The sequence below is a fragment of the Gordonia namibiensis NBRC 108229 genome, from assembly GCF_000298235.1.
In the GTDB taxonomy this organism is placed as follows: Bacteria; Actinomycetota; Actinomycetes; order Mycobacteriales; family Mycobacteriaceae; genus Gordonia; species Gordonia namibiensis.
In genome coordinates, this window is the sequence record NZ_BAHE01000014.1 from 115,344 (window position 1) to 155,831 (window position 40,488).

The 40,488-nt window shown below is 67.9% G+C and carries 41 protein-coding genes (1 of these 41 cut by a window edge); 9 read left to right on the forward strand and 32 right to left on the reverse strand.

Features of this window, described 5'->3' with window-relative positions; all coding sequences use genetic code 11:
- The 3 genes from pspA to pgsA form a co-directional block, all read right to left on the reverse strand.
- Positions 1-22 carry the 5' portion of a phage shock protein PspA gene (gene pspA, locus GONAM_RS09120; RefSeq protein ID WP_006866464.1) on the reverse strand. Its footprint begins 800 nt before the window's first position, so the window shows 22 of its 822 coding nt (coding positions 1-22); its start codon is at positions 20-22; the stop codon falls past the left edge of the window.
- 110 nt (positions 23-132) lie between these two features.
- A complete protein-coding gene (locus GONAM_RS09125; RefSeq protein WP_006866465.1) occupies positions 133-471 on the reverse strand; it encodes a helix-turn-helix domain-containing protein in 339 nt (112 codons plus the stop codon).
- 88 nt (positions 472-559) lie between these two features.
- On the reverse strand, positions 560-1,270 hold the full coding sequence (gene pgsA, locus GONAM_RS09130; RefSeq protein ID WP_040535902.1) for a CDP-diacylglycerol--glycerol-3-phosphate 3-phosphatidyltransferase: 711 nt from the start codon (positions 1,268-1,270) through the stop codon (positions 560-562).
- 170 nt (positions 1,271-1,440) lie between these two features.
- On the opposite strand from pgsA, the gene GONAM_RS09135 reads away from it, so the two are divergent.
- Together GONAM_RS09135 and GONAM_RS09140 are read left to right on the forward strand one after the other, a co-directional pair.
- Positions 1,441-2,016: an amino-acid N-acetyltransferase gene (locus GONAM_RS09135; RefSeq protein WP_006866468.1), complete on the forward strand. Its 576-nt coding sequence runs from the start codon at positions 1,441-1,443 to the stop codon at positions 2,014-2,016.
- Between the two features lie 4 nt (positions 2,017-2,020).
- A complete protein-coding gene (locus tag GONAM_RS09140; RefSeq protein ID WP_006866469.1) occupies positions 2,021-2,299 on the forward strand; it encodes a YciI family protein in 279 nt (92 codons plus the stop codon).
- A 9-nt stretch (positions 2,300-2,308) separates the two neighbouring features.
- Here GONAM_RS09140 and GONAM_RS09145 read toward each other — a convergent pair whose 3' ends face one another.
- The 6 genes from GONAM_RS09145 to thyX form a co-directional block, all read right to left on the reverse strand.
- Positions 2,309-3,304, reverse strand: a complete 996-nt coding sequence (locus GONAM_RS09145; protein WP_006866470.1) for a TerC family protein — start codon at positions 3,302-3,304, stop codon at positions 2,309-2,311.
- A 238-nt stretch (positions 3,305-3,542) separates the two neighbouring features.
- Positions 3,543-6,569, reverse strand: coding sequence for a DNA translocase FtsK (locus GONAM_RS09150; RefSeq protein ID WP_245548594.1), 3,027 nt, complete (start codon positions 6,567-6,569; stop codon positions 3,543-3,545).
- A gap of 97 nt (positions 6,570-6,666) precedes the next feature.
- On the reverse strand, positions 6,667-7,299 hold the full coding sequence (locus GONAM_RS09160) for a TIGR03085 family metal-binding protein (RefSeq protein WP_040535886.1): 633 nt from the start codon (positions 7,297-7,299) through the stop codon (positions 6,667-6,669).
- A gap of 21 nt (positions 7,300-7,320) precedes the next feature.
- A complete protein-coding gene (locus tag GONAM_RS09165; RefSeq protein WP_006866474.1) occupies positions 7,321-9,348 on the reverse strand; it encodes a ribonuclease J in 2,028 nt (675 codons plus the stop codon).
- Positions 9,348-10,253 carry a 4-hydroxy-tetrahydrodipicolinate synthase gene (gene dapA / locus GONAM_RS09170; RefSeq protein ID WP_005197420.1) on the reverse strand — a complete coding sequence of 302 codons (906 nt, stop codon included), beginning with the start codon at positions 10,251-10,253 and terminating at the stop codon, positions 9,348-9,350. The genes GONAM_RS09165 and dapA overlap by 1 nt, the downstream gene beginning before the upstream one ends.
- A gap of 38 nt (positions 10,254-10,291) precedes the next feature.
- On the reverse strand, positions 10,292-11,044 hold the full coding sequence (gene thyX / locus GONAM_RS09175) for an FAD-dependent thymidylate synthase (protein ID WP_006359542.1): 753 nt from the start codon (positions 11,042-11,044) through the stop codon (positions 10,292-10,294).
- Positions 11,045-11,148: 104 nt separating this feature from the next.
- On the opposite strand from thyX, the gene GONAM_RS09180 reads away from it, so the two are divergent.
- Entirely contained in the window at positions 11,149-12,813 is a 1,665-nt protein-coding gene (locus GONAM_RS09180) for an alkaline phosphatase D family protein (protein ID WP_006866475.1), read from the forward strand.
- On the opposite strand, the gene GONAM_RS09185 is transcribed toward GONAM_RS09180, so the two are convergent.
- The 4 genes from GONAM_RS09185 to GONAM_RS09200 all read right to left on the reverse strand — a co-directional run bounded on the left by GONAM_RS09185 (position 12,810) and on the right by GONAM_RS09200 (position 16,204).
- The gene (locus GONAM_RS09185; RefSeq protein ID WP_006866476.1) at positions 12,810-13,577 is read right to left on the reverse strand and encodes an HAD-IIB family hydrolase; all 768 of its coding nucleotides are present in this window, start codon (positions 13,575-13,577) and stop codon (positions 12,810-12,812) included. The two genes, GONAM_RS09180 and GONAM_RS09185, sit on opposite strands and share 4 nt — an antisense overlap.
- A gap of 64 nt (positions 13,578-13,641) precedes the next feature.
- Complete coding sequence (locus GONAM_RS09190) at positions 13,642-14,868, reverse strand: winged helix-turn-helix domain-containing protein (protein WP_006866477.1); 1,227 nt, start codon at positions 14,866-14,868, stop codon at positions 13,642-13,644.
- Complete coding sequence (locus tag GONAM_RS09195) at positions 14,868-15,374, reverse strand: dihydrofolate reductase (RefSeq protein ID WP_006866478.1); 507 nt, start codon at positions 15,372-15,374, stop codon at positions 14,868-14,870. Before GONAM_RS09195 ends, GONAM_RS09190 begins: the two co-directional genes overlap by 1 nt.
- A complete protein-coding gene (locus GONAM_RS09200) occupies positions 15,371-16,204 on the reverse strand; it encodes a thymidylate synthase (protein ID WP_006866479.1) in 834 nt (277 codons plus the stop codon). The genes GONAM_RS09195 and GONAM_RS09200 overlap by 4 nt, the downstream gene beginning before the upstream one ends.
- Before the next feature lie 170 nt (positions 16,205-16,374).
- Between GONAM_RS09200 and GONAM_RS09205 the strand changes: the two genes are divergently transcribed.
- Complete coding sequence (locus GONAM_RS09205; protein WP_006359548.1) at positions 16,375-16,725, forward strand: HNH endonuclease; 351 nt, start codon at positions 16,375-16,377, stop codon at positions 16,723-16,725.
- Between the two features lie 93 nt (positions 16,726-16,818).
- Positions 16,819-17,268 (forward strand): nitroreductase family deazaflavin-dependent oxidoreductase, encoded by a 450-nt coding sequence (locus GONAM_RS09210; RefSeq protein ID WP_006866480.1) that lies wholly within the window; start codon positions 16,819-16,821, stop codon positions 17,266-17,268.
- 125 nt (positions 17,269-17,393) lie between these two features.
- Here the strand turns inward: GONAM_RS09210 and GONAM_RS09215 are convergent, their stop codons facing one another.
- Positions 17,394-18,818, reverse strand: a complete 1,425-nt coding sequence (locus GONAM_RS09215) for an HNH endonuclease (RefSeq protein ID WP_006866481.1) — start codon at positions 18,816-18,818, stop codon at positions 17,394-17,396.
- A 348-nt stretch (positions 18,819-19,166) separates the two neighbouring features.
- On the opposite strand from GONAM_RS09215, the gene GONAM_RS22635 reads away from it, so the two are divergent.
- Positions 19,167-20,027 (forward strand): hypothetical protein, encoded by an 861-nt coding sequence (locus tag GONAM_RS22635; RefSeq protein WP_006866482.1) that lies wholly within the window; start codon positions 19,167-19,169, stop codon positions 20,025-20,027.
- 79 nt (positions 20,028-20,106) lie between these two features.
- Here the strand turns inward: GONAM_RS22635 and GONAM_RS09220 are convergent, their stop codons facing one another.
- The 5 genes from GONAM_RS09220 to GONAM_RS09240 are packed head-to-tail and all read right to left on the reverse strand — an operon-like array spanning position 20,107 to position 22,988.
- Complete coding sequence (locus tag GONAM_RS09220; RefSeq protein ID WP_006866483.1) at positions 20,107-20,565, reverse strand: flavodoxin family protein; 459 nt, start codon at positions 20,563-20,565, stop codon at positions 20,107-20,109.
- Positions 20,565-21,125, reverse strand: a complete 561-nt coding sequence (locus tag GONAM_RS09225; protein ID WP_006866484.1) for a TIGR03086 family metal-binding protein — start codon at positions 21,123-21,125, stop codon at positions 20,565-20,567. Before GONAM_RS09225 ends, GONAM_RS09220 begins: the two co-directional genes overlap by 1 nt.
- Before the next feature lie 13 nt (positions 21,126-21,138).
- The gene (locus GONAM_RS09230; RefSeq protein WP_006866485.1) at positions 21,139-21,693 is read right to left on the reverse strand and encodes a hypothetical protein; all 555 of its coding nucleotides are present in this window, start codon (positions 21,691-21,693) and stop codon (positions 21,139-21,141) included.
- Between the two features lie 4 nt (positions 21,694-21,697).
- The gene (gene dapB, locus GONAM_RS09235) at positions 21,698-22,447 is read right to left on the reverse strand and encodes a 4-hydroxy-tetrahydrodipicolinate reductase (RefSeq protein WP_006866486.1); all 750 of its coding nucleotides are present in this window, start codon (positions 22,445-22,447) and stop codon (positions 21,698-21,700) included.
- Between the two features lie 58 nt (positions 22,448-22,505).
- Positions 22,506-22,988: an Lrp/AsnC family transcriptional regulator gene (locus tag GONAM_RS09240; RefSeq protein WP_006866487.1), complete on the reverse strand. Its 483-nt coding sequence runs from the start codon at positions 22,986-22,988 to the stop codon at positions 22,506-22,508.
- A 137-nt stretch (positions 22,989-23,125) separates the two neighbouring features.
- Between GONAM_RS09240 and ald the strand changes: the two genes are divergently transcribed.
- On the forward strand, positions 23,126-24,241 hold the full coding sequence (gene ald / locus GONAM_RS09245) for an alanine dehydrogenase (RefSeq protein ID WP_006866488.1): 1,116 nt from the start codon (positions 23,126-23,128) through the stop codon (positions 24,239-24,241).
- A gap of 19 nt (positions 24,242-24,260) precedes the next feature.
- On the opposite strand, the gene GONAM_RS09250 is transcribed toward ald, so the two are convergent.
- From GONAM_RS09250 to GONAM_RS09275, 6 genes are all read right to left on the reverse strand, one after another.
- Positions 24,261-25,019 (reverse strand): NRDE family protein, encoded by a 759-nt coding sequence (locus tag GONAM_RS09250; RefSeq protein WP_006866489.1) that lies wholly within the window; start codon positions 25,017-25,019, stop codon positions 24,261-24,263.
- Positions 25,020-25,025: 6 nt separating this feature from the next.
- Entirely contained in the window at positions 25,026-26,498 is a 1,473-nt protein-coding gene (locus tag GONAM_RS09255) for a putative nucleotidyltransferase substrate binding domain-containing protein (protein ID WP_006866490.1), read from the reverse strand.
- A gap of 90 nt (positions 26,499-26,588) precedes the next feature.
- Positions 26,589-28,877 carry a polyribonucleotide nucleotidyltransferase gene (locus GONAM_RS09260; RefSeq protein WP_006866491.1) on the reverse strand — a complete coding sequence of 763 codons (2,289 nt, stop codon included), beginning with the start codon at positions 28,875-28,877 and terminating at the stop codon, positions 26,589-26,591.
- Between the two features lie 445 nt (positions 28,878-29,322).
- On the reverse strand, positions 29,323-29,592 hold the full coding sequence (gene rpsO / locus GONAM_RS09265; RefSeq protein WP_005199046.1) for a 30S ribosomal protein S15: 270 nt from the start codon (positions 29,590-29,592) through the stop codon (positions 29,323-29,325).
- A 77-nt stretch (positions 29,593-29,669) separates the two neighbouring features.
- On the reverse strand, positions 29,670-30,365 hold the full coding sequence (locus GONAM_RS09270) for a hypothetical protein (RefSeq protein WP_006866492.1): 696 nt from the start codon (positions 30,363-30,365) through the stop codon (positions 29,670-29,672).
- Entirely contained in the window at positions 30,362-31,333 is a 972-nt protein-coding gene (locus tag GONAM_RS09275) for a bifunctional riboflavin kinase/FAD synthetase (RefSeq protein ID WP_083876398.1), read from the reverse strand. The genes GONAM_RS09270 and GONAM_RS09275 overlap by 4 nt, the downstream gene beginning before the upstream one ends.
- Before the next feature lie 116 nt (positions 31,334-31,449).
- Here GONAM_RS09275 and GONAM_RS09280 point away from each other — a divergent pair, with 116 nt between their 5' ends.
- The gene (locus GONAM_RS09280) at positions 31,450-32,139 is read left to right on the forward strand and encodes a metal-dependent transcriptional regulator (RefSeq protein WP_162904481.1); all 690 of its coding nucleotides are present in this window, start codon (positions 31,450-31,452) and stop codon (positions 32,137-32,139) included.
- On the opposite strand, the gene truB is transcribed toward GONAM_RS09280, so the two are convergent.
- The 3 genes from truB to GONAM_RS09295 are packed head-to-tail and all read right to left on the reverse strand — an operon-like array spanning position 32,136 to position 34,700.
- Positions 32,136-33,056: a tRNA pseudouridine(55) synthase TruB gene (gene truB, locus GONAM_RS09285; RefSeq protein WP_006866494.1), complete on the reverse strand. Its 921-nt coding sequence runs from the start codon at positions 33,054-33,056 to the stop codon at positions 32,136-32,138. The genes GONAM_RS09280 and truB overlap by 4 nt on opposite strands.
- A gap of 1 nt (position 33,057) precedes the next feature.
- Entirely contained in the window at positions 33,058-33,714 is a 657-nt protein-coding gene (locus GONAM_RS09290) for a 4'-phosphopantetheinyl transferase family protein (RefSeq protein WP_006866495.1), read from the reverse strand.
- Positions 33,711-34,700 carry a metallophosphoesterase family protein gene (locus tag GONAM_RS09295; protein ID WP_006866496.1) on the reverse strand — a complete coding sequence of 330 codons (990 nt, stop codon included), beginning with the start codon at positions 34,698-34,700 and terminating at the stop codon, positions 33,711-33,713. The genes GONAM_RS09290 and GONAM_RS09295 overlap by 4 nt, the downstream gene beginning before the upstream one ends.
- 69 nt (positions 34,701-34,769) lie before the next feature.
- On the opposite strand from GONAM_RS09295, the gene GONAM_RS09300 reads away from it, so the two are divergent.
- A complete protein-coding gene (locus GONAM_RS09300) occupies positions 34,770-35,630 on the forward strand; it encodes a hypothetical protein (RefSeq protein ID WP_006866497.1) in 861 nt (286 codons plus the stop codon).
- 6 nt (positions 35,631-35,636) lie between these two features.
- Here the strand turns inward: GONAM_RS09300 and GONAM_RS09305 are convergent, their stop codons facing one another.
- From GONAM_RS09305 to infB, 4 genes are all read right to left on the reverse strand, one after another.
- Entirely contained in the window at positions 35,637-37,013 is a 1,377-nt protein-coding gene (locus GONAM_RS09305; protein ID WP_245548596.1) for an MATE family efflux transporter, read from the reverse strand.
- The gene (locus GONAM_RS09310) at positions 37,010-37,966 is read right to left on the reverse strand and encodes a DHH family phosphoesterase (RefSeq protein ID WP_006866499.1); all 957 of its coding nucleotides are present in this window, start codon (positions 37,964-37,966) and stop codon (positions 37,010-37,012) included. The genes GONAM_RS09305 and GONAM_RS09310 overlap by 4 nt, the downstream gene beginning before the upstream one ends.
- Positions 37,963-38,412: a 30S ribosome-binding factor RbfA gene (rbfA, locus tag GONAM_RS09315; RefSeq protein ID WP_006866500.1), complete on the reverse strand. Its 450-nt coding sequence runs from the start codon at positions 38,410-38,412 to the stop codon at positions 37,963-37,965. The genes GONAM_RS09310 and rbfA overlap by 4 nt, the downstream gene beginning before the upstream one ends.
- Before the next feature lie 95 nt (positions 38,413-38,507).
- Positions 38,508-40,488, reverse strand: a 1,981-nt coding sequence (gene infB / locus GONAM_RS09320; RefSeq protein ID WP_006866501.1) for a translation initiation factor IF-2, incomplete at its 5' end; no start/stop codon positions are given.

Genomic DNA, 40,488 nt, shown 5'->3' on the forward strand with positions numbered 1-40,488 from the left:
ACTTCACGAACGGGTTCGCCATGCTCTACGTCACTCCATTCAAGGGTTTGAGAACTGTGCAGACCAATCTAGTGGCTGCGCGTTCCCATTTGGGCCACAGCACGCCGAATGGTCATTCGGACGATCTGGGGATCAGGCAGCGGCCAGTGCGGTCGCGTCGTGGCGTCCGGCAGGTGCGGGGATGACCACCTTGGTCGTGGTGATGCCGGCCTCGGCGACCTCGGGGGCCACGGTCTCGGCGGGACGCATCGCGTGTCCGACGTCGAGGAGGAGGTCGGCGATCTCGACGTCGAGCGCGTCACAGATCGCTGCGAGCAGCTCGCTCGAGGCCTCCTTTTGACCGCGCTCCACCTCGGAGAGGTAACCGAGACTCACGCGTGCACCGGTGGACACCTCACGCAGGGTCCGACCTTGCTGCGTGCGGACCCGACGAAGGCTGTCGCCGAGCGCCTCACGTAAGAGCATCGCCATCGAGTCTCCTCTCCCTGTTCACTCCTCAGCCAACGCCTCACGCGGCCGGAACGTTCCCTGGCCGCGGTTCCCCCGACAGTAGTCGAACTCAGCGGCCCGCGCCGGTTCCTCCGACGGCCCGTCGCGTCTGCGGCGCCGGGGCCGGATCGGGGGCGTCGGTGGCGGACCCGCCGGAGCGCACCTTGACCGCCTGCCAGGTGTAGTCGAGTCCCGTGTAGATGGTCACGATCACCGCGAGACCCATCAGGATGCCGGCGGCGATCTGCCATCCCCCGCCGAGGGGCGCCAGGTACAGACCGATGGCGACCGCCTGCAGAAGAGTCTTCAGTTTCCCGCCGCGACTGGCGGGGATCACCTTGTGTCGCAGCACCCAGAAGCGCAGCGCCGTGACCCACAGTTCGCGGGCGATGATCACCGCGGTGACCCACCAGGGCAGGATGCCGAGGATCGAGAGTCCGACCAGCGCACCACCGATGAGGGCCTTGTCGGCGATCGGATCGGCCATCTTGCCGAAATCGGTGATCAGACCGCGCCGTCGGGCGATGCGCCCGTCGTACCGATCGGTCAGGGCGGCGACCGCGAAGACGACCGTGGCGACCGTGCGCCACACCGTGGACTCACCGGACTCCATGAACAGGGCCGCCAGGAACACCGGGACCAAGACGATCCGGAAGACGGTGAGTGCGTTGGCGATGTTGACCACCGGGACCGGGTCGACGGGATCGGTGATGTGGTCCGGCCCGCGGCCCACATTCGCGATACCTTTTTCGTCGACGGCCCGCCGAATGCGATCGGTCATGAGCACACCCCCGGGCGCGGACGTGTTCCGCGATACACGGGAATTCTCATACGCACGCTCAACAGGGTATCGGCCCGCGCCGTGCTAAAGGTAAACCGGGCCGTTGCGCGCGGCACGCGTGCCATGTCGGCGGGGACGCGCGCGCGGACGGAGGACTAAGGTGATTTCCCATGTCCCCCGTCTCCCCGGAGCCCGCCGACCCCGAATCAACGGCGGATCCCGTTGCGCCCGAACCGACTACTGGCGATGTCGTGGTGCGGCGCGCGCGCACCTCGGACGTGCCGCGCATCAAGGAACTGATCGACAAGTACGCGGGCAAGATCCTCCTGGAGAAGAACCTCGTCACCCTGTATGAGTCGGTGCAGGAATTCTGGGTCGGCGAACTCGACGGGGAGGTCGTGGGCTGCGGAGCGCTCCACGTGCTGTGGGCCGATCTCGGCGAGGTCCGCACGGTCGCGGTCGACCCCACGTTCTCCGGGCGCGGTATCGGTCACAAGATCGTCGGCCGGCTGATGGAGATCGCCCGCGAACTCGAGCTGTCCCGCGTCTTCGTGCTGACCTTCGAGACGAGCTTCTTCGCCAAGCACGGTTTCAGCGAGATCCAGGGCACCCCGGTCACGCGGGAGGTGTTCGAGGAGATGTGCCGTTCCTACGACACCGGTGTCGCCGAGTTCTTGGACCTGAGTTACGTCAAACCCAACACCCTGGGTAACACCAGGATGCTGGCCACCATCTCCCAGGAGTGAGCAGATGCCCTATTTCGCCGTCCAGTACACCTACCGTCCGGCCAAGGCCGCACTCCGCGACCAGCACCGGCCGCTGCACCGGGAATGGCTCGGCGAGGAGAACAAGGCGGGCAATGTGCTCGTCGCCGGTCCGTACCCGGACGGGTCGGGCGCGCTGATCATCATCAGCGCGGCCGACCTCGAGGCCGCCGAGGCGTTTCTCGCCAACGACCCGTTCCAGGCGCACCAGGCCGTCGACGCCGTACGGATCGACGAGTGGAATCAGGTCTTCGGACCCTTCTGACGGCTCGCGTCAGGTCTGCGATTGATCCTTGTCGATCGGTGACCTGCTCTTCACCAGGCTCGCGACGGTGGTGACCGCGAGGACACCGATGATCACCGACAGCGACACCGGCGTCGAGATCTCCGGGACGCTCACGTGTTCGCCGCCGTTGACGAACGGCAGCGTGTTCTCGTGCAGGGCGTGCAGCACCAGCTTGGTGCCGATGAACGCGAGGATGATCGACAGGCCGACCGAGAGGTAGACGAGCCGGTCGAGCAGGCCCCCGAGCAGGAAGTAGAGCTGACGCAGGCCCATCAGGGCGAATGCGTTGGCGGTGAACACCAGGTAGGGCTCCGAGGTCAGGCCGTAGATCGCGGGGATGGAGTCGAGGGCGAACAGCACGTCGGTGAAGCCGATGACGATGAGGACCATCAGCATCGGGGTCGCGAGCCGCTTGCCGTTGACGCGGGTGAACAGCTTGTCGCCGTCGTAGGTGTCATGAGTGCGCAGGAAGCGCTTCACGAAGCGTTCGAGCCTGCTCTCACGCTCCTCCTCGTGTTCGACGGGATCGTCGCTCTCGCGGATCAGCTTGACCGCGGTGAAGATCAGGAACGCGCCGAACACGTAGAACACCCAGCTGTAGGTGTTGATCGCGGCCGCGCCGACGGCGATGAAGACACCGCGCATGCCCAAGGCCATCACGATGCCGAGCAGCAACACCTTCTGCTGGTACTCCGGCGGGACGGCGAAGCGCGCCATGATGATGACGAACACGAACAGGTTGTCCACCGAGAGCGCCTTCTCGGTGACGTAGCCGGCGAAATACTCCCCGCCGAAGGTGCCGCCCCACTTCCACCACACGAACACACCGAAGACGACGGCGATGGAGATGTAGACCGTCGACCAGACGGCCGATTCCCGCAGTGACGGCGCATGGGGCACGCGTACGTGGGAGAAGAAGTCGAACACGAACAATCCGAGGATCACCGCAACGGTGATCAGCCACACGGATACAGAGACATCCACAGTTTTCCTCCAGCAGGCAGCTTCAGCTGACGAGCCAGAGGTCTCTCCCACCGGAACATCGGGGGCCGACGCTCCGGGTCACCGAGGCGGCGATGATCGGCATCACCGCGGATCGGCACCGTATTGACGGAGACGCCGCGTCGGGGATACTCCCCTCATGGATCTGGCGGCCAGCCTACCGGATACCGGCAGGCGGCCGCCGTGATCCCTGCTCAGACGGTTTTCAGCCCGCCTGTTTTCACGCCTCGGCCGACTCGTCGTCCCCGCCGCCGGTGATGGAGGCGATGACGCCGGCGAGGTCCTCGGGCTTGACGAGCACCTCGCGCGCCTTGGAACCCTCGCTCGGTCCGACGACGCCGCGGGTCTCCATGAGGTCCATCAGGCGTCCGGCCTTGGCGAACCCGACGCGCAGTTTGCGCTGCAGCATCGACGTCGAGCCGAACTGGCTGGAGACGACGAGTTCGATCGCCTGCAGCAGGTCGTCGAGGTCGTTGCCGATGTCGCTGTCGATGTCCTTCTTCTCGCCGGCCTTTGCCGCGGTGACACCCTCGGTGTACTCGGGTTCGGCCTGTTCCTTGGTGAAGTCGACGACGGCCGCGATCTCCTCGTCGGAGATGTAGGCCCCCTGCATGCGGATGGGCTTGTTGGCGCCCATCGGCAGGAACAGTCCGTCACCCATGCCGATGAGTTTCTCGGCACCGGGCTGGTCGAGGATGACTCGCGAGTCGGTCAGCGACGACGTGGCGAATGCCAGGCGCGACGGCACGTTGGTCTTGATCAGACCGGTGACGACGTCGACCGACGGACGCTGCGTCGCGAGCACCAGGTGGATGCCGGCGGCGCGGGCCTTCTGGGTGATGCGCACGATCGCCTCTTCGACGTCGCGCGGTGCGGTCATCATCAGGTCGGCGAGCTCGTCGACGATGGCGAGGATGTACGGGTACGGCTTGTACACCCGCTCGCTGCCCAGCGGGGTGGTGATCTCGCCGGACCGCACCTTCGCGTTGAAGTCGTCGATGTGACGAACCCGCGAGGCCTTCATGTCCTGGTAGCGCTGCTCCATCTCCTCCACCAGCCACGCGAGGGCGGCGGCAGCCTTCTTCGGCTGCGTGATGATGGGGGTGATCAGGTGCGGGATGCCCTCGTACGGGGTGAGTTCCACCATCTTCGGGTCGATGAGGATCATCCGGACCTGCTCGGGGGTGGCGCGGCTGAGCAGCGACACCAGCATCGAGTTGACGAAGCTCGACTTGCCCGAACCGGTCGAACCGGCGACGAGCAGGTGCGGCATCTTCGCCAGGTTCGCGCTGACGAAATCGCCTTCGATGTCCTTGCCGAGACCGATGACGAGTGGATGCTTGTCCTTCCGGGTCGACGGCGCGCTGAGGACGTCGGCCAGGCGGACCATCTCCCGGTCGGCGTTGGGCACCTCGATACCGACCGCGGACTTGCCCGGGATCGGCGCGAGCAGGCGGACGTTGTCGGTCGCCGCGGCGTAGGCGATGTTGCGCTGCAACGCGGTGATCTTCTCGACCTTCACCCCCGGTCCGAGTTCGACCTCGTAGCGGGTGACCGTCGGTCCGCGGGTGTAGCCGGTGACCGCCGCGTCGATCTTGAACTGTTCGAGGACGCCGGTCATCCGGTCGATCATCTCGTCGTTGGCGCTGGTGCCCGCCTTCGGCGGATCGCCCTCGAGCAGCAGATGCGGGGGCGGCAGGATGTAGTCGCCCTCGGCGGCCGGCTCCGACGGCGCGAACGCCTCGTCGTCGAGGTCGGGCTCCGGTTCGGGTTCGGGTGCCGGCTTGGGAGCCGGGCGGGCGGCCGGCGCCGTACGACGCGCAGCTGCCGGGCGGGCCGGTGGTTCGATGACCTCGGTCATCTGCTCGTCGGCGGCGTTGTCCCCGAACGGTTCGGTGTGGGCGTCGGCGAAGTTCTCGGTGACCGCTTCCTCGATCGGCTCCTCGGCGACCTTGGCCGGCTTGCGTCGCGATCGGCTCACCGGCCGCGACGGGGTCTCGTCCGGCGGGTAGTTGTCGTACGGGTTCGACGAGTACGAGCGACGGGTCGCGCGTGAACCGAAGGCGTCGGCATCGTCGTCGGCGTCGCCCGCCGCGGGATCGCCGAAGTCGGGATCCTCGTAGTTCTCGGCGTCCTCATCCCAGTCGAGGTCGCTCTCCCACGGCGCATCGTCGGCGCCGGGCACACCCAGTCCGAGGTATCCGGCGGCGGCGTCGACGACCTCACGCACCGTACGTCCGCTGAGGATCAGGACACCGAAAGCCATGCACAGCAACAGGATCGGTACCGACACCCAGGCGGTGACGCCCGTGGTGAGCGGCGTGCCGATGGCGAAACCGACGAAACCCGCCGCCGACGAACGGCCCGGCAGATCCAATGGTGAACCGGCGACGAGGTGCATGATGCCCAGCAACGGCAGCACGACCAGGGCACCACCGCCGAGGTAGCGACCACGACGTTCGGGTGCCGGGGGGCGTCGCATCAGCATGATCGCGACCACGACCAGCGCCACCGGCACGATGACCGCCGCGGAGCCGACGATCGCGCGGATCAGCGCCTCGATGAAGGCGCCGACGGGTCCGGCGGCACCGAACCAGACACTGGCCGCGAACAGCAGACCCAGCGCGAGCAGGCCGAGTGCCACGCCGTCCCGGCGATGACTGTGCCCCTGACCGCGCGAAGCCTGTCCACGCGGACCGGGCGCACCATCGGCGTCCACGTCGTCGTCGTAGTCGTCGTCCGCGTCGATGGCGTCCAGGTCGAAATCATCGTCGTCGAACGAACGCGACTCGGTGCGGGGTCCACGGCCGACGCCGGAACCCACGCGGGCCGCGCTGCCGACACCGCGGGCGAACAGCGACCAGCCCGCGCCGATCCCCTTCCCCACCGCGGAAGCACCGGCAGCGGCCACCGAACGCCGGTGGAGATCGACCGACTCGGCCGACGCGGAGGTGTTCCGGCGACGCGGCGTCGCGGTGGCGGACTGCCGGGTGCGGGATCCGGTGCCCGTGGAACGGTTCGACGCGCGGGACGACCCGGACTTGCCCGCACCGGAGCGTGCGGAACCGGTACGGGTCGACGACTTGCTCGCCCCGCCCCTGCTCGCGGTGCTCTTGCCGGACCGGCTCGCGCCCGAGCGTGCAGCCGACCCGGTCGACCGTCCGGTGCTCTTGCCACCCGACCGTGTGCCGGATGTCCTCGCCCCAGACGCGGACGTGCGCGTACCCGTGCTTGCCTTCGAAGCCATACCGACAGACTAGTCGGCAGTGTTCACTTCAGTCACACGGGCAACACTGATAACGGCGACGTGTCGAAGTTGTTACCCGTCCGCATCGCCGACACACCTACAGGCCGTGAGAACTGTCACGAACCGCGGCGATCGCATCGGGATCGCCGTCGAAGGTGACCGCCACGGGGCGGCGTCCGAACGCGAACAGGACGAGTTCGCCGATCGATCCCGTCACGACGACGTCCTTCCCGGAGCCGACGCTGACGAGGTCCTCACCGGCGGTCGTGCGCAGGGTGACGCGCGCGGGAATCTTCTTCAGCGTCATCCTCGCCATCGACGTGACCGGAGTGCGCAGCTCGGCCTCGAGTTCGGGCGACAGCATCCGCGGCGTCCAGCGCCCCTCCGGGTCCGCTCCCCCGCGCAGCACGTCCTCGTGGTGGACGAACATCTCGGCGAGGTTGGCGAACCGGTCGACGAGTTTGAACGGCGAGTAGACCGGCGGTCCGGACGCGAGGTCGTCGAGCAGCTCGTCGAAGTCCCGCCGGGCGGCCTTGGTCCGCACCTTCTCGGTGTACCCGGCGAAGGCCGGGATCAGGATGCCCGGCCCGGTGTCGGGGCGTCGTTCGCGGACGACGAGATGAGCCAACAGATCGCGGGTGGTCCAGCCCTCGCAGAGGGTGGGCGCGTCCGGGCCCACCTTCTTCATGGTCTCGACGAGAGCCGCTCGTTCCTCCTGTGCACCGGTCACCCAGCCCACAGTAGCGAGAAACTAGTCGGCGCCGACCGCGAGCACCGTCGGCACGATCATCGGGCGACGGCGGTAGGTGTCGGAGACCCAGCGGCCCACCGCGCGCCGGATTCCCTGTGCGATTCGGTGCGCATCGCTGACGCCCTCGGCGGCCAGCGAGTCGAGGACCTGGTCGACGAGGTCGGCGGCCGACTTGAGCGCATCCGGGTCGTCGGAGAAGCCACGGCCGGAGACCTCCGGCGAGCTGACCGCGCGACCCGTCGTCGCGTCGATGGCGACGGTGATCGCGATGAACCCGCCCTCGCCGAGCACGAGACGCTCGGACAGGGTCGACTCACCCACGTCGCCGACGGACAGTCCGTCGACGTAGACGTGTCCGACCGGGACGCGTCCGACGATCTCGGCGCGACCGTCGACGAGGTCGACCACGACGCCGTCCTCGGCGAGCACAACGCGGTCCTCGGGCACACCGGTCGCGACCGCCAGCGCCGCATTCGCGCGTAGATGGCGCCATTCGCCGTGCACCGGCATCGCATTCGACGGCCGCACCGCGTTGTACAGGTAGAGCAGCTCGCCGGCCGAGGCGTGGCCGGATACGTGGACCTTCGCGCTCTGCTGAGTGATCACCGTGGCGCCACGCTTGGCCAGGCCGTTGACCACCGCGAAGACCGAGTTCTCGTTACCCGGGATCAGCGAGGACGCGAGCACGACGAGGTCGTCGGCACGGATGTTGATCTGGCGGTGCTCGCCACGTGCCATCCGCGACAGCGCCGACAGCGGCTCACCCTGCGAACCGGTGGAGATCAGCACCACGCGGTGGTCGGGAAGCGTTGCGGCGGTGTCGATGTCGACGACCACCCCGTCGGGCATCGACAGGTAGCCGAGGTCCTGCGCGATCTGCATGTTCCGCACCATCGACCGGCCGACGAAGCAGACGCGCCGGTTGTGGGTATGCGCGACGTCGATGATCTGCTGGATGCGATGTACGTGACTGGCGAAGGACGCGACGATGACGCGCTGCTTGGCCTTGCCGATCACCTGGTCGAGGACCCCTCCGATCTCGCGTTCGGGGGTGACGAAGCCGGGGACCTCGGCGTTGGTCGAGTCGACGAGGAACAGGTCCACGCCCTCGTCGCCGAGGCGACTGAAGCCGGCGAGGTCGGTCAGGCGACCGTCGAGCGGCAGCTGGTCGAGCTTGATGTCGCCGGTGTGCAGCACGACGCCCGCAGGCGTGCGGATCGCCACGGCGATGGCGTCGGGGATCGAGTGGTTGACCGCGAAGTACTCGCAGTCGAACGGACCGTGGGTGGTCCGCTCCCCCTCGGTGACCTCGACGAGCTTCGGCCGCAGGCGGTGCTCCCGGCACTTGGCGTCGACGAGGGCGAGCGTGAACTTCGAACCGACGACGGGGATGTCGCTGCGCAGCCGCAACAGGAACGGGATCGCGCCGATGTGGTCCTCGTGGCCATGGGTGAGGATCACCGCGTCGACGTCGTCCATGCGGTCTTCGATGTAGCGGAAGTCCGGGAGGATGAGGTCGACACCGGGCTGCTGATCCTCGGGGAACAGCACGCCGCAGTCGACGATCAGGAGGCGGCCGTCGTATTCGAAGACGGTCATGTTGCGGCCGATCTCGCCGATACCGCCGAGCGCGACGATCCGTAGCCCGCCCTTGGGCAGGCGGCGCGGGGTGCCGAGCCGATCGACGGGCGCCGGGGTCGCCTGCTCGTTCCGACGGCCGCCGCGGGAGTCGCCGCCGCGTTCGTGGCGGCCGCGTCGACCACCGGACGCCGATCCGGACTTCGGCTTGCCGGCGTGCTTGGGTGCGGTCTCCGCCTTTCCGGGGGCCTTGCGGACCGGAACCGCGTCGGGCGCGGTGGTGGCCGGAACCGTGTCGACCGGTACCGCTTCCACCGGGACGGACTCGGCCGTTGCCGGAGACACCGGCGGCGTACTGGGCGGTCCGGCCTTACGGGAGGCGGCGCGGCGTCGGGTGCGCGGCGTCCGTGCTTCGGGACCGTTGGTGTCGCTGCCGGTGTTGTCGGTCATCAGGCGAGAACACCTGCCGCACGTAGATCCACGATCAGCTCCTCGATCTGAGGCCCGGATGCGGGCACCTGTGGCAGGCGCGGGTCGCCCACCTCGAGTCCGAGAATGCGCAGCGCCGCCTTCACCATCGTGACACCTCCGAGGCGTCCCATGGCGTTGACGAGCGGGAGCATCGACGTGTTGAGGGTCCGCGCCGTGGCGAGATCCCCCTTCTCCACCGCGATCTGCATCTCGCGCAGGCGATCCGGCACCAGGTGCCCGATCACGCTGACGAATCCGGTCGCACCGATCGACAGCCACGGCAGGTTGAGTGCGTCCTCGCCCGAGAGGTATTCGAGCTTGGTGGTGGCGATGAGGCCGGCGGCCGAATGCAGGTCGCCCTTGGCGTCCTTGACGCCGCGGATGTTCGGGTGCTCGGCGAGCGCCAGCATCGTCTCGTTGGCGATGGGCACGACCGAGCGCGGCGGGATGTCGTAGAGCAGCACGGGAAGTGCCGTGGCGTCGGCGACGGTCCGGAAATGCGCGAGCAGGCCGGCCTGCGGCGGCTTGGAGTAGTACGGGGTCACCACGAGCAGACCGTGGGCGCCGATCTTCTCCGATTCGATCGCGAACCGCACGCTCTCGGCGGTGTCGTAGCTACCGGCACCCTGGGTGATCCGGGCGCGGTCGCCGACGGCGTCCAGCACGACGCGCAGCAGGTCGAGCTTCTCGGGCACGGTGGTGGTCGGCGACTCGCCGGTGGTGCCGGACACGACCAGCCCGTCACAACCCTTGGACACGAGGTGGTCGGCCAGGACGGCGGCCTTGTCCAGATCGAGACTTCCGTCGGGACGGAAGGGGGTCACCATCGCCACCACGTTCGTCCCGAAGGGATGCTCGTGCAGCGGTTCCTGGACTGCGTTCATGGTGCTAAAGGCTACCGCCTCCGTATCCGTGACGGGTCTCACCCTTCCAGCACGAACGGTGAGGTCGCGACCTCGGTGCCGTCGGCGAGCGTGCCGATCTCGAAATCGCCGAAAACAGTGGGCGCCACCTGCATCAATTGCCGCAGGCATTCGACTGCGAGCTGCCGGATCTCGACGTCGGCGTGCTCGGTGGCGCGCATACCGACGAAGTGCCGCCATGCCCGGTAGTTGCCCGTCACGACGATCTTGGTCTCGGTGGCGTTCGGGAGCACGGATCGCGCGGCCTGACGTGCCTGCTTGCGGCGCAGGATCGCGTTCGGCACGTCGGCGAACTTCGCCTCCAGCGCGTCGAGGAGCTCGGTGTAGGCCTCGCGGCTCGCGTCGGTGGCGGCGGTGAAGAGTTCCTCGAGGTGCTCGTCGCCGACGATCGCGGGCGGCGCGACGACGTTGGAGTCGTGTTCGGGCACGAAGCGCTGCGAGAGCTGCGAGTAGGAGAAGTGCCGGTGGCGGATCAGCTCATGGGTGCACGAGCGCGAGATCCCGGAGATGTAGAAGGTCACCGAGGCGTGTTCGAGCAGCGACAGGTGCCCGACCTCGAGGATGTGCCGGAGGTAGCCGGCGTTGGTGGCGGTGCGGGGGTTGGGCTTGTCCCAGCTCTGATAGCAGGCGCGGCCGGCGAACTCGACGAGCGCCTCACCGCCCTCGGCGTCCGTGCTCCACGGCACGTCCTCGGGCGGGGTGAACTGGGTCATGGCGACCATCTGCACCTTCAGCGGCACCAACTCGGACACGCAGTCCCCTCCATTCGACGTTTGTGTGACCCGATTGTCCCCCACCGCTCCACCGGGCTCGGATTCGGCCTGAAGTCGCGGTCCACGGTGGGTAAGGTCCCTATGTGTCCACTCGGCATGAGTCCACCCGACGGACTTTCCTGCGAACCGGTGCGGTCGTCACCGGCGCCGCCCTCACTGTGCCCGCCCTCGCCGAATCCGGCCCGGCGCAGGCTGCCCCACGAAACGTCTTCGTCCACGGCGTCGCCTCCGGCGATCCGCTGCCCGACGCGGTCATCCTGTGGACCCGAATCACCCAGTCCCCCGCGTCGACGCCGGGTTCCGGTGTGGGACAACCGTGTTCGGTCCGCTGGGAGATCGCTCAGGACGCGGGTTTCGGTGCGATCGTCGGTTCCGGGGTCGAGCAGACGTCGGCCGAGCAGGACTTCACCGTCAAGGTCGACGCCACCGGGCTGAGTCCGCGGACGACCTACCACTACCGATTCACCGTGACATCGGGACCGGCCGCCGGGGCCGTCTCGCCGGTCGGCACCACCCGCACCGCTCCCGCCACGAGCGCCGATGTCGCACGGATCCGCTTCGGCGTCGTGTCCTGCGCCAACTGGGAGGCGGGTTACTTCTCGGCCTACCGGCACCTCGCCGCCCAGCCCGGCCTCGACGCGGTGCTCCATCTCGGCGACTACTTCTACGACTACCAAACCGGCCGCTACACAGGGAAAACCGGAACAGTCCGGGTCCACGACCCACGCCACGAGGTCGTCACGCTGCGCGACTACCGGACGCGTCACGCCCAGTACAAGACCGACCCGGACCTCGCCGCACTGCACCGTAAGGTGCCGTTCATCCCCGTCTGGGACGACCACGAGACCGCCAACGACGCATGGAGCGGCGGCGCGGAGAACCATCAGCCGAACGAGGGGCCGTGGCCGGTCCGGCGCGCCGCCGCGCTACGCGCCTACTCCGAGTGGATGCCCATCCGCCCCGACGTCGACCCGCAGGGCCGACACCTGTTCCGCCGGCTGCGGTTCGGGAAACTGCTCGAACTGTCGATGCTGGATCTGCGCTCCTACCGCGACCTGCAGGTGAGCGCGCGGTCGGCCAGCATCGACGACCCGGCTCGCACGATCATGGGCAAGGCGCAGATGTCGTGGCTCACCAACGGGCTCATGTCGTCGGAGACTCGCTGGAAGATCGTCGGCAACCCGGTGATGATCACGCCGGTGCTGATCCCGCCGCTCGATCCGGCGACGACCGGCGCGGTCACCTCGATGCTCGGGATCCCGAAGGAGGGGATCCCCTACAACGCCGATCAGTGGGACGGGTACGCCGCCGACCGCCGGCGTCTGCTCGACTCCATCCGGAACAACCGCGTCGACAACGTCGTGTTCGTGACCGGCGACATCCACTCGTCGTGGGCCTGCGATGTCCCGGTCGACGTGGCGAACTACCCCGGCGCCGGGACCGTCGCCACCGAACTCGTCGGCACCTCGGTCACGGCGACCAACGTCGACGACATGTTCAACGTGCCGCCGGACACCGCCGGCGTCGCGGCATCGGCGGCGTTCCGCACGGCGAACCACCACGTACGTTTCTGCGAGCTGGACGCGCACGGGTACTCGGTCCTCACCGTCACCCCCGCCGCGACCCAGATGGACTGGTACTTCGTGCACAACAAGATCGACCCGAGGTCGGGCCAGTTCTACGCGAGGTCCTACCGGGTGCGCAACGGTACGCAGCGGGTCGAGCCGGTCGGGCGACCCGCCGTCTAGCTCTGCTCCAGGATCGCCGACAGCTTGGCGTGGGTATCGGGCCAGCCGTGCACGGCGATCGAGGTGATGCCGAGCGCCTTGACCGGGTAGTCGTTGCCGCCCTCGTCGAGGCGGTCACCGAAGAACAGGATGTCCGAGGTGCTCAGGCCGAGGATGTCCATCAGCTTGAGCGCGCCGTACGCCTTGTCGATGCCCTTCTTGGTGACGTCGACCGACGTCGAACCGCCGCTGCGGACCTCGAGGTCGGGCAGCCGCTCGGCGGCGTAGGCGCGCAGCGACTCCTTCTTCGCGCCGTCCGGGTCCCAGGCGGCCTTCGCGTCGACCGGGGCCTTCTGTCCCAGTGCGCTGAAGGTGATCTGGCTGCCGCGGTCCTCGAGGATCTCGCCCCAGGTCTCGCTCTCCCAGATCCCGAGTTCCTTGGCGCCGGTCTCGAGGACGTCGAGGGTGCGCTTCTTCTCGTCGTCGGTGAGGTACTCGGCGTAGACGGTCTCCCACTCGTTGCCCGACCAGCGGACGTACTGGGTGCCACAGGTGGGCATCAGATGGAGGTTGCCGACCGAGTCGAAGGTGCCGAGACGCGCGAGGACCTGCTTGGAGAACTGGGTGAAGTTGCCGCCGGAGATGATGCACCCGAGGCTGACGTCGAGCATCCGGCGGAGCAGGTCCACCATCTGGTCGTCGAGCGGGCTCTTCGAGGGTGCGAGTGTGTCGTCGAGGTCGAACATCACCAGGCGGTAGTCGTTGCCGTCATACGACACGGTCATCGTCGGTTCTCTCCTTCAGGTCGTCCCCGGGTGTGTGTTCCGCTGGTTCGCGGCCTCCCGATGCTCAGCATCCCATCACGGCCCGGAGGTCGCGCGCGAGGTCACCCTTCGTACCCACCGACACGTCGTCGAGGTCGAGCCACCCCGCGAAAGTGCGCAGGTCGTCGGCCAGTCGCTCGGCGACGACGCCGCGATCGTGTCCGGACTCACAGAAGGCGCCCAGTACCAACAGGGTTCGGGACCTGCGGTCGGCCTTGAGGTCGACGCGTGCGGCGATGTCGGTGCCCAGCAGGTAGGGCAGCACGTAGTAACCGTGGACGCGCTTGTGCTCGGGGACGTAGATCTCGATGCGGTAGTGGAAGTCGAAGAGGCGCTCGGCTCGTGGCCGGAAGAAGACGAGCGGGTCGAACGGCGAGAGGATCGCCGAGGTGTCGATGCGTCGCGGCATCGGCGCGCCGTCGGCGAGATACGCGGGGTCTCGCCATCCCTCGACCGAGACCTCGTGCAGCACACCGGCATCCACGAGGTCGGCGACGGCCGGCCGGGCGTCGGCGGGTTTGAGGCGGTAGTAGTCGGCGAGGTCGGCGACGGTCGCGACGCCGAGGGACCGAGCCGCGCGGGCGACGAGATCCCGGTGCGCCTGCGCACGGTCCGGATGCTGCGCGGCGATGTCGGCGCCGACGACCCGTTCGGTGAGGTCGTAGTGGCGCATGAAGTTGCCGTTGCGGACCGCCGACAGGTCGCCGGCGGCGAACATCGCCTCACACAGGTGCTTGATCTCGCCGCGCTGCCACCAGCTCCCGGCGGTGCCCGGTTCGCGTTCGATGCCGAGCTTCTCCTCGATGGTCCGCGGCATCGCGGCACCGATCTCCTCGATCACACTGCGGACGTCCTCGGCGAGACTCCGGTTGCGGCGCATGACCTCCCGGGTGTGCCGGTACCGTCCGTCGGCGAACTCATCCATGCGCCAACGGAACAGCGGCCAGTCGTCGACCGGGATGAGAGCGGCCTCGTGCGCCCAGTACTCGACGAGCAGACGCTTCCCCCGGACCGGCTGCCAGGCCGCGCGATGCAGGAGGTCGGGATCGTAGGATCCGAGCCGGCTGTAGAGCGGCATGAAGTGCGCCCGCGCGACGATGTTGACCGAGTCCATCTGGAGCAGACCCGTCCGGCCGACGACCCGTTTGAGGTGGGCCATGGTCGGGGTGCCCGACGGTGCACGGTCGGCGAATCCCTGTGCGGCGAGCGCGGTTCGACGCGCCTGGGCCGGGGAGAGACGCTCCGGTGCCATCAGCGCGTGTAGTCGACGAATCGGTAGGCGGTACCAGTGGTGGAGGTCTGCCACTCCCCCTTGTCGGCGACGGTCCACTCGGGACCGATCTCCGGCGCGAAGGCGTCGGCTCCGGGTACGTCGACGTCGATCTCGGTCACGCAGAGTTCCGTCGCGTACCGCATTGCGAGCCGGTAGATCTCACCGCCGCCGATGACGCCCACCGTGTCGCCGTCGGCCAGGCTCAACGCCTCGTCGATCGTCCGGGCGGTCAGCGCACCGTCGGCGGACCACTCCGGGTTGCGGGTGACCACGATGTTGGTGCGGCCCGGCAGCGGCCGGAACTTCGGCGGCAGGGAGTCCCACGTCTTGCGGCCCATGATGACCGCGTTGCCGAGGGTCTTCTCCTTGAACCGCGCCATGTCCTCGGGGACGCGCCACGGGATGGTGTTGTCGCGACCGATCGCGGCACCCTTGCCGGCGACCTCGCGACCCTGCGCCCAGACGAGCCGGACCCGGCGGGTCACACCGCCACCGGCGCCTTGATCCCGGGATGGGACTGGTATCCGACGATCTCGATGTCGTCGAACTCGTAGTCGAAGATCGAATCCCGCTTGCGCAGTTCGAGTTTCGGGTACGGGTAGGGCTCGCGCGAGAGCTGCAGGGTCACCTGGTCGACGTGGTTGTCGTAGATGTGGCAGTCGCCGCCGGTCCACACGAACTCGCCGACCTCGAGGCCCGCCTGCTGCGCCATCATGTGGGTCAGCAGCGCATACGACGCGATGTTGAACGGCACGCCCAGGAACAGGTCGGCCGAGCGCTGGTACAGCTGGCACGAGAGCTTGCCGTCGGCGACGTAGAACTGGAAGAACGCGTGGCACGGCGGCAGCGCCATCTGCGGGATCTCCCCCACGTTCCACGCCGACACGATGTTGCGTCGCGAGTCGGGGTTGGTCTTGAGCGTCTCGAGAGCCGCGGAGATCTGGTCGATCTGCTCCCCCGACGGCGTCGGCCAGCTGCGCCATTGCACGCCGTAGATCGGTCCCAGGTCACCGTTCTCGTCGGCCCACTCGTCCCAGATGGTCACGCCGCGCTCCTGGAGCCAGCGGACGTTGGAGTCGCCGCGCAGGAACCAGAGGAGCTCGTAGATGATCGACTTGAGGTGCACCTTCTTGGTGGTGATCAGCGGGAAGCCCTCGGCGAGGTCGTACCGCAGCTGATGACCGAAGACGCTCTTGGTTCCCGTCCCGGTGCGATCCGCCTTCGGGGTGCCCGTCTCGAGCACGAGGCGCAGCAGGTCCTCGTACGGAGTGGGGATCGTCCCGGTCGATGAGATGTCGCGGATGGCCGTGCTCACGGGTGTCAGTCTAGGGGCTGGTCCGTTACTCGCAGCTCAGACCCACCGACCGCCCATTGTTCGCTGGCTGAGCCGGTGAGGAGCGCAGCGACGAGCCGTGTCGAAGCCCCTGGTGACACGACATCGTGTGACTGCAGTGACGCGTGTGACTTCGGGGGTATCCTCTTCCCGTGGCCACTCGCAGCACCACCCGTGCCAACCGCTATGCCAAGCGGCGTCGTAAGCGTGTCGCCTCTCGCGACAACGACCTCACCGACACGCAGTGGCTCGCGCTGCAGGAGGCCTGGGGTGGGTGCGCCTACTGCGGCGCGGACGGTGTCGCCCTTCAGCGCGACTGCATGCTGGCCATCTCCCGCGGCGGCCGCTACACCGTGACCAACGTCGTCCCGTGCTGCGGTTCGTGCAATGCGAGCAAGTGCAATTCCGAGGTCACCTCCTGGATGCGCCGCAAGAAGCTCGACGAGAAGGCGTTCCTGGTGCGGCAGTACGAGGTGAGCAGGCTCCTCGCCGACGTCGAGTAGCTCTCGGCCACCGGTTCCATTGGCAGGACGCGACGCCTGATGAGCAGTAATCTTTCTGCGCAAGAGACACGATCGCGGCAAGGAGAACAGTCGATGAGTTTCGAGATCTCCTCGGGCACACGCGGTGCTTGGGCACCCAAGGGCCCGTTCGTCCGCATCGTGAACAAAGTCCTTGCGCCGATGATCCGCCGAAAGGGCCAGTTCGGCGGGATGAACGCCCTCGTCCTGACGACCGTCGGCCGTAAGAGCGGCCAGGAACGGCAGAGCCCGCTCGCCTGGTTCCCCGGCCCCGACGGCAGTTGGCTGATCGTCGCGTCGGCCAACGGCGCCGCCAGTAACCCGGGCTGGTATCACAACCTGCGCGCCAACCCGGACAAAGCCCGGATCGACGTCGACGGCAAGACCATCGAGGTCCGCGCCCAGCAGCTCCAGGGCGAGGAACGCGCACAGGCCTGGGCGCAGATCAGCAAGAACGAACGCTTCGCCGGCTATCAGGAGAAGACCGACCGCCAGCTGCCGGTCATCAAGCTGGTACGACGCTGACCGCCCCCCGATAAACGCCCTCGATGGACACGCAAATGAAATAGTGTCGCCGGCCGCGCTCTGTAGGGCCTATCTCAGGGGCGTTTCTCGACGCGGCGCCGGCCAGCGAGTGTTCCGCGGAACGCTCAGGCGGCCGCGGGTACAGCTGACGCCTGGCGTTCTTTCCATTCCCAGACGGCGTAGATCACCTCGGTGGCGTACCCAAGGTCGAGTTTGCCGCCACCGACCGGCACCGTCGCATCAGCCGCGATCCGTTCATCGGGTGACCACAGGCCCGGCGTACGGGTTGGCGGACTCACCTCGATCACCGCCCCACCCGGCATGTGGAACGAAAACCGCTGCTGCCCATGTGTCTTGATCGAGAATTCACCCCGATGCAGCGCCCGATGACAACTTCCACACAACAGGATGAGGTTGTCGAGTTCGGTCTCGCCGTCGTTGGACCAGAACACCACGTGATGCGCGTGTAGATGCCGCGTCCGACCGCACCCAGGCGTCTGACAGCACCGATCCCGCAGGAACAACGCCCGAATCATCGCCTTCGACGGCGCCCGCTGCTTCCGACCCAACCCCAACAGTGCCCGCTTCCCCGGACGACCAGAAACCCTCCGCGACAGCGCCTCTCGCATCGACGCACCACAGGCAGCTTCCTCGACCTCGGCCTCCGACAACGCCGGCCCATCATCCAGATGCGCCTGCTCCACCCCATCACCCACATGGACAAGGATCTCCGCACCCGGCGCCAACTCCGGCATCGCGATCCCCTCATGCACCGCATCGGCCATCGCCACCACCGCCGCAGCAATATTCGACGGTACATTTCGCCACAGATCCCGACGATTCGCCGGCTTCACCTCCGAATCCGCCTCCCCGGACCTGGTTTCCAACTCGGCGGGAGCGTTCCGCGGAACGCTCGGCAGATCCGCATCCTCCGCCGTGCGAGTGCGTTCGTACTCCGCCCGCACCACACCCGCCAGAAACCGCGCCCCATCCAGCGGCGTCAACGTCATCGACACCGACAACGACCCATCCGCATTCCACTTCCACCGCGCCGACGACTCCGCCGGCGGCACCAACTCCCCACCCTCGCTGCAACCCCGGTCGATCTGCCGCATCGCCCGCACCGCCTTCTCCACCTGCGAGGCCGTGCACGACAACGCCAGATTCACCAATTCCTTCTCCCGCAACGGAGTCGCCACCCGCGTCAACGCCCGCACCTTCGAATACGTCAACCGCCCCTCACCGAAGCACTGCCGGATCAACGGTAGTTCGCGCAACGCCTTGGCCACCCGCACCTGCTCCTGCGCCGTCCGCGGCGCAACACCCGCCTTCCACGACAACCAATGGGCCAACGAATGAACCCCCGGCCCCCGCCACGAGTCCCGCTCATCCAACTCCGCCACTAGATCAAGGAAACCGGCCGTCAACGCCGTGATCTGCGCGGCATACCCCAACACCCGAACCTCGAGCACCTCATCGGGCAGTGACCTCGGATCAGCGCCATCGAACATCGACGACAGACCCTCGCCACGCAACGCGGTAACAGACATCCCGACCCCCCAGCCAGTTCGAACAGATATACGAACAAGCTATCGGCAGCCACCGACAATTCCGCAGGTCACAAGAGTGATGAGCGTTCCGCGGAACGTTTGACGACCCGTCCGCGGAGACGTCATGGCAGCAATACGCGCGAGCGAAGTGTGGCGATCTGACGGCGAACTGCCGACCGTTCGGCGCCAGACCTGCGCCCCTGAGACTTCCACGCGGGCGAAGTCCACCTGGAGCAGTGTCACCGAGTGGCACCACCCGCACCGTTCGTAAGGCATCGTTGACCCTAAGCACCCGCTACCGTCGAGACCGAACGTCACGAGGATGAATGAGCCGACAGGAAGCCAACTATGCGTGAAGACATGAGCGAGTTCGAGTTTCAACAAACACGGGTAGGCCTCGCAGGTGCGAGCTGGATCAACTTCTTCGAACGCTCACATGACTATCTGCGCATCTCTCACGCTTCGATCCAGGCTGCCGTGCCGCTAACGGCATCGCTGAATAGTATTCCGAAGCTACTTGATCGACCGTTGGGTCTGGACGAGGAGAGTAGGACTCTCTTGCACGAGGTAGGCACGAAGGCCGAGCGCGAGCTAGAAACGGGCTTCGAACTCACAAACGCCCTTGTACTTATGGCACTGTGGGGCGCATTCGAGGCCTTCGTCGAAGACGTCTGCAAGGGGGCGATCTTTCACGACCGAACACTGCTCAACGAACCAGGCTTAAACAAAGCGCGGTACACGGTATCCGCCCTGATCCAACTGGATGAAGAACACCTCATTGAGCAAGTTTTTAAGGACTCAGTAGATCAACTCCGGTCCGACAATCGCGGTATTGGCAAGTTCGAGGCACAACTCGGCCTGGTACGCCTCGATGGGAAAGTGCCACGTGAGATCAAGGATGCAATCTTCGACGCACAGCAAGATCGCAATGTGTGGGCACACAGAGCCGGAACGGCCGACAATCGCTACGTGCGAGAACTGGGACGAAACCGTTTTCGCGCCGGGGAAACGGTCAAGATTTCAAGGGAGAAGATTGAGGACTATTTTCTTGCGCTCATGACTTACGGAACAATCATCATCAACCGATTTCGTGAAGCACTCTTTACCTCCGGTACCCCTCCTGCAGCAGCCGACCCACCCGTTCAGTTAGTCGTACAACGGGATGTACCAGGCCGAACGTACATCAAGTACACGAACAGTAACAGCTGAGACCGTTAGTGGGACCGCGCCAACAGGTTCCGCCACTGCAGACGAATAACGCCTGGCCCTCGCGCGCGCAGGCCAGCCGCTAGCCCATCAACCCCGCCGCCACCGTTGCGCCCAACTCCCAGCACGCTTCTCGGTCGTCCTTGCTCGGGGCGCCGGAGACGGTCACGTACTCAGCCGATTTCACCCAGCCGAGCCCGGTGGTGATGGCATCGACAGCCTTGGCCGCGCCCTCGGTCCCCTGGTTGCCGTGCAGGTAGAGTCCGAACGGGCGGCCCTGCGTCGAGTCGAGGATCTGGTAGTAGCTGACGTCGAAGGCGTGTTTCAGTGCGCCGCTGATGTATCCGAGGTTGGCCGGGGTGCCGAGGATGTAGCCGTCGGCTTCGAGGAAGTCGCTCGCGGTGACCGCCAGAGCAGCTCGACGCACCACCTCGACGCCCTCGATCTCGGGATCGGTGGCACCGGATAGGACCGCCTCGAACATCTCCTGACACGCCGGCGACGGCGTGTGGTGGACGATCAAAAGTCGCTTGTCCGCCATCACGACCTCCCCGCGAACGCCAGCAACCGATCGGCCGCGCTGTCCGACGCCGGTTCGATCGGCGCCTCGAACATCCCGGCGGCGCGCAGCTCCTCGATGACGGGGGCGGCGTCGGTGAGCACGAAGTCGACGAGCCCCTCCGACGGCGACCACTCGGCATCGAGGCCCACGCACAGATCGTGGGAGTGCAAGGCCAGCTCCATGATTCGCATCACCAGGAGCTGGTGGCCGGGGCGTCGACCGGCGCGATGATCGACCTCGACGTCGAGGTCGGCCGAGTCGACGGCAGCCCGAAAGGCGCTGTCGCTGCGCCAGAATTCGGCGACCGGGTCACCGGCGCCCACATAGTCGACGTCCCGCGTCGTCAGGGTGTCGGCGGCGCTCGCACCCTCGAGGAGCATGGCGTAGCGGTGGCCGCCGCCGACGAGGTGGTTGATCAGGTCGCGGTTGGTCCATCCCGCGCACCCGCTTGCCTCACCAAGCTTTTCGGGGCCCACGTTGGCCAGGTGGTCGGCCCAGAGACGGGCGGCCTCGTCGAGCAAGCTCGTCGGATCGCTCATCTGGCCCGGCCCCCTACTGCTCGCGTCCGTGGAACTGTGCGACCGCGCGCTTCATCATCGCGCGGGCGCGAGGGCGATCGCCGGCGTAGTCGTAGGCGCGGGCGATGCGGTAGGTGTTGCGCCAGTTCTCGGGGTCCGCCTCCCATTCGGCCTTGACCTGGGCGAACAGCTCGTCGGCGGCGTCGCGCTCCATCCGGCCCGAAGCACGGTGCGGGAGATTGGAGATGTCGAGCTCGCGACCCTCCTCGGCCATGATCGCGGCGAGCTTCTGGTGTTCCAGACCCGCGCGCAGCGTCGCGTAGATGAGCCACGCACCGATGAGCGGCAGGGCGATGACGCCGATGCCCAGACCGATGCCCGCGGCGGACCCCGTCGCGATCAGCTGGAAACCGCGCCAGCCGAGCAGCACAAAGTAGACGATCAGCGCGACGACGAGGAACCCGATCATCCAGACGATCGGCCGTGCGTCCTTCTTCTTCGGCCCCAGCCGCGGCGCACCGCCCTCGGTGTCGCCGGTGTGGTTGCCCTCGTCGTGCGTGCCCGCGTCGTCTGAGTGATCGTCAACCATGGGATCAGAGATCCATCAGTTCTTCGAGTCCGATGGTCAGACCGGGGCGGTCCCCGATGCTGCGCACGCCCAGGAGTACCCCCGGCGCGAACGACGACCGGTCGAGCGAGTCGTGGCGGATGGTGAGGGTCTCCCCCTCGGTGCCGAGCAGGACCTCCTGGTGGGCGACGAGGCCCGCGAGACGCACCGAGTGGACGTGCACGCCGTCGACCACAGCCCCTCGCGCGCCGTCGAGTTCGGAGGTGGTGGCGTCGGGGCTCGCCCCGACCCCGGCCTCGGCGCGCGCACGGCCGATCAGCTCTGCGGTCCGATATGCGGTGCCCGACGGAGCGTCGGCCTTCTGCGGGTGGTGCAGTTCGACGACCTCGACCGAGTCGTAGTACTTGGCGGCCTGCGCGGCGAAACGCATCGACAGGACGGCGCCGATCGCGAAGTTCGGGGCGATGAGCACGCCGACCTTCGGGTTCTCGACGAGCCAGCCGCGGACGGTCTCGAGGCGTTCCTCGGTGAAGCCGGTGGTACCGACGACGGCGTGAATCCCGTTGGCGATCAGGTACTTCAGGTTGTCCATCACGACGTCGGGGTGGGTGAAGTCGACGACGACCTGGGTGTCGGTGTCGGAGAAGTACTCCAGCGAGTCACCCTTGTCGACGCCCACGGTGTAGGTGAGATCGTCGGCGTTCTCGACCGCCTTGACGATCGCCTGTCCGACCTTGCCCTGACTGCCCAGGACGCCCACCTTGATACCGCTCATGTCCACCCTCTTCGATCTCGACGTGTCAACGGGTCTCAGTCTAGTGGCGAGGACCTTCTCAATAGATCGGCGCATCGCCGCGGCGATGCTCGAAGACCAGCGACGTGGTGGTGCCCGCGACCTCGCGACGGCTGTTGAGCCGCTCGACGAACTGGCGGAGTGCCTCGGTGTCGGCGGTCGCCACGTGGAGCATGTAGTCGTCGGCGCCGGCGAGGAAGAACACGTCGATCACCTCGTCGTAGGCGGCGATCTCGCCGACGAACTGCCGGATCCGCCCGCGCGCGTCGGATTGGAGGCTGACGGCGACCATGGCGCGCAGCGGGCGCCCGACGGCGGCCGGGTCGACGTCGGCGAAGAATCCACGGATGACACCGAGTTCGACGAGCCTTCGCATACGGCCGTGACACGTCGACGCGGCGATCCCGACGCGTTGTGCCAGCTCACTGTTGGGCATACGTGCATCGGACTGCAGGAGCTTCAGCAATTCGCGGTCCGTCGCGTCGAGCTCTCCGGGCTGAACATCCTTCGGTGCGGCAGGCATCACACCCTCCTGACCGGAAACATCTTCGCCATGATCAGCCTCTCAAGAATCTTCTTCACGAATATTGTGACACTTCTGAAGTTCCTTCACGCTTGAGACAGCTTATCTGCACAAACTTCGAAACGAGAGGGAGCATCATGCGCGTCGGGATCCCCACCGAGATCAAGAACCACGAGTACCGCGTCGCCATCACCCCGGCGGGCGTCGCCGAGCTGCACCACCGCGGCCACGACGTGATCATCCAGGCGGGTGCCGGTGAGGGGTCGGCCATCGCCGACAACGACTACAAGGCCGCCGGCGCGCAGATCCTCGGCACCGCCGCCGAGGTCTGGGACCAGGCCGAGCTGCTGCTCAAGGTCAAGGAGCCAATCGCCTCCGAGTTCGACCTCATGCGCGAGGGCCAGACGATCTTCACCTACCTCCACCTGGCCGCCGGCAAGGAGTGCACCGATGCGCTGCTGGCCTCGGGCACCACGTCCATCGCCTATGAGATGGTTCGAACCGCCGACGGCGCACTCCCCCTGCTGGCCCCGATGAGTGAGGTCGCCGGCCGGCTCGCCCCTCAGGTCGGCGCCTATCACCTGATGAAGTCCGAAGGCGGCCGCGGCGTGCTCATGGGCGGCGTCCCCGGCACCGAGCCCGCCGAGGTCGTGGTCATCGGCGGCGGCGTCAGCGGCGTCAACGCGGCGACGATCGCCGTCGGCATGGGTGCCCAGGTCACCGTCTTCGACCTCGACATCGCCAAGCTCCGGGCGATCGACGCCCGGTTCGCCGGCCGCGTCCACACCCGCTACAGCACCAAGCTCGCGCTCGACGAGGCGGTCAAGAAGGCCGACCTGGTCATCGGCGCGGTCCTCGTCCCCGGCGCGAAGGCACCGGTTCTGGTGCCGAACAGCCTTGTCGCACAGATGAAGCCGGGTGCGGTTCTCGTCGACATCGCGATCGACCAGGGTGGTTGCTTCGAGGACTCACACCCCACGACCCACGCCGACCCGACCTTCACCGTGCACGACACCACCTTCTACTGCGTGGCCAACATGCCCGGCACGGTCGCCCGCACGTCCACGCAGGCGCTCACCGGCGCGACCCTCCCCTACGTGTTGCGTCTGGCCGATCAGGGCTGGGAGGAGGCATGCTCCACCGATCCGGCACTGGCGTCGGGACTGAGCACCCACCGCGGGGAGCTGTTCACCGCCGAGGTCGGCGAGGCGCTCGGTCTCCCCGTCGCGGCGATGCCGTTCGCGCACAACTGATCAGCGAGACCACCCGTGTTCAGAAGGTGATGCGGGTGGTCCCTCGCCGCTTCCCGCGATAGCCGTAGCGGCGTTCGATGATCTCGCCGTGACCGTCGTGGCGGATGCGCAGCAGGGTCGAGGCCCGCGTGCCGTATCCCGGGATGTTGATGAACTTCGACGACAGGGCCGCCTCGAACTCTGCTCCGACGCCGGTGCCGGGCAGCCGCACCGGGTCGGGGCGGTCCTGGTCGGCCAACATCGCGAAGTAGTCCTCGTCGGGGGCACCGGCCGAGACCAGGTCACGCAGTGCGGCGGTGCCGTCGACGACCTTCGGCCAATCGTTGTCGAGCGCCCCGTTGGACACGCCGTGCACCCCTTCGGCCACCCGCTCGGCGTGTGGTTGCGGCCGGTTCGTCACCCACCACAGGTCTGCGGCGTCGGCGACGAGCAGGTTCACCGGGTCGTAGTCGGCGGCCTGTTCGACGACGCGGTCGGCGAAGACCTTGGGGTCCTCGTCGCCGGCGAGGAAGTCGACCGGCAACTGCCCGCGCGAGCGGACCCCGACGCGTTCGGGCGGCCCGACCCGCACGTTCGTCACCATCGCGACCCGGCCGGGCTCATCAGCGGAGACACCCATCCAGGTGCCGCCGGCCAGCGCGTCGCGTCCGGCGATCACCGGCAGGTCATCCCACCGGGACAGCGCATACGTGCGTCGCCGGTGATACTCGTCGCGATTGGCCGCGACGATCAGCCGGTACTCGGGATGCGCGTTCCACGCGAAGAGGATCAGGCACATGGCATCTCAGTTCACCTGGTAGTGGCTCATACCCGCCATTCTGCGCTGGACGCCGGCGATCTCCCGCACCGCCTGCGCCACCAGACTCCGGTCCAGCGGCGACAGCCGTCCCATCTCCAGCACGTCGGTCGGTGTCTCGCCGCGATCGAACTGCGCGACCTGGTACCGCAACCGCACCCGTTGCAGGACGTCGAACACCTCCGTCAGCGTCGTCGCATCGTCGTCGGTGAGCAGTGCGCTACCCGAGGCCGCCTGTAATCGGGCGCGTGTGTTCACCTCGGTGGATTCGACGCTCAGCGCCACCCACCGGGCGATGTTGATCAGCGGCGTCAGCGCATTGGCCTTCACGTCGAACGCCCCCGGCCGCCGGGTCAGGACGTCGCGCATCGAACGGAGTCGTGCCTTGGTCGACAACGACTCATCGAGCAGCAACCGCATGGTGCGCGGGTCGGCGCGCAGGGCTCCGATCATCTCGACTCCCGGTGTGCGCACCGGCGATTCGCGACGCGACCCGAACAGGGGCCGACCGTCGAGGATCAGCGATGTGAAGATCATCCCCCTGTTCTCCAGCGGTGCGTCGATCCATGCGCGCGCGGCCGTCTGCCACTGGGTGCGGGTCCGCGAGAACAGCGGCTTCGACGCGACGGCGCCGTTGGTGTCGACGGTCAGGCCGGCACCGCGCAGCAGGTCGTCGAGCTCGGCGAAGGCGGCGCGGTAGGCGTCGAGCTCGGCCGTCTCCAACGAGTCGTCGAAGACGACCGCGGAGTCGACATCCGAACTCAACACCGGCTCCCGACGCGCATTGCTGCCGAGCGACAGCCAGGTGTACGCGGCGGGGTCGACGTCGGGCCGGGAGTCGACGACCAGTCGTAGACCCCGCAACACCACGGCGTCGACGATGAGGGAGGCGACCTGGGTGACCTCGTGTGCCGGCCGGTCCCGCCGCACCAGATCGGCGACCAGCTGCGGGATGCGTCGCGCGTGTCCCTGCAGTTCCTCGACCGTCTGCGACCGTGAGATCTGTTCGCGCAGAGGCATGCTCGAACCGGCCGGGTCGGCGACGAAATCGCTCGCGCCGACGACGCCGAGGACTCTGCCATCGGAGTCGCGCACCGGGATCACCGTGAGGTCGCGGTCCACGAGTTCGGTGAGGGCGTCGATCGCCGACGTGCGTGAGTCGACGACGAACGCCGGCCCGTCGACGATGTCTCCCACCGGGGTGTCGAGGCCCCGCCCGGCGGCGACGACGCGCGCCCGGATGTCGGCGTCGGTGAGCAGCCCCAGACCGTGATCGGGCAGTGGGATCACGACGTAGTCCTGGTCGCGCTCGGTCATCAGCGTCGCGGCCTCACGCACGGTCATGTCGGCCCGTCCGGTCACCGGCTCGGTCCGCAGCAGGTCGGCCACGGTACGCGATGCGGGTGTGCGCGCGGCGTCGCGGCGGTGCGCGACCGTCAGCTGGTCAGGCGGACCGTTCATCTCTGCAGATCATAGGCGGCTGCGGACAGACATCGGGCCCGCCGTCCGGATGGACGGCGGGCCCGATGGGGTACCTCAGATCAGAACGGCTCAGGCGTCGGCGGCGGCCGCTTCGGCGGCTGCGGCCTCAGCCTTGTCGGCCTCTTCGTCGACGGGGACGAGGCTGATCTTGCCGCGCTCGTCGATGTCGGCGATCTCCACGCGGAGCTTGGAGCCCACGTTCACGACGTCCTCGACCTTGTTGACGCGCTTGCCCTTACCGAGCTTCGAGATGTGCACCAGGCCGTCGCGACCCGGCAGCAGCGACACGAACGCACCGAACGCGGTGGTCTTGACGACGGTGCCGAGGAAGCGCTCGCCGACCTTGGGCAGCTGCGGGTTGGCGATCGCGTTGATGCGGTCGATCGCAGCCTGTGCCTTCACGCCATCGGAGGCGCCGACGAACACGGTGCCGTCGTCCTCGATGGAGATGTTGGCGCCGGTCTCCTCGGTGATGCCGTTGATCGTCTTGCCCTTGGGGCCGATCAGCTCGCCGATCTTGTCCATCGGGATCTTGATGGTGGTGATCCGCGGAGCGAACGGGCTCATCTCGTCGGGCTCGTCGATGGCCTCGGCCATGACGTCGAGGATGGTCAGGCGGGCGTCCTTGGCCTGGCTGAGCGCACCCGCGAGCACCTGCGAGGGGATGCCGTCGAGCTTGGTGTCGAGCTGCAGGGCGGTCACGAAGTCCTTCGTGCCCGCGACCTTGAAGTCCATGTCGCCGAAAGCATCCTCGGCACCGAGGATGTCGGTCAGTGCGACATAGCGGGTCTCGCCGTCGACGGTGTCGGAGACCAGGCCCATGGCGATGCCGGCGACCGGGGCGCGCAGCGGCACACCGGCGTTGAGCAGCGACATGGTCGAGGCGCAGACCGAACCCATCGAGGTAGAACCGTTGGAGCCCAACGCCTCCGAGACCTGACGGATCGCGTACGGGAAGTCCTCGACGCTCGGCAGGACCGGCATCAGGGCCCGCTCGGCGAGTGCGCCGTGGCCGATCTCGCGACGCTTGGGCGAACCGACGCGACCGGTCTCACCGGTCGAGTACGGCGGGAAGTTGTAGTGGTGCATGTACCGCTTGGACGTCTCGGGCCCGAGCGAGTCGACCTGCTGCGCCATCTTCACCATGTCGAGGGTGGTGACGCCCATGATCTGCGTCTCGCCACGCTCGAACAGCGCACTGCCGTGGGCGCGCGGGATCACCGCGACCTCGGCGGAGAGTGCACGGATGTCGGTGATGCCGCGACCGTCGATGCGGAAGTGATCGGTCAGGATGCGCTGGCGCACCAGCTTCTTGGTCAGCGAACGGTATGCGCCGCCGATCTCCTTCTCACGACCCTCGAACTGCTCCCCGAGCTGGGCGAGGATGTCGGCCTTGAGCTCGTCGGTCTTGTCGTCGCGCTCCTGCTTGCCGGCGATCGTCAGGATCTCCGAGAGACGCTCGGTGGCTGCGGCGGCGACGGCCTCGTAGACGTCGTCCTGGTACGCCGGGTACAGCGGGAACTCCCCGGTGTCCTTGGCAGCGGCGGCGGCCAGCGACTTCTGTGCCTCGCACAGGCGGGCGATGAACGGCTTGGCGGCCTCGAGACCCTCGGCGACGATGGCCTCGGTCGGTGCCTGGGCGCCACCGGCGATCAGGTCGATGACGTTGTCGGTCGCCTCGGCCTCGACCATCATGATCGCGACGTCGGCGGAATCGCCCTCACCGCTCACGATGCGGCCCGCGACGACCATGTCGAACACGGCGCCCTCGAGCTGCTCGACGGTCGGGAACGCGACCCACTGGCCGGCCTTGTTCTCCTCGGTCGGGATGAGTGCGACACGCACGCCACCCACCGGGCCGGAGAACGGCAGACCTGCGAGCTGGGTCGACGCCGACGCGGCGTTGATGGCCACGACGTCGTAGAGGTCGTTCGGGTCGAGCGACAGCACGGTGACGACGACCTGGATCTCGTTGCGGAGACCGTCGACGAAGGACGGGCGCAGCGGGCGGTCGATCAGGCGGCAGGTCAGGATCGCGTCGGTGGACGGACGACCCTCGCGACGGAAGAACGATCCGGGGATGCGGCCGGCGGCGTACATCCGCTCCTCGACGTCCACGGTCAGCGGGAAGAAGTCGAAGTGCTCCTTCGGGTGCTTCGACGCGGTGGTGGTCGAGAGCAGCATGTTCTCGTCGTCGAGGTAGGCGGTCACCGAGCCGGCGGCCTGCAGGGCGAGGCGTCCGGTCTCGAACCGGATCGTGCGGGTGCCGAAGCTCCCGTTGTCGATGATCGCGGTGGCCTCGGTGATGGCGTCGTCGTACTCGTCGGTGAAGTCTTCGGTGGTGTTCACATCTGTCATGTGGGGTGGAATCCCTTCGTAGCGGCTGCCGTTAGCGGCCGTCGTGATGCGCGGCCACGCAGAGATGGCCGCTTGTGCGGTTGAGGGTGGTCATCGCGAGGTGCGCAGCGTGCACCGAATGCCGGTGCAGTCGTGCTGTGGAGCTCGTCGCACGCGCGGATCGGACCGACCCAGAACGCGCCGAGAAAACACGGCAGCGGGTGAATGGCGCGACGTTTCGCGCCCGGTTGAGTGCTCAGACGGCCTTCGATCGAAGCGGCCGGAACCATTGTTCCGGCGGCCACTACCGAGGACCGATCTGGCTCGTCGTCACGCACTGCCATCAGTTCACGGCAACGATCCGTCTGTCAGCCTATCACCGCGCCGTGTCAATACCTCAATATGACAAACCGGCCACCTCCCGTTCGGGAGGTGGCCGGTGAGAGTCTGTTGTCGCGGTCCGCGATCAGCGACGCAGGCCGAGGCGCTCGATGAGCGAACGGTAGCGGTTGATGTCGACCTTGGCGACGTACTTCAGCAGGCGACGACGACGGCCGACGAGCAGCAGCAGGCCGCGGCGGCTGTGGTGGTCGTGCTTGTGCTGCTTGAGGTGCTCGGTGAGGTCGACGATGCGCTTGGTGAGCAGGGCGACCTGGGCCTCGGGCGAACCGGTGTCGGTCTCGTGCAGACCGTATTCGCTGAGGATTTCCTTCTTCTGCTCGACAGTCAAAGCCATGGAGATACTCCTGTTTCTCAGTGCCGCGTCTCAGATACTCCCGGTGCGCCACCGCGGACTGCAGCAACACCGACTGATCAGGCTACCTGCCGGGGTGCGCCCGACCCAAATCCGAGCGTGGCCCGCCCGAGTCCGTGGATGCTCGTGGCCGCGTCCCGGCCGAGCCACCACCACACCAGGGCGACGGCGACGACGCCGACGACCGCACCGACGACGATCGCGATGGCGAGCAGGCGCCGGGCGGGTTGCCGTTCGGCGCCGCGACCGGTCAGCAAGACGCCGAGCAGCCCGAGAACCACCGAGGTCAGCGCCGCGGCGAGCATCAGGAACAGCCCGGCGGTGGGCTCGCCCACGTCGGCGGCCGCCGACGTGGCACCGATCTTGCCCAGTGGCAGCGTCAGCCCGAGGGGCCGAACGGGTACCGCACCGGCCATGACGACCACGCCGACTCCTGCCCCGGCGACCGTGGCGAAACCCGGGTGAGGCGCACCCACCCGCCGCACGAGGCCGTACAGGGCGGCGAGACCACCGACGATGATCAGCAGACCGAGGGTGACGGTGAACCACCCGAGCGTCAGCTGGGTTCCGAGCGTCTCCGCGTACCGGCCGTTGTGCACGCCGAACCCGTTCGGGTTGAGCGGCGCGAGTCCCACCGAGGCGAGGTCCACCCACTGCATGAACGTCGCGGCCACGACCACCAGGCCGAGCACCACCGACGCGAGGGCCGCGGCGATCGCGGAGGTCTGCGCGGGACGCTTGCCGGGCGTGCTCACGACGTCTCGGCCGCCGCCAGGATCTCCCTGGTCTTGGCGACGTCGTTCCCCATCTCCTCGATGAGGGCGTCGATCCCGTCGAACTGGACCATGCCGCGGATGCGATGGACGAAGTCGACGGCGACGTGCTGGCCGTAGAGATCGGCGTTCTTGTCCAGGACAAAGGCCTCGACGGTGCGGGTGCGTCCGGAGAAGGTCGGGTTGGTGCCCACCGATACCGCTGCCTGGTAGCGCTCCCCCGGCAGGACCTCTCCGACGGCCGGACCGACGCCGAGGATCGTGAACCAGGCCGCGTACACGCCGTCGGCCGGGATCGCGGCGTACATCGGGGGCGCGACGTTGGCGGTCGGATAGCCGAGATCGCGTCCGCGGCCGTCACCGCGGACGACGACGCCCTCCACCCGATGCGGGCGACCGAGAGCCTCGGCGGCGCGGTCCATGTCGCCTGCGGCGACGCAGGACCGGATGTAGGTCGACGAGTAGGTCACCGCGTGTTCGCCGAACAGCGAGATGGCCTGTACCTCGAAGCCGAACTTGGCACCCAACTCGGTCAGCTTCGCGACGTCGCCGGCGGCCTTGCGCCCGAAGGTGAAGTTGTCCCCCACCACCACCTCGGCGGCATGCAGTGTCTCCACGAGGATGTCGTGGGCGAAATCCTTGGGCGAGCGGGCCGCGAGCTCCGGGGTGAACGGCATCACGCAGAAGACGTCGATCCCGAGTTCCTCGGCCAGTTCCGCCCGCCGCGTCAGCGTGGTCAGTTGCGGCGGATGGGAACCCGGCCGCACGACCTCCGACGGGTGTGGGTCGAAGGTCATCAGCACGGCGGGCACCCCGTGCTCCTTCGCCGCCTTCGTCGCGGCATGGATCAGTTCGGCATGCCCACGGTGCACACCGTCGAAGACACCGATGGTGACCACGCACCGTCCCCAGTCCGCGGGGATGTCATCAAGACCTCGCCATCGCAACACGCGACCAGCCTACGGGGAGCACCTGTTCCAAACCACCACCGCCACACGCCTACGAGCGGACACGGGGCCGACGACGAGGTGTCGGCGAGGCGACAAGGGGACGCTAAGCTCGATCCATGCCATGGCGATCAGACCGTCCGGTGACCGAGCTGTCACAGGTCACCCAGGACTATCTGAAGGTCATCTGGACCAGCCAGGAGTGGGAGGACGTCAAGGTCACCACCAAGCTGCTGGCCCAGTCCCTCGGAGTGTCCCCGTCCACCGCGTCGGAGGCCATCCGCAAGCTCGCCGACCAGGGTCTGGTCTCCCACGAGCCCTACGGCGCGGTGACTCTCACCGATCACGGCCGCGAGGCCGCGGTCCTCATGGTGCGGCGCCACCGTCTCATCGAGACCTTCCTCGTCCGTGAACTCGGCTACCGCTGGGACGAGGTGCACGACGAGGCCGAGATCCTCGAGCACGCCGTCTCCGACCGCCTGATGGCCCGGCTCGACGCCAAACTCGGCTTCCCCGACCGGGATCCGCACGGCGACCCGATCCCCGCACTCGACGGTTCGATCCCCACCCCCGCCGCGGCGCTGCTCGCCGACCTCGAGGTGGGCGCGTCGGGATGCATCGCCCGGATCTCCGACACCGACCCGGAGATGCTGCGCTACTTCGACGAGGTGGGCGTGGCCCTCGACTGCGTCGTGACCGTCGCCGAGAAGCGGCCGTTCGCCGGCACCATCTCGGTGTCCCTCGACGACGCGGCGCCGATCGACCTGGGCGACATCGCCGCCCGCGCGATCTTCGTCGTCCCGCGCTAGCGCAGCGTCGCCGGGCGAACCACCATCACCGAACTCGCGCGCTTGCCCTTCTCCTGGATCAGCGCGATGGCCTGCTCGTGCGGGTCCACGACCACGTAGACGCCCTTCATGCCGATCGGCTCGAGCCACCTTCCCTGGCTGATGGATTCGGCCTCGTCGTCGGTGATGTCACGTCGCGGGAAGGACAGCTTCACGGCCTCGTCGATGTCGAGACTGACGCGGCCGTCCTCGCGGACCTCGTCGAGCGTGCGGGCGTGCTCGAGGGTGAACGGCCCGACCGCGGTGCGTCGGAGAGCGGTGAGGTGGCCGCCGACGCCTAGTGCGGCGCCGAGGTCCCGGGCCAGGGACCGGATGTAGGTGCCCGACGAACAGTCCACCGCGACATCGAGATCCACGACGCCGGGGGTTCCGTTGTCGGTGTCACCGTCGCGTCGGGTGGCGAGCACGTCGAATCGCGACACGGTGACCGGGCGGGCCTCGAGGTCGAAGTCGGCGCCGGTGCGGACCAGGGCGTGTGCCCGACGGCCGTCGACCTTGATCGCCGACACCTTCGCCGGGACCTGCTGGATGTCGCCGGTGAGATCGGCCACGCCCGAGGCGATCTCGTCGTCGGTGACACCGGTGGCGTCGGCGGTGGTGAGGATCTCTCCCTCACGGTCGTCGGTGGTGGTGGAGGCGCCGAGACGGATGGTGGCCGTGTAGGACTTGGTGGTCAGCGACAGCAGGCCGAGAAGCTTTGTCGCCCTCTCGATCCCGACGACGAGGACGCCGGTGGCCATCGGGTCCAGGGTGCCGGCGTGGCCGACCCGGCGGGTGTCGAAGATCTTGCGGCACCGCGACACGACGTCGTGGCTGGTGATCCCCGCCTGTTTGTCGACGATGAGCAGGCCGGCCTTTTCGATGGTTGCGTCGGCCATGTCAGACCATCGCGATCGTCGTGGTGATGATGCCCCGTTCGACGAGCCAGCGGCCCTGGAACTCGAGCACCGGCGCACCGCCGTCGGTGGCGGCCGGGTCGATCAGGATGCGCGAGATGAACGTCCCGGACGTCTCCGCGGTCTGTTCGAAGGTGATGAGGGCGTCCTCGAAACCCAGCCACCGCTTGGTGATCGGGAACCATGCCTTGTAGGTGGCCTCCTTGGCGCAGAACAGCAGGCGATCCCAGTGCAGTCCGGCCGGGCGGGTCGCGAGGACCTCGCGCTCGGCGGGCAGGCTGGTGTGCTCGAGTACGCCGTCGGGTAGCGCGTCGTGTGGTTCGGCGTCCATGCCGAGGGACCGCACCCCCATCGCATGCGCGACGATCGCGGCGCGGTAGCCGTCGCAGTGGGTCAGACTGCCCACGATGCCCGCGGGCCAGATGGGGGCACCCTTGTCGCCCTTGAGGATCGGCACCGGGTCGTAACCCAGCTGCCCCAGCGCCTGCCGGGCACAGTGGCGGACAGTGGTGAATTCACGACGACGCTTCTCCACGGCCTTGCCGATGAGCGCCTGCTCGGCGGGCATCGCGATCAGGCCGGGCGGATCGTCGAACGCCTCCGCCGAGGCGACCCCGGATGGGAGGAGTTGTTCGATCACTGCTCGTCCTTTCGTGCTTGCCGTTCCGCCTGCCGCGTCCGGCGCTCTGCTTGCCTCTGCTCCACCCGTGCCCGGAATTCCGCGGCGCGTTCGGCGTAGTCGGGCGGCAGGTCGAAACGCACCCCGTGCTCGGGGAGGTCGGTCTCGCCGAGGCCGTCGCCGGGCACGATGTTGCGCATCAACGGGTTCGGCAGGCCGCGTCGCTTCCACTCGCGCGGATAGCCGACCGACACCTCCTCGAAGCGGATGCCGTCGTACCAGGTGGTGCGCGGGATGTGCAGGTGTCCGTAGACGCAGCATGCGGCGTTGAACTCGGTGTGCCACTCGGCGGTCAGCTCGCTGCCGCACCACAGTGCGAACTCCGGGTAGATGAGCGCATCGCACGGTTCTCGACGCAGCGGCCAATGGTTGATGAGGACCGTCTTCTCCGACGGGTCGAGGGCCTCCAGCCGGCGGCGGGTGATCTCGATGCGCGCCCGGCCCCAGGCATCCCGGGTCGGGAACGGCTCGGGTGAGAGCAGGAACTCGTCGGTCGCCACCACGTTGCGTTCCCGGGCCAGTGCCAGCGCGGTGAGCTTGTTGGCCGTGCCCTCCGGCCGGAAGGTGTAGTCGTACAGCAGGAACATCGGGACCACGCGCACCGGATCGCTGCCGTCACCCGGATCGAACAGCGGGTAGATGTCCTCCGGGGTCACCACGCCGATGTCGCGGCACGCCTGCACGAGATAGTCGTAGCGGGCCACCCCGAACACCTGCAGCGGGTCCTTGGCCGTGGTGTACAGCTCGTGATTGCCCGGAACCCAGATGACGGTGTGGAAGCGGGTCCGCAGCCGGCGCAGGGTGTCGACGATGTCGTCCGTGCGTTCGGCGACGTCACCGGCCACGATGAGCCAGTCGTCCGGCGACGTCGGCCGGATCTCGTCGATGATGTGCTCGTTGCCCCGATGGGCGACGTGCAGATCGCTGATCGCCCACAAAGTTGCCACGAGGATCCATCGTGCCAGAGGTCGTGAATCCACCGTGCCCGGGGCGGGTCGGCGTGGGACGATCGAGCGGTGTACGGCGCACCCGTCGGCCCGGGCGGATCACGTCTGCCGGGCAATCGCGGACCCTGGTGGGTCCAGGTCGTCGTGAGCTCCCTGATCCTGCTCGCCTACCTCGTCGCGCAGGTGGCGGCGTACGCCGTCGGCGACACCACCGAGCGATGGACACAGTACGGATTGAGCGGCGCCGTCCTGGTCGTCTTCGTGGTGATCACCGCCGCGTGGGCGCGGTCCGGCTGGCGGGTGATCGTGGCGGTGCTGCTCGGTCTGCTGTTCGTCGGCTTGGAGCGACTCGCGCTGCTCCCCTTCTACCTCGACCTCTCGGTCACCCAGGAGTGGTCGGCGGACGTGTTCCGGCTCGCCTCGATGGCCGCCACCGCGATGCTGCTCACGGGCCTGGTCGTCGTGTGGTCGGTCGCGCGGCGTCGGACGGCCATGACGTGGGTGGGTCTGCTCCCGGCCGCCGGGCTCATCGCGTTGGGGACCTGGGCGACCTACTATCACCAGCCCGACTTCGGGGTCGACCTCACGGCCACCGAGGTCACCTTGCCCCTGCACTACTGGATCGGCGTCGTGGCGTTCGAGTCCGTGTTCGGCGTCGCAGCGGTCCTCGTCCTGTGGGCGTGCGACGCGATCGGTCTCGCCACCCGCCGATCCGTCACGACGAGCACCCCGGCGACCACACCGAACGTGGAGAGCTTCCGGACCACCCAGCTGTACCGGACGCAGGCGGGTCATCCGGACCTGCGGGAGACCGAGCGATATCGGCCGCCGCCTCCCCCGCTCGCCCAGCCGCCGCGGCGTCCCGACGACCCGTCGTTCCGGACCACCCAGATCCGCCGGCCCCACGACAGCGGCACCCGGGACGCCTGACGCGCGTCAGGCGGGTACGGCGCCTGCTTGCCGCCAGCGGCCGGAGCGGATACGCCACACGACGGTCGCGAGCCGGACGACCATGAAGACCACCAGGCCCGACCAGACCCCGGCCAGTCCCCAGTCGAAGATCAGCGACAGCCAGATCAGCGGCAGGAATCCGACGAGCGCGCCGGTCAGGGTCGCGGTGCGGAGGAAGGCGGCGTCGCCGCTGCCGAGGAGGACGCCGTCGAGGGCGAAGACCACTCCGGCGATCGGCAGCATCCCGACGAAGAACCACCACGGCACGCCGATCGCGTCGAGGACGGCGTCGTCGGAGGTGAAGAAGCGCGGGATGAGAGTCGCGCCGGCGGCGAAGACCGCGGCCATCGCGGTCGCGGCGACCACCGACACCCCGGTGACGCGGCGGGCCACCGTGTCGGCGACCTTGAGGCGACCACCGCCGAGCGCGGCACCGACGAGCGCCTGCGCGGCGATCGCGACCGAGTCGAGGAACAGCGCCATGAACTCCCAGAGCTGCAACACGAGCTGATGCGCCGCGACCTGCGCGACGCCGAACCGGGCAGCCACCGCGGCGGCCGAGACGAAACAGACCTGGAACGACAGGCTGCGGACGATGAGGTCGCGTGCCATCGCCAGCTGGGCGACGATGATCGTCCGGTCGGGTCGGAAACCCTTCGACTCCGGTGACGACCCGGCCTCGCGGATCACCCGCACCGCGAACAGCACACCCGTGACGCCCTGGCCGATCACGTTGGCGACGGCGCTGCCCGGCAGGCCGAGGCGCGGGAACGGCCCGACACCGTGAACCAGACCGACGACGAGAACCGCCGCGAGCGACAACCCGATGACCACGTAGACGACCGGCCGGCGCGTGTCCTGCACACCGCGCATCCAGCCGTTGCCGGCCATCGACAACAGGATCAGCGGTACCCCGAACATCGCGATGCGCATCCAGTGCGCCGCGTCGGCGGCCACCGCGGCCGACTCCGGCGACGACGCCCCGACGAGAAGCCGCATCACCATCGGGGCCAGCGGATAAGCGACCGCGACGATCACCACGCCGACCGCGACCGCGATCCAGCTGGCCTGCACGCCCTCGCGCACCGCACCGGCCCGGTCACCCGCACCGAACCTGCGCGCCGAGCGGGCCGTCGTGCCGTACGACAGGAAGGTGAGCTGGGTGCTGACGATCGAGAGGACCAGCGTGCCGACGCCGAGCGCGGCGAGCTGCTCGCCGCCCAGGCGACCGACGACCGCGAGGTCGAGGAGAAGGTAGAGAGGTGGTGCGATGAGGACCGCGAGCGCCGAGACGGTCAGCGTCGCGATCCGTGCGACACCTGCCTCGTCAGATGCCGCGACCTCCTCGCGGGTGCCGCTCAGAGCGACTCCAACAACCTCGCGACGACCTCGTCGGCGGTCCCGGCGTCGCTGTAACCGGAGGCCTGACGATGCCCTCCGCCACCGTGGGCGCGGGCGATCGGGACGAGGTCGACGATCTCCTTGGACCGCAGCGACACCGTCCACACTCCGGGTGCATTCTCCTTGAACACCGCGGCCACCTCGGCGTCGCGGGCCGTCCGGATGGTGTCGACCACGCTCTCGGACTCCTCCCAGCTCATGCCGGCGAGGGCCTTCTGGTCGACGATCGCGTAGACGAGTCCCTCGCCATTGCACGCCGACGGGACGAGCTTCGCCGACGCGAGGACGCCGGACATCATCGAGAACCACTCGAACGGGTGGGAGTCGAAGAGGATGCGACTCCACCGGCGCGCGTCGACGCCGGTCTCCAGCAGCCGCGCCGCGATCCGGAAGGACTGCGGCCGGGCCCAGCGAAACGAACCGGTGTCGGTGGTCAGTCCGGCGTAGATGCAGGTGGCGATGTCGGCGTCGAGTTCGACCCCGAGCTCGTCGAGTACATCGAGCACGAGGACCGACGTGCAGTCGGCGGCGGGATCGATCAGGTCGAGGTCACCGAAACCGGGATTCGAGGCGTGATGGTCGATGGTGATCGACGTGTCCGCCGCGCTGAAGACCTCACCCAACGCCTCGAGGCGTTCGAGGTTCGCCGCATCGACCGACACCACCAGCGGGTGCCCGACCACCTGGTTCGGGGAGCACAGGAGTTTGCTGCCGGGCAGGCCGCCGAGGGAGGCCGGCAGCTGCTCGGAACCGGGATAGGACACCTCGACGTCGACGCCGCGACGGTCAAGGGCCAGTCCCAGCGCCAGACCGCTGCCGATGGTGTCCGCATCCGGCCGGATGTGACAGCAGATGGTCACCGCCGACGCGGACGCCAGCTCTGCGGCGATCGCCGCACACGCCGGAGCGTTCACTCGTCGTCGCCGGCGTCGTCTGCCGAGCGATAGGGGTCGGCGTCACCGGCCGGTGATGCCTCGGCTGCGCGTCGTGCGACGAGTTCGTCGTTGGCGCGGGCGCGCGCAACGAGTTCCTCCATCTGACGGGCCGCGTCGGGCACCGTGTCGAGCATGAAACGCAGGGTCGGGGTGAAGCGGACGCCGGTACCGGCGCCGACCTTGGACCGGAGCACGCCGGTCGCCTTGGCCAGTCCTGCTGCTGCCGCCTCGTAATCGGGTTCGGCGTCGATGGATTCGCCCATCACCGTGTAGTAGACGGTCGCGTCGTGCAGATCGTTGGTCACGCGGGTGTCGGTGACCGTCACGTAGGCCAGGCGCGGATCCTTGATCTCGGTGGCGATCGCCGACGCGACGATCGTCGAGATCCGCTTGGCCAGACGTTGTGCCCGTGCTGGATCAGCCATCGGGAGTCCTTCCATGAGCGGTGCCGTGCGCGCCGGCCCGGTGTCGGGCCGACGCGCACGGACGTGGGTCGAGAGAGCTCAGAAGCGCACGCGCATCAGTCGCGCGGCTTCTCCTGCAGCTCGTAGGTCTCGATCACGTCGTCCACCTTGATGTCCGAGTAGGTCAGCGTGAGACCACATTCGTAGCCTTCGCGAACCTCGGTGGCATCGTCCTTCTCGCGCTTGAGCGACGACACGGTGAGGTTCTCGGCGACCACGACGTTGTCACGCAGCAGGCGCGCCTTGGCGTTGCGACGCATGATGCCCGACTGGACGAGGCAACCGGCGATGTTGCCGACCTTCGACGACTTGAAGATGGCGCGGATCTCGGCGCGGCCGAGCTCCACCTCTTCGTAGATCGGCTTGAGCATGCCCTTGAGCGCGCTCTCGATCTCGTCGATGGCCTGGTAGATCACCGAGTAGTACCGGATGTCGACGCCCTCGCGGTTGGCCAGCTCGGTGGCCTTGCCCTCCGCACGGACGTTGAAGCCGATGATGATCGCATCCGAGGCCGCCGCCAGGTTGACGTTGGTCTCGGTGACGCCACCGACACCGCGGTCGATGATGCGCAGCGAGACCTCGTCGCCCATCTCGATGCCCAGCAGGGCCTCTTCGAGGGCCTCGACCGTACCCGAGTTGTCACCCTTGAGGATGAGGTTGAGCTGGCTGGTCTCCTTGAGAGCCGAGTCCAGGTCTTCGAGGCTGATCCGCTTGCGGCTGCGTGCGGCCAGCGCGTTGCGCTTGCGCGCATTGCGGCGGTCGGCGATCTGCCGGGCGATGCGGTCCTCCTCGACCACGAGGAGGTTGTCGCCTGCACCGGGGACCGAGGTGAAACCGATGACCTGGACCGGACGCGACGGCAGCGCCTCGGGGACGTCCTCGCCGTGCTCGTCGACCATGCGACGGACACGACCGTAGGCGTCACCGGCGACGATCGAGTCGCCGACGCGGAGCGTGCCGCGCTGGACCAGCACGGTCGCCACCGGGCCACGGCCGCGGTCGAGGTGCGCCTCGATGGCGACACCCTGGGCGTCCATGTCCGGGTTGGCACGCAGGTCGAGCGATGCGTCCGCGGTGAGCAGCACGGCCTCGAGCAGTGCGTCGATGTTCTCGCCCTGCTTGGCCGAGATGTCGACGAACATGGCGTCGCCGCCGTACTCCTCGGGCACCAGACCGTATTCGGTCAGCTGTCCGCGGATCTTCTGCGGATCGGCGCCTTCCTTGTCGATCTTGTTCACCGCGACCACGATCGGCACGTCGGCCGCCTGGGCGTGGTTGACCGCTTCCACCGTCTGCGGCATGACACCGTCGTCGGCCGCGACCACGAGGATCGCGATGTCGGTCGCCTTGGCGCCGCGGGCACGCATGGCGGTGAACGCCTCGTGACCCGGGGTGTCGATGAAGGTGATCAGGCGATCCTCACCGTTGAGGTGGGTGTTCACCTGGTAGGCACCGATGTGCTGCGTGATGCCGCCGGCCTCGCCCTCGCGGACGTTGGCCTTACGGATCGTGTCGAGCAGTCGGGTCTTACCGTGATCGACGTGGCCCATGACGGTGACCACCGGCGGACGCTGTTCGAGGTCTTCCTCGCCGCCCTCGTCCTCGCCGTAGGTGAGGTCGAAGCTGTCGAGCAGCTCGCGGTCCTCGTCCTCCGGGCTGACGACCTGGACGCGGTAGTTCATCTCCGAGCCGAGCAGCTCGAGCGTCTCGTCGTTGACCGACTCGGTCGCCGTCACCATCTCGCCGAGGTTGAACAACGCCTGGACCAGCGATGCCGGGTTGGCGTCGATCTTGTCGGCGAAGTCGGACAGCGAGGCACCACGGGCGAGACGGATGATCTCGCCGTTGCCGCGGGGCAGACGGACGCCGCCGACGGACGGAGCTTGCATGCTCTCGTACTCGGCGCGTTTTGCCCGCTTCGACTTGCGACCCTTACGGGGAGCGCCGCCGGGACGACCGAACGCACCGGCTGCACCGCCGCGGCCACGACCGCCGCCGCCACCGGGACGACCGCGGAAGCCACCACCGGCGGGTGCG

Coding starts and splice junctions, on each gene's coding strand:
- GONAM_RS09125 (WP_006866465.1), bottom strand. CDS start 471: ATGGCGATGCTCTTACGTGAGGCGCTCGGCGACAGCCTTCGTCGGGTC.
- pgsA (WP_040535902.1), bottom strand. CDS start 1,270: ATGACCGATCGCATTCGGCGGGCCGTCGACGAAAAAGGTATCGCGAAT.
- GONAM_RS09135 (WP_006866468.1), top strand. CDS start 1,441: ATGTCCCCCGTCTCCCCGGAGCCCGCCGACCCCGAATCAACGGCGGAT.
- GONAM_RS09140 (WP_006866469.1), top strand. CDS start 2,021: ATGCCCTATTTCGCCGTCCAGTACACCTACCGTCCGGCCAAGGCCGCA.
- GONAM_RS09150 (WP_245548594.1), bottom strand. CDS start 6,569: ATGGCTTCGAAGGCAAGCACGGGTACGCGCACGTCCGCGTCTGGGGCG.
- GONAM_RS09165 (WP_006866474.1), bottom strand. CDS start 9,348: ATGACCGACAACACCGGCAGCGACACCAACGGTCCCGAAGCACGGACG.
- dapA (WP_005197420.1), bottom strand. CDS start 10,253: ATGAACGCAGTCCAGGAACCGCTGCACGAGCATCCCTTCGGGACGAAC.
- GONAM_RS09185 (WP_006866476.1), bottom strand. CDS start 13,577: ATGACCGTGTCGTATGACGGCAACGACTACCGCCTGGTGATGTTCGAC.
- GONAM_RS09190 (WP_006866477.1), bottom strand. CDS start 14,868: ATGGCACCGGAGCGTCTCTCCCCGGCCCAGGCGCGTCGAACCGCGCTC.
- GONAM_RS09210 (WP_006866480.1), top strand. CDS start 16,819: ATGAGTTTCGAGATCTCCTCGGGCACACGCGGTGCTTGGGCACCCAAG.
- GONAM_RS09215 (WP_006866481.1), bottom strand. CDS start 18,818: ATGTCTGTTACCGCGTTGCGTGGCGAGGGTCTGTCGTCGATGTTCGAT.
- GONAM_RS22635 (WP_006866482.1), top strand. CDS start 19,167: ATGCGTGAAGACATGAGCGAGTTCGAGTTTCAACAAACACGGGTAGGC.
- GONAM_RS09220 (WP_006866483.1), bottom strand. CDS start 20,565: ATGGCGGACAAGCGACTTTTGATCGTCCACCACACGCCGTCGCCGGCG.
- GONAM_RS09225 (WP_006866484.1), bottom strand. CDS start 21,125: ATGAGCGATCCGACGAGCTTGCTCGACGAGGCCGCCCGTCTCTGGGCC.
- GONAM_RS09230 (WP_006866485.1), bottom strand. CDS start 21,693: ATGGTTGACGATCACTCAGACGACGCGGGCACGCACGACGAGGGCAAC.
- dapB (WP_006866486.1), bottom strand. CDS start 22,447: ATGAGCGGTATCAAGGTGGGCGTCCTGGGCAGTCAGGGCAAGGTCGGA.
- GONAM_RS09240 (WP_006866487.1), bottom strand. CDS start 22,988: ATGCCTGCCGCACCGAAGGATGTTCAGCCCGGAGAGCTCGACGCGACG.
- ald (WP_006866488.1), top strand. CDS start 23,126: ATGCGCGTCGGGATCCCCACCGAGATCAAGAACCACGAGTACCGCGTC.
- GONAM_RS09250 (WP_006866489.1), bottom strand. CDS start 25,019: ATGTGCCTGATCCTCTTCGCGTGGAACGCGCATCCCGAGTACCGGCTG.
- GONAM_RS09255 (WP_006866490.1), bottom strand. CDS start 26,498: ATGAACGGTCCGCCTGACCAGCTGACGGTCGCGCACCGCCGCGACGCC.
- GONAM_RS09260 (WP_006866491.1), bottom strand. CDS start 28,877: ATGACAGATGTGAACACCACCGAAGACTTCACCGACGAGTACGACGAC.
- rpsO (WP_005199046.1), bottom strand. CDS start 29,592: ATGGCTTTGACTGTCGAGCAGAAGAAGGAAATCCTCAGCGAATACGGT.
- GONAM_RS09280 (WP_162904481.1), top strand. CDS start 31,450: ATGCCATGGCGATCAGACCGTCCGGTGACCGAGCTGTCACAGGTCACC.
- truB (WP_006866494.1), bottom strand. CDS start 33,056: ATGGCCGACGCAACCATCGAAAAGGCCGGCCTGCTCATCGTCGACAAA.
- rbfA (WP_006866500.1), bottom strand. CDS start 38,412: ATGGCTGATCCAGCACGGGCACAACGTCTGGCCAAGCGGATCTCGACG.